Source organism: Enterococcus sp. AMC1623, assembly GCF_058216495.1.
This window is the reverse complement of the sequence record NZ_CM177096.1, coordinates 2,314,214-2,371,884: the sequence shown is the minus strand read 5'-3', so window position 1 is coordinate 2,371,884 and position 57,671 is coordinate 2,314,214. Positions and strand designations below refer to the sequence as shown.

At 38.1% G+C, this 57,671-nt stretch carries 33 protein-coding genes, 2 pseudogenes and 1 riboswitch (2 of these 36 running past the window's edge); of the genes and pseudogenes, 23 read left to right on the top strand and 12 right to left on the bottom strand.

Annotation, left to right across the window (positions count from 1 at the left end; translation table 11 throughout):
* The 8 genes from AC4BC7_RS11385 to AC4BC7_RS11350 form a co-directional block, all read left to right on the top strand.
* Positions 1-598 carry the 3' end of a peptidase U32 family protein gene (locus AC4BC7_RS11385; protein ID WP_490502901.1) on the top strand. The gene continues 644 nt to the left of window position 1, outside the view, so the window shows 598 of its 1,242 coding nt (coding positions 645-1,242); the start codon falls outside the window, past its left edge; the stop codon is at positions 596-598.
* Between the two features lie 84 nt (positions 599-682).
* Complete coding sequence (locus tag AC4BC7_RS11380) at positions 683-919, top strand: hypothetical protein (protein ID WP_490502900.1); 237 nt, start codon at positions 683-685, stop codon at positions 917-919.
* Positions 920-928: 9 nt separating this feature from the next.
* The gene (locus AC4BC7_RS11375; RefSeq protein ID WP_490502899.1) at positions 929-1,381 is read left to right on the top strand and encodes a GNAT family N-acetyltransferase; all 453 of its coding nucleotides are present in this window, start codon (positions 929-931) and stop codon (positions 1,379-1,381) included.
* Between the two features lie 63 nt (positions 1,382-1,444).
* Complete coding sequence (gor, locus tag AC4BC7_RS11370) at positions 1,445-2,788, top strand: glutathione-disulfide reductase (RefSeq protein ID WP_207941503.1); 1,344 nt, start codon at positions 1,445-1,447, stop codon at positions 2,786-2,788.
* Between the two features lie 358 nt (positions 2,789-3,146).
* Positions 3,147-3,695: an ECF-type riboflavin transporter substrate-binding protein gene (locus AC4BC7_RS11365; protein WP_207941502.1), complete on the top strand. Its 549-nt coding sequence runs from the start codon at positions 3,147-3,149 to the stop codon at positions 3,693-3,695.
* A 108-nt stretch (positions 3,696-3,803) separates the two neighbouring features.
* Positions 3,804-5,510, top strand: coding sequence for an ABC transporter ATP-binding protein (locus AC4BC7_RS11360; protein WP_490502898.1), 1,707 nt, complete (start codon positions 3,804-3,806; stop codon positions 5,508-5,510).
* Positions 5,507-6,337: an energy-coupling factor transporter transmembrane component T family protein gene (locus tag AC4BC7_RS11355; RefSeq protein WP_490502897.1), complete on the top strand. Its 831-nt coding sequence runs from the start codon at positions 5,507-5,509 to the stop codon at positions 6,335-6,337. The genes AC4BC7_RS11360 and AC4BC7_RS11355 overlap by 4 nt, the downstream gene beginning before the upstream one ends.
* A gap of 139 nt (positions 6,338-6,476) precedes the next feature.
* Positions 6,477-6,752 (top strand): DUF2316 family protein, encoded by a 276-nt coding sequence (locus AC4BC7_RS11350; RefSeq protein ID WP_207941499.1) that lies wholly within the window; start codon positions 6,477-6,479, stop codon positions 6,750-6,752.
* A 51-nt stretch (positions 6,753-6,803) separates the two neighbouring features.
* On the opposite strand, the gene AC4BC7_RS11345 is transcribed toward AC4BC7_RS11350, so the two are convergent.
* Both AC4BC7_RS11345 and AC4BC7_RS11340 read right to left on the bottom strand, forming a co-directional pair.
* On the bottom strand, positions 6,804-7,790 hold the full coding sequence (locus AC4BC7_RS11345; RefSeq protein ID WP_207941498.1) for a polyprenyl synthetase family protein: 987 nt from the start codon (positions 7,788-7,790) through the stop codon (positions 6,804-6,806).
* Between the two features lie 14 nt (positions 7,791-7,804).
* Positions 7,805-8,245, bottom strand: a pseudogene (locus AC4BC7_RS11340) (Gx transporter family protein); the annotation flags it as partial.
* 66 nt (positions 8,246-8,311) lie between these two features.
* Here AC4BC7_RS11340 and AC4BC7_RS11335 point away from each other — a divergent pair.
* Positions 8,312-9,379 (top strand): IS30 family transposase, encoded by a 1,068-nt coding sequence (locus AC4BC7_RS11335; RefSeq protein WP_490502703.1) that lies wholly within the window; start codon positions 8,312-8,314, stop codon positions 9,377-9,379.
* Between the two features lie 248 nt (positions 9,380-9,627).
* Here the strand turns inward: AC4BC7_RS11335 and AC4BC7_RS11330 are convergent.
* From AC4BC7_RS11330 to AC4BC7_RS11320, 3 genes and pseudogenes are all read right to left on the bottom strand, one after another.
* Positions 9,628-9,786 (bottom strand): annotated as a pseudogene (locus AC4BC7_RS11330) (Gx transporter family protein); the annotation flags it as partial.
* A gap of 12 nt (positions 9,787-9,798) precedes the next feature.
* Positions 9,799-10,221 (bottom strand): NusG domain II-containing protein, encoded by a 423-nt coding sequence (locus tag AC4BC7_RS11325; RefSeq protein ID WP_207941496.1) that lies wholly within the window; start codon positions 10,219-10,221, stop codon positions 9,799-9,801.
* Between the two features lie 121 nt (positions 10,222-10,342).
* Positions 10,343-12,277 carry an NAD(P)/FAD-dependent oxidoreductase gene (locus AC4BC7_RS11320; RefSeq protein ID WP_207941495.1) on the bottom strand — a complete coding sequence of 645 codons (1,935 nt, stop codon included), beginning with the start codon at positions 12,275-12,277 and terminating at the stop codon, positions 10,343-10,345.
* Between the two features lie 180 nt (positions 12,278-12,457).
* Here AC4BC7_RS11320 and AC4BC7_RS11315 point away from each other — a divergent pair, with 180 nt between their 5' ends.
* The 8 genes from AC4BC7_RS11315 to tenA all read left to right on the top strand — a co-directional run bounded on the left by AC4BC7_RS11315 (position 12,458) and on the right by tenA (position 20,581).
* Positions 12,458-13,525 carry an IS30 family transposase gene (locus AC4BC7_RS11315; RefSeq protein ID WP_490502703.1) on the top strand — a complete coding sequence of 356 codons (1,068 nt, stop codon included), beginning with the start codon at positions 12,458-12,460 and terminating at the stop codon, positions 13,523-13,525.
* A gap of 455 nt (positions 13,526-13,980) precedes the next feature.
* On the top strand, positions 13,981-14,925 hold the full coding sequence (gene pplA, locus AC4BC7_RS11310; RefSeq protein WP_490502896.1) for an extracellular electron transfer flavoprotein PplA: 945 nt from the start codon (positions 13,981-13,983) through the stop codon (positions 14,923-14,925).
* 129 nt (positions 14,926-15,054) lie between these two features.
* Positions 15,055-16,164, top strand: coding sequence for an FAD:protein FMN transferase (locus AC4BC7_RS11305; RefSeq protein ID WP_490502895.1), 1,110 nt, complete (start codon positions 15,055-15,057; stop codon positions 16,162-16,164).
* A gap of 17 nt (positions 16,165-16,181) precedes the next feature.
* Positions 16,182-17,126: a 1,4-dihydroxy-2-naphthoate polyprenyltransferase gene (gene menA, locus AC4BC7_RS11300; protein ID WP_490502894.1), complete on the top strand. Its 945-nt coding sequence runs from the start codon at positions 16,182-16,184 to the stop codon at positions 17,124-17,126.
* Between the two features lie 47 nt (positions 17,127-17,173).
* Positions 17,174-17,263: riboswitch (TPP riboswitch) on the top strand.
* A 105-nt stretch (positions 17,264-17,368) separates the two neighbouring features.
* A complete protein-coding gene (locus tag AC4BC7_RS11295) occupies positions 17,369-17,932 on the top strand; it encodes an ECF transporter S component (RefSeq protein ID WP_207941491.1) in 564 nt (187 codons plus the stop codon).
* Positions 17,929-19,263: an ABC transporter ATP-binding protein gene (locus AC4BC7_RS11290; protein ID WP_490502893.1), complete on the top strand. Its 1,335-nt coding sequence runs from the start codon at positions 17,929-17,931 to the stop codon at positions 19,261-19,263. The genes AC4BC7_RS11295 and AC4BC7_RS11290 overlap by 4 nt, the downstream gene beginning before the upstream one ends.
* A complete protein-coding gene (locus tag AC4BC7_RS11285) occupies positions 19,254-19,904 on the top strand; it encodes a cobalt ABC transporter permease (RefSeq protein ID WP_490502892.1) in 651 nt (216 codons plus the stop codon). The genes AC4BC7_RS11290 and AC4BC7_RS11285 overlap by 10 nt, the downstream gene beginning before the upstream one ends.
* Positions 19,905-19,924: 20 nt before the next feature.
* On the top strand, positions 19,925-20,581 hold the full coding sequence (gene tenA / locus AC4BC7_RS11280; protein ID WP_207941488.1) for a thiaminase II: 657 nt from the start codon (positions 19,925-19,927) through the stop codon (positions 20,579-20,581).
* Positions 20,582-20,649: 68 nt separating this feature from the next.
* On the opposite strand, the gene AC4BC7_RS11275 is transcribed toward tenA, so the two are convergent.
* From AC4BC7_RS11275 to AC4BC7_RS11265, 3 genes are read right to left on the bottom strand one after another with little or no spacing between them, the layout of a single operon-like run.
* A complete protein-coding gene (locus AC4BC7_RS11275; RefSeq protein WP_207941487.1) occupies positions 20,650-21,606 on the bottom strand; it encodes a biotin--[acetyl-CoA-carboxylase] ligase in 957 nt (318 codons plus the stop codon).
* Positions 21,607-21,630: 24 nt separating this feature from the next.
* A complete protein-coding gene (locus tag AC4BC7_RS11270; protein ID WP_207941486.1) occupies positions 21,631-21,984 on the bottom strand; it encodes a hypothetical protein in 354 nt (117 codons plus the stop codon).
* Positions 21,962-23,281: a DUF1576 domain-containing protein gene (locus AC4BC7_RS11265; protein WP_490502891.1), complete on the bottom strand. Its 1,320-nt coding sequence runs from the start codon at positions 23,279-23,281 to the stop codon at positions 21,962-21,964. Before AC4BC7_RS11265 ends, AC4BC7_RS11270 begins: the two co-directional genes overlap by 23 nt.
* A gap of 360 nt (positions 23,282-23,641) precedes the next feature.
* On the opposite strand from AC4BC7_RS11265, the gene rpoB reads away from it, so the two are divergent.
* Both rpoB and rpoC read left to right on the top strand, forming a co-directional pair.
* A complete protein-coding gene (rpoB, locus tag AC4BC7_RS11260) occupies positions 23,642-27,256 on the top strand; it encodes a DNA-directed RNA polymerase subunit beta (RefSeq protein WP_490502890.1) in 3,615 nt (1,204 codons plus the stop codon).
* Positions 27,257-27,384: 128 nt separating this feature from the next.
* Positions 27,385-31,035 (top strand): DNA-directed RNA polymerase subunit beta', encoded by a 3,651-nt coding sequence (rpoC, locus tag AC4BC7_RS11255; protein WP_279381657.1) that lies wholly within the window; start codon positions 27,385-27,387, stop codon positions 31,033-31,035.
* Between the two features lie 244 nt (positions 31,036-31,279).
* Here rpoC and AC4BC7_RS11250 read toward each other — a convergent pair whose 3' ends face one another.
* Positions 31,280-32,764 (bottom strand): helix-turn-helix domain-containing protein, encoded by a 1,485-nt coding sequence (locus tag AC4BC7_RS11250; protein WP_207941482.1) that lies wholly within the window; start codon positions 32,762-32,764, stop codon positions 31,280-31,282.
* Positions 32,765-33,073: 309 nt separating this feature from the next.
* Here AC4BC7_RS11250 and AC4BC7_RS11245 point away from each other — a divergent pair, with 309 nt between their 5' ends.
* The 4 genes from AC4BC7_RS11245 (at position 33,074) to AC4BC7_RS11230 (ending at position 55,355) form a co-directional block, all read left to right on the top strand.
* Positions 33,074-49,717 carry a Cna B-type domain-containing protein gene (locus tag AC4BC7_RS11245; protein ID WP_490502889.1) on the top strand — a complete coding sequence of 5,548 codons (16,644 nt, stop codon included), beginning with the start codon at positions 33,074-33,076 and terminating at the stop codon, positions 49,715-49,717.
* A 388-nt stretch (positions 49,718-50,105) separates the two neighbouring features.
* Positions 50,106-52,172: a methyl-accepting chemotaxis protein gene (locus AC4BC7_RS11240; protein WP_490502888.1), complete on the top strand. Its 2,067-nt coding sequence runs from the start codon at positions 50,106-50,108 to the stop codon at positions 52,170-52,172.
* A gap of 335 nt (positions 52,173-52,507) precedes the next feature.
* Positions 52,508-53,530 carry a LacI family DNA-binding transcriptional regulator gene (locus AC4BC7_RS11235; protein WP_207871838.1) on the top strand — a complete coding sequence of 341 codons (1,023 nt, stop codon included), beginning with the start codon at positions 52,508-52,510 and terminating at the stop codon, positions 53,528-53,530.
* A gap of 208 nt (positions 53,531-53,738) precedes the next feature.
* A complete protein-coding gene (locus AC4BC7_RS11230; RefSeq protein WP_490502887.1) occupies positions 53,739-55,355 on the top strand; it encodes a glycoside hydrolase family 13 protein in 1,617 nt (538 codons plus the stop codon).
* Positions 55,356-55,415: 60 nt separating this feature from the next.
* Here the strand turns inward: AC4BC7_RS11230 and AC4BC7_RS11225 are convergent, their stop codons facing one another.
* The 3 genes in view from AC4BC7_RS11225 to AC4BC7_RS11215 are tightly spaced (at most 12 nt apart) and all read right to left on the bottom strand, a layout consistent with a single transcriptional unit that may run on beyond the window.
* Complete coding sequence (locus AC4BC7_RS11225) at positions 55,416-56,276, bottom strand: ROK family protein (protein ID WP_490502886.1); 861 nt, start codon at positions 56,274-56,276, stop codon at positions 55,416-55,418.
* Positions 56,277-56,288: 12 nt separating this feature from the next.
* A complete protein-coding gene (locus AC4BC7_RS11220) occupies positions 56,289-57,659 on the bottom strand; it encodes a glycoside hydrolase family 1 protein (RefSeq protein ID WP_490502885.1) in 1,371 nt (456 codons plus the stop codon).
* Positions 57,656-57,671 carry the final stretch of a LacI family DNA-binding transcriptional regulator gene (locus tag AC4BC7_RS11215; protein ID WP_207871834.1) on the bottom strand. The gene runs 989 nt beyond the window's last position, so 16 of the gene's 1,005 nt are visible here — the last part of the coding sequence; its start codon lies beyond the right edge, outside the window — the gene reads right to left on this strand; its stop codon occupies positions 57,656-57,658. Before AC4BC7_RS11215 ends, AC4BC7_RS11220 begins: the two co-directional genes overlap by 4 nt.

Sequence of the window (57,671 nt, the reverse complement as noted above, 5' to 3'; positions counted from 1 at the left end):
AGAACGTCATAGCTTAACAGAAAATGGGGCTGTAGCAGAAGAGTTTTCAATGAGTGCAGTGGATATGTCAATGATTGAACACATTCCTGATTTGATTCAAAACGGTGTTGATAGTTTTAAAATTGAAGGCCGTATGAAATCGATTCATTATGTTTCAACCGTTGCCAATGTTTATAAAGCAGCCGTGGATAGTTATATGGCAGATCCTGAAAATTATGTCTGCAAGCAAGAATGGATTGATGAGTTATGGAAAGTTGCGCAACGTGAACTTGCGACTGGCTTTTATTACAAGACACCTTCTGAAAATGAACAACTATTTGGAGAACGACGAAAAATTCCTGAGTATAAATTTATAGGTGAAGTGTTAAATTATGATGAAATAACACAAATCGCAACAATTCGTCAACGGAATCTTTTTGAAGTAGGCGATGAAATTGAATTTTATGGTCCAGGCTTCCATCATTTTGAGCAAGTTGTGCATGAAATGTATGATGAAGAGGGACAAAGTATTGATCGTGCACCTAACCCGATGATGATTTTAACGATGCCAGTGACGCAACCGGTTCAACCTGGCGATATGATACGTAAACGCAAATAAACTTCCAAGCTAAAACAGAAAAAGTCAATCTGTTTTAGCTTTTGTTTTTTTGGTATATGATACAGAAAAAAGGAGGGAGAAAGGATGTCACCAACACTTACGTTTGCCTTTGGCGGTGTGACGTTTTTTGGTATTTTACTACTGTTGAGTGTATTGCTAAAGTTGACGGGTGGGCGTTTTTGGTCACTGCCATTCGCGATAATGAATCCACAGTTGGAAGCTAAAATTGGTGAACAGTTGCGGGTATTTATTCTAAAATATATTCCAGTGCCATTTGTTCTCTTTTTACTCTTGTTTTTATATGAAATATGGCGATATTAGGAGGGAAAAATGAAAATTGAAGAAGTCATGACAGTAACAGAGTCTCATTATCATTTATTATTAGATGCCGATCCTTCACGTGAATTGGTGACGGAATATCTGCAACGAGGCAGGTTATTTGAGGCACGCATTGCTAAAAAAGTGGTAGGAGTGCTAGTAATCTTACCTACACGTCCTGAAACGCTCGAAATTGTCAATTTAGCAGTGGATGAACATTACCGAGGGAAAGGAATTGCGCAACGATTATTGAAACATGCCTTAGTTGTGGCAAAAGATGCTCAGTATAAAACCCTTGAAGTAGGTACAGGAAGCACCGGAGTTGAGCAGCTTTATTTATATCAAAAGTGTGGGTTTCGTATGACGCATATTGATCGTGATTTTTTTGTACGGCATTATACAGCACCGATTATTGAAAATGGCTTGGTTCTAAAAGATATGGTGCGCTTATCTCAAGATATCTGAAATTCTTGACGGATAGGCAGGGCAATGATAGCTTGAAGAGTGAAAATGATTGGAGGAAATACTGTGAAAACATTTGATTATATTGTTATCGGGGGCGGTAGCGGGGGAATTGCCTCGGCAAATCGTGCAGGAATGCATGGTGCGAAAGTTTTGTTAATTGAAGGAAATGAACTAGGTGGTACCTGTGTAAACGTTGGGTGTGTACCTAAGAAAGTCATGTGGCAAGCAAGCGAAATTTATGAAACGATTAAACGTGATGCAAAGAGTTACGGTATTTATCCACATGTGGAAAACTTCAATTTCGGTGAACTTGTGGATAACCGGGAGAAATATATCGACTTTTTACATGGAGCGTATAAAAAAGGCTTAGATAGCAACAGTGTAGAGGTGATAAAAGGTTATGCACAGTTTGTGGATAACTCTACAGTTGAAGTAAATGGCGAACGTTTTACTGCGGCAAATATTTTAATTGCTGTAGGAGGACGACCAAGTGCATTAGATGTACCTGGTGGGGAATATGCCATTGATTCCAATGGATTTTTTGAATTAACTGAAGCACCAAAACACTTAATTGTACTTGGTGCAGGGTATATTGCTGCCGAAATTGCAGGTGTAATGAATGGGTTAGGTAGCAAAGTTTCATGGGCTTTCCGTAAAGAACGTCCATTGCGTCATTTTGATAAAATGCTTGCTGATAATTTGGTTGAAATTTACGAAGAACAAGCGATGACGATTTATGCAAATTCAGTTCCTGCGAAAATTGAAAAAAATGGAAATAACTATACGGTTACTTTTGAAAATGGTCATACGTTAACTGGAGACTGCGTATTATTTGCGGGTGGACGTAAACCGAATGTGGATAACTTAGGACTAGAAAATACTGAGGTTAAATTAGATGATCGTGGATTTGTCCACGTGGATAAGTTCCAAAATACAACAGCGCAAGGAATTTATGCGATTGGCGATGTAATTGGTAAAATTGATTTAACGCCAGTTGCGATTGCGGCAGGTCGTCGTTTATCGGAACGCTTGTTTAATGGACAAACAGAATTATATCTTGATTACAACTTAGTACCAACTGTTGTATTCACCCATCCACCAATCGCAACTATTGGTTTAACAGAAGAAGAAGCGTTGGAAAACTATGGGGATGAAGTAAAAGTATATCGCTCTCGTTTTACGCCCATGTATTTTGCGTTGAATGACTATCGTCAAAAATGCGAAATGAAATTAATTTGTGTAGGCAAAGAAGAAAAAATTGTAGGATTGCATGGCATTGGTAAAGGTGTCGATGAGATGTTACAAGGCTTTGCTGTGGCAATTAAAATGGGTGCAACAAAAGCCGATTTTGATAATACGATAGCTATTCATCCAACTGGTGCGGAAGAATTTGTTACGATGCGTTAAGGAAAAGCCTGATCGTTGAGCGATTAGGCTTTTTTTACGAACAATTTGTAGCTTTTATGCTGGAATTCGTCTTGAGACATTGACCTGTACGTAGGAAAATTGTAGGATGATGGCAAGGTTCTTTTGTTAATTGACAGAGAAAGGGTTGCGTGGGAAAGCTGTGAATACGATGCTTCAATTTATTTGTTCATTTTTCGATGTTCAAATAGGAGAACCTTTAATTTATATGATTCGTTAATGAATGTTGGTGTGATAGTCAATTAAGATTTTTTTCGAACTTATTTCATATTATGGCTAGCATGCAAGGACAAATTCGACGACGAAAAGTACCAAAAATAATTTTTGAGGAAGTGTAAAAATGAAAAAAGAATTTTCAGTCAAAACCATTGTTGCTATTGGGATTGGCTCGGCAGTATTTGTTATTCTAGGACGTTTTGTTTCGATTCCAACAGGTGTTCCAAATACAAATTTAGAAACAACCTATCCATTTCTAGCATTAATGGCGGCATTATTTGGTCCGGTTCCGGCAGCGTTAGTTGGTTTTATTGGTCATACATTAAAAGATTTAACGTATGGGAATCCTTGGTGGTCATGGATTGTTTGTTCAGCAATTGTTGGATTTATTTATGGAGTAGCTACGCAGAAAATCAAATTAATGAATGGCGAATTTTCCAAAACAGATATGATTCGTTTTAACGTTATGCAAATTGTCGGGAATGCGGTTGTTTGGGGATTCATTGCGCCAACCTTAGATATTTTAATCTACAGTGAACCCGCAAATAAAGTGTATTTCCAAGGATTAATTTCAGCAACAGTTAATTCGATTGCAGTTGGTATTATCGGTACGTTATTGATGAAAGCCTATGCGTCCAGACAAACGAAAAAAGGTAGTCTCAAAAAAGATTAAAAAAGAAAGAAGGGAGAGTGTGTCTGTTCCTTCTTTCTTTTTGCGATAATATCATTTATGACAAAATTTTGGTAAGATTGGAGAAGAATAATAACTGAGGAGAAGACAATGACAGAACCAATAATTGTATTTAAAGATTTTTCATTTCAATACAATAGCCAATCAGAACCAACTTTAAAAAAAATCAATCTTACTATCCAGTCAGGGGAAAAAGTTTTAATTGTGGGACCATCTGGTAGTGGAAAATCAACTTTTGCCCATTGTTTAAATGGATTAGTTCCCAACCAATATGCAGGGGATATCACTGGCGAGGCATGGATTGCCGGCAAAAAATTGCAAGAGACCTCGTTATTTGATTTGTCGTTTACGACCGGTACAGTTTTACAAGACACGGATGGACAATTTATCGGCTTGACTGTGGCCGAGGATATGGCATTTGTATTGGAAAATGATGGAGTTGCTCTAGCAGAAATGCGTGAAAAAGTGTCGCGCTGGGCAGAGCTAGTAGATGTTGCAGAGCAATTGGATAAGCGACCACAAGATTTATCTGGTGGACAAAAACAACGTGTTTCGATGGCAGGTGTGATGATTGATGATGCGCCATTGCTATTATTTGATGAACCGTTAGCTAATTTAGATCCAGCTGCAGGAAAAGCTGCGATTGAACTGATTGATTCACTACATCAGCAAACCCAAGCAACGGTAGTTATGATTGAACATCGCTTAGAAGATGCGTTAGCTAAACCATTTGATCGAATTATTGTTTTTAATGATGGTCAAATTGTTGCGGACCAAACTCCCGATGAATTGTTAAAAACTTCAATTTTGGCAGAAAATGGTATTCGTGAACCATTGTATGTGACGGCTCTAAAATATGCGCAGGTTGATTTACAAAGGGTGAACCATTTAGCTGATGTGACGCAAGTAGCAGGTGCACAATTAGCAGAAAAAATGGCAGACTGGCAAAGTAATTTATTTGATTTAGAGACATCGGATGAAACAGCTGTTTTGCTTGAGGTAAAAAACCTGAACTATCGTTATCGTCCTCAAGATGCAAATGTTTTAAAACAATTAACTACGCGTTTTTACCAAGGAGAACGCCTAAGTGTTGTTGGGAAAAATGGTGCAGGGAAATCGACTTTATTCAAGGCTTTATGCGGTTTTGTACGTCCAAAAGGCACTATGGAATGGCAAGGTCAAGACATCGGTAATGACTCGATTAAAGAACGCGCGGATAAAATTGGATATGTTATGCAAAATCCTAATCAGATGATTTCACAAAAAATGATTTTTGATGAAGTTGCATTAGGATTACGATTGAGGAATGTTGATGAAAAGGAAATTGAGCAGCGTGTTTTTCACGTGTTAAACGTTTGTGGTTTATATCCATTTCGTAATTGGCCAATCGCAGCTTTAAGTTATGGTCAGAAAAAACGTGTAACCATTGCTGCTATTTTAGTTTTAGAACCGGAAATGTTGGTGTTAGATGAGCCAACTGCTGGACAAGATTTTCGCAATTATTCAGAAATGATGGCATTTATTGAGGAGCTTAATCACCTAGGTAAAACAATTGTCATGATTACACATGACATGCACGTAATGCTTGAGTATAGCGATCGTGTGTTAGTGATTAAAGATGGGGATATTTTAGCAGATACGACACCGATTCAGCTGCTAACAAATCAAGAATTAGTGCAAGAGGCATCTTTAAAAGAAACCAGCCTATTTACATTTGCAAAGCAGCTTGGTCTAGCGGATCCAATTGCGTTTACACGTAAGTTTATTCAATACGATCGGGAGGTACGCAAGCGATGAATCAACAAACATTAGGTTATCATTCAGGTAAGACAGTTTTGCATCGCTTAAATGCTACAGCGAAGATGCTTTTTCTATTGATAGTAACTATCGCTACAATGACAACATACGATACGCGCTTTTTAGTGTTTGTAGGTGTAGCTTCATTAGGATTGTTTAAATTAGGCAATATCCAGTGGCATCAAATTTCCTTTGTCATGAAATTTATTTTATTTTTTTCGTTGTTAAATATTTTGGCAATCTATTTATTTGAACCAGAATATGGCGTTTCTTTGTATGGTACACGGCATGTATTATGGATAGGCTGGGGACGTTTTACCTTTACACAAGAAGAATTATTTTACCTAGGTAATGTTGCACTAAAGTATTTTAGCACGATTCCATTAGCATTAACATTTTTGCTAACCACCAATCCTAGTAGTTTTGCGTCCAGTTTAAATAAATTAGGTATTAGCTATAAAATTAGTTATGCTGTAGCGCTGGCATTACGTTATATTCCTGATATTCAAGAAGATTTCTTTAGTATTTCCCAAGCGCAACAAGCTCGTGGCTTAGAGATGTCAAAAAAAGGAAAATTTTCGCAACGAATAACAGGCATCTCTCAAATTGTATTACCTTTAATTTTTTCAAGTTTAGATCGAATTGAAACTATTAGTACTGCTATGGAATTGCGTCGTTTTGGTCAAAATAAAAAACGCACGTGGTATGTAGAAGAACCTTTTAAAGTGAGTGATTATCTAGTTATCTTCTTAGCGTTAAGTTTGTTTTTGATAACATTGGCGTTGTTTCATGTCAACGGAGGTCGTTTTTATAATCCGTTTATGTAAGTTAACCGAGGAATTCGACTAACTTTTTCACTTAAGTAACAACCTTATCAAACGACTATCAACTATTAGGAACAAGTCTCTAAAAGTGAAGAGGCTGCATGCCAATCGCTTTGGAAAATATGAAAAGAGGAAAGTAACCATGAGTTTAACTAAAAGCGAATTAACCCAAACTAGAACTGAAATGGCTAAAAACTATGAGCAACTCAATATGTCACCAATCGACATTCAAAAAGCATTGAATTTTAGTCCCTTAGATTTAAAAAATGCCTTAGAAGTAGTGCCACATTATAATCCGACAAATGTTTGGAAATTGCGTGATTACTTAGAAGAAAAACTAAAAGAACAAGGCAAACCATTTTATCCTTTTTCGATTCTTACGATAAATAGATATTATCCCTATGAAAAAAATTGGTAGGGCACTAAAATAGCGGGTAAACTCATCCGTCGATGAATTTATCCGCTATTTTTAGTTTTGTCTCGTCAAAATACTTTCAGTAATTGACAATAAGGTTTCTTTGGTTTGCAAAGAATTGTTTGGTAATTTGTTAATGCCTTTAATGGCTTGTTTGGTATAATCTGCAGCTAACGCTTGTGCTTTGGTTACGCCACCTAAGTCATGCACCAGTTGATGAACGTATTGTGCGTCTTCATGAGTCATGGCTTCTTTTTTTTCTAATAAAGGAACAAGAGCCGCACGATTTTCTTGTAACGCATACAATAAAGGTAAGGAATAAATGCCTTGGCGTACATCTTCTAGTACGGGTTTGCCAATGGTAGTAGCTGATTGGCTATAATCTAAAATATCATCAATCATTTGAAAAGCCATCCCGATTTGTTGCCCAATCTCACTAGCCTTTTTGGCAAAATGAGTCGTTGTACCACTTTCCAAAGCTCCGATAAAACAACTCAAAGCAAAGAGTTCGGCAGTTTTACCGGAAATATTTTCGAGATACGCATCTACCGTCATATCTACATTGTAATGATTGTCCATTTGACCTAATTCACCAGACAGAATTTTCTCCATACTGCGCGAATTTAGTTGTAAGCTTTTCATTGAGCCGGCATAATCGGCCATTAATTTAAAACAGCTGACAAAAAGATAATCCCCTGCGTAAACAGCAGTTGTATTATCAAATTTGGCACGTACGGTCGGCAAATTCCGACGAACATCAGCTTCATCAACAATATCATCATGAATCAAAGTTGCTGTGTGGAGCATTTCAATTGCAGCTGCAAGAGCGACCGCTTTTTGCCGGTCTTGCTCAGGACCAAATTGGGAAAAAAGGAGCTGATAGGCTGGACGCAAAAGTTTTCCACCTGCTTGTATCATTTCTAAAATGGCCTGCTGCACAGGTTTGTTTTTTAATTGGATGGCGTTTTCCATTAATGCCAAGGTTTGAGTTAACTCTGGTTGTAAGCGTGGATACGCCTGCCACATTGGATGAATTTTCATAAAAATCTCCTTTGTTACGTTTTCCATGAGACGTGTGTCTGTTCTTCATATTCAGTTTGAAAGCGGCGCAAGGTGTCAACACGTTGTAATAGATAGTTTGCAGAGATACCAATCGCAATACCCGATAAAATGCCTAAAAACGAAAGGATTGGCAGATAAAGCATAACCGTCCATGATTGGGCAATCCATGAAGCAGTGACCAATTGTCCAACATTATGCATAAATCCCCCAGTTGCACTGATACCAATGATACTGACGCGTTTTGGCCCAAGCTGTTTGACGAGGAGCATACCACCATAACTTAATAATGCTCCGCTCATACTATACAAGAAAGTTGAGATAGTTCCCCCAAGTAAAGTGGTCAAAATCAATCGCATCCAAAGCAACATAAAACTTTCTCGTTTAGGCATTGTAAACAAAGGGTAAATTGTAAAATGAAATGCATAAGGAAATAAACGAAAAAATCATGTAGATACGATATACTTGTTAGCAACCAAACCAAAAGTATAAGGGGTATCTACATGACCAAAAATAATTGTATCACAGAAAAGCGCACCTTCAAACAACTTACTGACATCCAACGCGGAATGCTGGAACAGATGGCGAAAAGCGGCACCTATAAACAAGCTGAAATGGCGCGAGAATTAGGGGTCAGCCAACCCACTGTTTCTCGTGAGTTGAAACGCGGTAGAACGCGCCAGCTTGACTATAAGCGCAATTATTACGAGCAGTATATTGCCGCCTCAGGCGCACGGGTTTATAAAGAAAATCGTGAGAACTCGCATGCGCGGGATCATAATAAATATTCTGCGGCTTTCCTTGCTGCCTTACCTGAAAATCTAGCACCCAAGAAGGGGTTGCGGATTTATAGTGTGGATACTTTTGTACACTCTTATAGAAAGTTGCACCCTGACGAACGCGTACCATGCACGAAGACCGTTTACGCTTTGATAAATGCTGCCGTACTTCCAATCCGTAATATCGATTTGCCTATGAAGACTAGGATGCGGCCACGAAAAACAACCGTTTCTGAACCTAAAGGTCATAACGCTAAACACTTGGGACGCAGTATCGAAGAACGCTCTCCAGAAGTACTCTCGAGGGAAGAATTTGGGCATTGGGAAGTTGATTTAGTATTAGGTAAGAAAACAAAAAATGAGCCTGTCATCATCACTATGGTTGAACGGAAAACACGCTACTGCCTCACTAAGAAAGTTTGGGGAAAAGGCGCAGCGCTGGTTCAAAAAGGCGTGCTTGACTTGATGAAAAAACAGGGGCTAGAACAGTTCAAGTCACTCACAACTGATAACGGCTCTGAGTTTTCAAGTCTGTCTCTTATCGAAAGCATTGCTGAAGACGTTCAGGTTTTCTTTACTCATGCGTATGCTTCTTGGGAGAAAGGAACGAACGAAAGGCATAACCGCATGCTCCGAGAATTTATCCCAAAGGGAGTCACTCTGCGTCCATTGTCCTATTCGTATTTACTGGAAGTAACCGATACGATCAACCACAAACCAAGAAAAATAATGGGCTATACAACACCTGCAGAACGCCTTCAGGAAGAACTGGCCGATTTACAAGCAGCTTAAGGTGTTTTGTTGGTTCTATAGGATAAGAGAATAGATTAGCTGAGTCAAGAGCCGCTTTGCTCCTTCTCTTGACTCAGCTAACCTATCCTCTTGGGTCAGAACCACCAACAACTCACCTGAAAAATGGTAAGGGATGAAACACTCCCTGCCGTCAATGGCTTCAAAGCATTGGTAATACTGGATTATTGAGTAATTCGCTGTCTATAAAGGTTTTTAAAATTTTTTATGCATTTGATATTGCAATTAAGCATTGTAAACAAAGCAATAATTGTAATTAAATTGGCTAAACCTAATTTGGCTCCCGGTGCAAAAGCAAAAGGATAGGGAATCATATTTTCAATCAGGCCAATAATGACTCCTTGAGCAACTAGTAACGCAATAAAAATAATTCTTCGTAATCGGCTCATAATTAACGACGACTAATAAATTAAATCGTCCATGTCACTCCCATCTGCTGTTTGAATTTCAATTACAAGTTTATGCGGGAGGCACACGATGGTCTCGCCATTTTTTGATGCCCAACCACGGCGGACACAAATTTGATCGCCACAATCGGCTTCTTTAATGCGGATACGATCGCCTTGAATTTCAATTAAATTTGAATCGCCATCGTCATCTTCGTATAAGTAAGTAAATGTTTCTTGCCCTTCAATTAAATCAAAGGTTTTAATTTCTTCTCCATCAACACGTAAAATCGCCCGTTTTTCGACAACTGCCGATTCGGCTGTTTGTTGCATAGAGAAAAGGATAATGGGTAAAAAAGAACTCACAATCAAGACCAAAACGATGACACCATCCCATGGTTTTAATCGGCTATTTTTGATAAATTCTTTCATGTTCACGAGAGGGTCCTCCTTTTGATGACTTCTTTTTTATTCTAGCATAAACTAAAAATTCTGTATAAACATTTTGAAAATGGCTGGAACGTGATGAAATCTCTGTCCCAGCCATTATCTTTATTTTTTATTTTTGACCATACATAGATTTCGGTTTTCCGTACCACCAATTACCCAGTGTACGTTGTAACCATGGAATTACCCAACGGTCTAATCCGACTGCACGACCAGAACCATTCATTAAGGCAAAGGCAACTGGAATAAACCAGATATTTACCCAGAAGAACATTCCTGATAGACAGAATGTTGCAACTAAAACAATTGTTGTGGCACTAAATAACCAAGTGAAAAGACCTGCAATAATGGCAAGTGCAATTCCAATTTCAATAAAGACCATCATTTTTTGGAAGAACATCGCAACTTCCATATTTGGCATTACGACTTTCATCACGCTAACAAACCAATCAGGAGCTTTTTCAAGTACGGCCATTGGTTGTTCGCCATAACCATAACTTAAACCAAAGTGAGCGACTGTTTCTACTGCACCAGCACCCGCATCGGTTGCACCACTTGCAGCACTGGCAACATCAGCACTTGCTGAACTTGCAGCATCCGTTGCTGCTTGATAATCCCATGTCCAAGGGAAGACACTGTCACCTTGGAACCATGAACCTTCGCCAAACCAGGTACTTGGTTTGAGCCATTCACCTTCACCCACAATTTTCTTGAAGGCTTCTAGTAACCAAACTAAACCGTAGAAAATACGTAGTGGTACACTCCATAAGACATTTCCGTAACGAGAAGTATGTCCACGTGCTACGTTGCGGTCATCTTTAATATGGAAGAATTCATGCATCATATATTGGAACATATAGTAACCAGAACGAATATCAAAGAAGTATTTCAAGTTTACGATATGTTTCATGATAATGGCTAAGAAACCACTTAAATGAATTTTATTGAATAAGTTTGCCACACCCCATTTAGCACCGACAGAAACCATAAATCCTTGATAGTTTCCTTTAAACTTATGTTTTTCGCCACCTTTAATTGCTGCAACAATATTGCTTGCAGCTGTGTGACCAGTTTGTTCGGCTGCTTGAACGATTTGTGGTGTTGGTGTATTTGGAAATTCTTCGTAGAATACTAAGTCACCGATAACGTAGATATTCTTATCTTCGTAACCTTTTGCTTCCATGTATTCATTAGCAACTAGACGATTTCCACGAGCTTTTTCCAACCCAAAGTCTGCTGCATCAGAAGTTGCTTTAACCCCAGCTGTCCAAATTAACGTATGTGTTGGAATAGTTGAACCATCTTTTAATTTAATGTAGTCTGGTGCAACTTCAACGATTGGTGCGTTTAAAACTAACTCAACGTTTTTGGCTTTTAAGTAACGTTCTGCTTTAGCAGCGTCATTACGACCTAACATATTTAAAATAGTTGGCATTGCTTCAACAACTTTTAAAGTAATTTCGCTTGGATCTAATTTGTAATCTTTCGCTAGACGATCTTTCCAGTCGATTAATTCACCAATCATTTCAATCCCAGTAAACCCAGAACCGCAGACAACGAATGTTAGCATAGCTTTACGAACGGCTACATCAGGTTCTAAGGCAGCTTTGGCAACAGTTGATAAAATGTGTTCACGAATGCGAACGGCATCTTCAAATGACCATAATGTAAAGCCATTTTCTTTAACGCCAGGAGTACCAAAGTCATTTGGCTCGCCACCCATTCCTAAAACCAAATAGTCAAATGGGTATGAACCTAATTTTGTTGTTACGACTTTGTTCTCTTTGTCAATTGATGTCACCGTATCTGTGACCAATTGTACATTTTTCTTACGGGCAAATAAGCGTTGTAAGTCGTATTGAATGGCATCTGGTTCTACACGTCCTCCAGCAACTTCGTGGAGCTCAGTCATCATCGTATGATAAGAGTGGCGGTCGATTAACGTGATAGTGACATCGCTATCTTTTTTAAGCTTTTTAGCTAAAAACTTAGTTGCAGATACACCAGAGTATCCAGCACCGACAACGACAATATTTTTCTTTGTCATTGAAAATCTCTCCTTTAATAGTAAAAATATAATGGTAATAATTACACAATCTATTACATTATAACGAGAAATTACTCGTTGGTAAATTGTAAAATGAAATGCATAAGGAAATAAACGAAAAAATCATGTAGATACGATATACTTGTTAGCAACCAAACCAAAAGTATAAGGGGTATCTACATGACCAAAAATAATTGTATCACAGAAAAGCGCACCTTCAAACAACTTACTGACATCCAACGCGGAATGCTGGAACAGATGGCGAAAAGCGGCACCTATAAACAAGCTGAAATGGCGCGAGAATTAGGGGTCAGCCAACCCACTGTTTCTCGTGAGTTGAAACGCGGTAGAACGCGCCAGCTTGACTATAAGCGCAATTATTACGAGCAGTATATTGCCGCCTCAGGCGCACGGGTTTATAAAGAAAATCGTGAGAACTCGCATGCGCGGGATCATAATAAATATTCTGCGGCTTTCCTTGCTGCCTTACCTGAAAATCTAGCACCCAAGAAGGGGTTGCGGATTTATAGTGTGGATACTTTTGTACACTCTTATAGAAAGTTGCACCCTGACGAACGCGTACCATGCACGAAGACCGTTTACGCTTTGATAAATGCTGCCGTACTTCCAATCCGTAATATCGATTTGCCTATGAAGACTAGGATGCGGCCACGAAAAACAACCGTTTCTGAACCTAAAGGTCATAACGCTAAACACTTGGGACGCAGTATCGAAGAACGCTCTCCAGAAGTACTCTCGAGGGAAGAATTTGGGCATTGGGAAGTTGATTTAGTATTAGGTAAGAAAACAAAAAATGAGCCTGTCATCATCACTATGGTTGAACGGAAAACACGCTACTGCCTCACTAAGAAAGTTTGGGGAAAAGGCGCAGCGCTGGTTCAAAAAGGCGTGCTTGACTTGATGAAAAAACAGGGGCTAGAACAGTTCAAGTCACTCACAACTGATAACGGCTCTGAGTTTTCAAGTCTGTCTCTTATCGAAAGCATTGCTGAAGACGTTCAGGTTTTCTTTACTCATGCGTATGCTTCTTGGGAGAAAGGAACGAACGAAAGGCATAACCGCATGCTCCGAGAATTTATCCCAAAGGGAGTCACTCTGCGTCCATTGTCCTATTCGTATTTACTGGAAGTAACCGATACGATCAACCACAAACCAAGAAAAATAATGGGCTATACAACACCTGCAGAACGCCTTCAGGAAGAACTGGCCGATTTACAAGCAGCTTAAGGTGTTTTGTTGGTTCTATAGGATAAGAGAATAGATTAGCTGAGTCAAGAGCCGCTTTGCTCCTTCTCTTGACTCAGCTAACCTATCCTCTTGGGTCAGAACCACCAACAACTCACCTGAAAAATGGTAAGGGATGAAACACTCCCTGCCGTCAATGGCTTCAAAGCATTGGTAATACTGGATTATTGAGTAATTCGCTGTCTATAAAGGTTTTTAAAATTTTTTATGCATTTGATATTGCAATTAAGCGAAATTACTCGTTTGTCTAAACTTTTTTAAAAATTTCACAAAAAAAATTAAAAAACCAAGAAGCCTGTGAAAGTTAAAAAAATCAATACTTTTTATTTCTTTTTTTGACAATATAGTTGACTTATTTCAAAAAACCTTTAAAATGTTAGATGAATCACAAACTTCTTTGTGAATAATTTTTTTAGAAAGAAAAAGGTGGGAACAAGATGAAAACAAGAAAATTTATGGTAGGGATGACAGTATTTGCTTTCTCAGCATTGGTGTTAGGAGCATGTTCACCAGATAACAATGGCGAAAGTGGCGCAAGTAGTTCAGCCGCTTCTTCAGAAGTAGTAGAATCATCAACAACAACTTCTTCAACAGCGACAGAATCAAGTGCAGCAGAACCTGGAGTTGTTTTACAAGATGGTACGTATAACTTAGAAGAAAAGAACTATAACAATGGATACCGTGTTGTTTTCTCTATGGAAGTAAAAGATGGCAAAATTGTTGAATCTAACTATGACAATGTAAACGAAGAAGGCAAATCAAAAGTTGAAGACGCTGATTACAACAAAAATATGCAAGACAAAGCTGGCATGTCACCAGAAGAGTATATTCCTAAATTAAATGAAGAATTCTTAGCAGCTCAAAGCGCTGATGGCATAGACGTAGTGACTGGAGCAACACATAGCTCTCATTCATTCCAAAACTATGCACAACAATTAGTTCAAGCCGCTCAAGCTGGCGATACAGCAACAATTGAAATTGACAATGGTGCAGAACTAAAAGATGGCACGTACACATTAGAAGAAAAAAATTACAGCAATGACTATCGTGTTGTATTCTCAATTGACGTAAAAGACGGTAAAATTGTTGAATCTAAATACGATAACGTGAACGAAGCTGGCGAATCAAAAGTTGAAAACAAAGAATACAATGAAATGATGAAATCAAAAGCTGGTGTATCACCAGAAGAATTTATTCCTAAATTCAACGAAGCTTTAGTTGCACAAATGGCTAATGAAGATGGTACACCAGGAGATGTTGAAGTAGTATCTGGTGCAACACATAGTCATCACACATTTGTTCTTTATGCAGAGCAATTAATCAACGCTGCAGAAAAAGGCGACACAGCAACAATTGAAGTGGATAACTTTGTAGAACAATAAAGAAACAATCTATATTTTAGGAAAGAGGCTGGGAATTTTTGTTCCAGCCTTTTCTTTTGCGAAAAAAACTTTTCAATTAGGCAAAAAAAAGCTATGATAAACAAGACAATAAATAGAAAGAGGAACGACATGAAGAAAAAGTTAGGTCTACTCTTAGTAGCACTCCTTACAGTTGTAAGTGTTGCTGCTTGTAGGAACACCACCAAAGAAAATGCCACCACCGAATCTTCTGTTTCCGTTGCAAAAGGCTTACGTGAAAAACCTTATGCGAAAGAAGAATTTTTGTTAGGGACATATGTCCGCATTCGTGTTTACGATGAAGGAAAAGAAGAGGCGTTAGCACCTGCATTTGAGCGTATCGCAGAATTAGGAGATAAGATTACCATTAATCAAGCTGGTTCAGAAATCGATGCAATCAATGAACAAGCAGGAATTGCCCCTGTCACTGTGTCAGATGATATTTACGACTTGTTAAAACATGCGTATGAATATAGTGTGGAATCAAATGGTGGCTACAATATGGCCATTGGAGCGATTACACAATTATGGCGAATTGGCTTTGATGATGCCCGAAAACCTGAGCAATCAGAAATTGACGAAGCATTAAAACATATTGATTATCATAAGGTTACTTTTAATGATGCCGATAAATCTGTGTATTTAGAAGAAAAAGGCATGATTATCGATTTAGGTGCTATTGCCAAAGGATACATTGCTGATGAAGCAGCCGACGTCTTAAAAGAAAATGGCGTGACATCTGCAATTGTTGATTTAGGTGGAAATATTTTAGTAGTTGGTCACAGTTGGCGTGGAGAAAATGAGGATTGGAATGTTGGTATTCAAGATCCTAATAACGCACGTGGCACGATTTTAGGCTCCATTAAAGAAAGCAACAAAACGGTTGTTACTTCGGGGATTTATGAACGCTATTTAGAAGTAGATGGCGAAAAATACCATCATATTTTTGATTCCAAGACGGGCTATCCCTATGATAATGATATTGCCAGTGCAACTGTTATCACAGAAAAATCTATTGATGGCGATGGATTGACGACAGTTATTTTTGACAAAGGCGTTAAAGCAGGACTGGAATATATTGAACAAAATACACCAAAAGGCACGGATGCTATTTTTGTAACCAAAGAAGGCAGAGTATACGTGACTGATGACATTAAGGACACTTTTAAGTTAGATAAAGATTCTGGCTATACGATGGGTGACCGCAGCGAACTTAAATAGCAATCTAGGAGGAAAAAATGTCACTGAAGAATTTTTTAGAAGTTGTTGAGATCCGTACAAAAGTTGCGAGTCTTTTCCCATTTCTTATCGGCGTGCTGTATTCATTAGCACATTTTAACGAATTTCATGGGTTTTATACGGTGTTGTTTTTCATCGGAATGTTAACTTTTGATATGACTACTACAGCGATTAACAATTATATGGACTTTAAAAAGGCACATTCAGATACTTATAAATATGAGCAAAATGTGATTGGTCGTGAACGAATCTCACCTGCGTTGGTTCGTAAAATGATTTTAATTATGTTAGGAATTTCAGCGATTATTGGGCTATTATTAAGCATGATGACTGGCTGGCTCTTTTTAATCATGGGCGGGATGGTTTGCCTAGTTGGAATTTTCTATACATTTGGTCCGATTCCTGTTTCACGTATGCCATTAGGTGAACTTGCGAGTGGCTTAACAATGGGCTTAGGTTTATTTGCGATGACAGTTTATTTGAATACCGTCAATCAACGTGTCTTTTATCTAGATATTAGTTTTAAAAATAATAGTTTTTCATTAAGTGGTCAATTTTGGGGGATTTTAGCAATTTTTGTGGCATCCTTACCTTTAGTATTTACGATTGCCAATATTATGTTGGCGAATAACTTACGCGATTTAGAAACAGACATCGAGAATGACCGCTATACATTGGTTTATTACATTGGTCGTGAAAAGGGCGTACAGTTATTTCAAATCATGATGTATGCTTGTTATGCTACAATTTTAGTAGGCTTTTTATTCTGGGTATTCCGTTGGCCGATTTTAATCGTTTTTGTGAGTTTACCAAAAGTGCGCCGTAATTTGATAGCGTTCCAAGAAACCTTGCCACAACCTAAAAGCTTTGGCTATGCGATTCAAAATATGGTATTGTTTAATGCAAGCTATGCATTAGCATTATTATTGAGTTTACTTTTTTAAAGTGGACGTCTAAATAAAGGTATGTTATACTTTTAAAAAATTAAATATAGAAACATTTGGGGTGCTGTCAAGCTGAGATTATACCCATTGAACCTGAAACAGTTAATACTGGCGCAGGGAAATGTGTTTATTATTGTGATGAGTGCCTGACTAAGTTTATTTAGTCAGGTTTTTATTTGCCATAATCTGTCTACAGACAGAACTCCTTTTGCTTCTATTTTTGGAATGAAAGGAGTTTTTTTATGCAAAAATGGTCATTGCAACAAGTGGTTTTACTCGCATTTTTAGCGTTTTTATTTGGTGGGGTATTTATGGGGGCAGGCGTATTGTATTCGCTGTTAAATGCTGCGCTCACACCGCTAGGACTCAGCCCGTTTGCCAATGAAATTCTATTTGGCTTATGGACAATGGCTGCACCGGTGGCAGGAATGTTAGTGCCAAGAAAAGGCAGTGCTACTTTAGGAGAGCTATTAGCGGCGTTAGCTGAAATGCTGTACGGTTCGTATTTTGGCCCAGGTGTTTTATTATCTGGTTTGATTCAAGGTTTTGGTACGGAATTAGGGTTCATGGTGACAAAATATCAACGTTACGATAAAGTTGCTTTATTTTATGGAGCGATTGGTACCACTGTCTTAAGCTTTATCTATGAATTCTTCAAGTTTGGTTATGGCACATACGGTTTAGGCATGGTAGCAGCACTATTTGCCGTTCGCTTTATTTCGGTCGTCTTTTTCGGTGTCATTCTAGTTACACAAATTATGAAAATCTATCAAAAAATTCAAGACGCTAGGGTATCTGTTTCATGATTGAATTAAAAGATGTCACTTTTCAGCAACAAAAGCACATCATTTTTAATCGTTTGTCGTTTGTTTTTCCAAAACAGCAATTTATTTTGGTGACAGGAGATAGTGGGAGCGGTAAATCAACCTTATTTCGGCTCATTGCGGGTTTTGCTCAACTTTCTTATACGGGCAAGATTTTATTAGATGGTAAAAATTTAGCAACTGCTTCGATGAAAGAAAAAGCGCAAACAGTGGGGATGGTCTTTCAAAATCCTAGTCAACAATTTACTATGCGAACACTACGTAAAGAAATTATTTTTGCGTTAGAAAACTTAGGTCTGGCCGTTTCTGAAATAAATCGCCGAATGAACCACGCGTTAGCACTAGGCGAGACCGCATATTTGGCTGATAGGGAAATCAATCAGTTATCTGGTGGCGAGAGACAACGAGCAGCTTTGACCGTTATTTTAGCCATTGATGCACCAATTTTAATCTTAGATGAACCTTTTGCTAGTATCGACTCTGAATCACGCTTGCGTTTGATTCAAAAGCTAAAACAACTACGCAATCAAGGGAAAACCATCATTTTAAGCGATCATGACTGGTTAGGGTATCAAGAGGTGGTCGATCAAGTCGTGGAATTGACCAAGGGAAAACTGCATACATGTTCACTTGATAAACTAGATGCAACCACTTGTTTTTATTTGCATCCATCAAAAGATAAGCGACCGCCATTTTTCGATTTACAAAAGGTACAAATCCAACGAAATAAGCAATTGTTGCTTGAGACAAGTTGGCAATTAAACAAAGGGATTACCACATTAACAGGAGCAAATGGGGCTGGCAAAACTTCCTTGTTAAAAGCCATGTCTCAACTAGAAAAATACCGAGGTAAAATGTTTTTGAATGGCAAAAAGTTAAGAAAAAAACGCCAACTTTATCAAACCATGTCATTAGTTGTCCAAGATGCTGCTAAACAATTTGTAACGTTAACCGTTCAAGAAGAATTGTTGTTTAGTAAGAACCAAAACCCAGAAATCCGTGCAAAACAACAAGAAGCATTAGCTTATTTTAAGATTGATGGTACGCAAAGCTTGTTTCATTTAAGTGAAGGGCAAAAGAAAATTGTGCAATTAATTAGTATGCTCAGTCTGGATTTAGAGTTTCTTTTGTTAGATGAACCCTTTGCTGGTTTAGATCAAAAAGCGTGTAGATATTTTGTAGAATGGATTCAAGAACAAGCGAACCAACAGGATTTCTTAATTGTGACACATCGTTTAGCGCCATTAGCTGGTATTAGTCACCATCACATTGTGTTGGAAAAGCAAGCGTTACAAGTAGGTGAATGTTCATGAAAAAAACCAATGCCTTAAACATGAGTCTCTTTATTCTCATTTTAACTCTGGAGATTTCATTTACGAGGAGCGTTTCCTTGAATATTTTTCTGATAGGCTTAGCTGTGTTGTTTTTCTTGTTTCAGAGGAAGTGGGCGAGTGTCATTCTCTTGGTGTTGCTTCCTTTGATTCCAGCATTTTCTACTTATTGGTCCGTCATGTTAAATGGGAGTGGGAGTGAAGACGCGATTTTGTTGCTGACACGAACTTATGCGTTTGCAGCATTGGGCTTATCCTTTGCTGTCGGTGTAGATTTAGAAGAATTATTGTTGGTTTTAGAACAAAAAGGTGTCGCACCGAACTTTATTTATGGTTTATTAGTCGTCGTGCATTCGTTGCCTGCGATTAAAAATGAAGTGCGTGCCATTCAAGAAGCAAGTTTACTCAAGGGGAAAAGACTTTATTTTTGGTCACCCATGTTTTATATCAAAACAATTTTTCTAGCTTTTGCTTGGCGGGACCATTATACCGAAGCAATGTATTCGCATGGCTATGATGAAACCGGCGTTCGAACACATCAACAGCACTATATTTCTTCATTAAATGGTGCCTTGTGGTTAAGTGGTTTGTTTTTTATTGGGAATATATTGTTGTTTTTATAAAATTTTAGGAGGAATACAAGATGTTTACAGCATTAGCAAGAGAAAAAGCCAATCGTTATTGGGAAGGTAGCTTTCAGCATCCATTTATTCAACAATTACATGAAGGGACGTTAGCACCAGAAATTTTTCGTTATTATTTGATTCAAGATCGGTATTATTTAGAGCATTTTGGCAAATTGTATCAATTGATTGGAGAACAATCGGATAGATCAGAAATCAAAGCATTAATGGCAACAAATGCGGAACATTTAGCGTTAGGTGAAGTGGCCATTCGTAAAAATTTTTTTGAAGAATTAGGAATTACGGAAGACGAAATTCAGAATACAGCGATTGCACCAACGGCGTATCATTACGTTTCCCATATGTATCGTCAATTAATTGAAGGCACCCCCAATGTTGCTGTAGCAGGCATGCTGCCATGTGCGTGGTTGTATCAAGAAATCGGGACACGTTTAATTGAAAAAGGATCGCCACATGCTTTGTATCAACGTTGGATTGAAACGTATGCAGGCGAAGAATCTAAAGAAGCGATTCAAGTAGAACGTAACTTATTGGACCAACTATATAACGAAAGCTCATCAGACGAGCAAGAGCAAATGTTAGCTGCGTTTGTCATTAGCAGTCAGATGGAATATGCTTTTTGGGAAATGGCGCAAACGCTAGAAACATGGGACTAATAAATTTCTGCATGAAAAAACTCGAACGAATTTTACTATTAGTGAATTCGTTCGAGTTTTTTATTATATTAATTGATCGATTGGAGACTAATCTCACCAGAGGATAGAACTTTCATGCCTTCTGAAGTCAACACCAATAATTCACCTGTATCAGAGATCGCTTTAGCGACGCCGCTGTATGTGGTTCCTTGTTGGACAAAGGTTACTGTTTTATTTAAAACAAAGGATTTTTCACGATACACTTTGAGATAACTATTGTCAGGCAATCCTTCAAGTAATTCAAAGAAATTTTGCCAAATTAATTTGATTAATTGATTTCTAGAAACGACTGCAGTGCCGTCTGGAAAGAGAGAGCTGGCTTTTTTTTCTAAACCATCTGGGAATGTTTCTGGAGGTATAGAGAAATTAATGCCCATTCCTAAAACGACGTGAGAAATACGTCCAGTCTCAAAGTCGCTGGTTGCTTCTGATAAAATGCCACATATTTTTTTGCCATCCAGATAAATGTCGTTGACCCATTTAATATCGGTTTTGCGACCAGTGACCTCATCAATTGCTAACGAAACAGCAACCGCCGCCAATAACGTATACTGAGGTAATTCTTCAAATGATTGGTTGGGATTTAATAACAAACTCATATAGATTTGCCCACGTGGACAAAAGAATGGACGACCAAAACGACCATGTCCACCAGTCTGTGTTTCAGCAAGGAATAAAGCTGGGGTAGTCTGTTGATTCATTGCCCCTAACTTCGCATCTTTCATCGTGGATTCCGTAGCGTCCATCAAGACAATATTTTCTGCTCGTAAATCGTTGGTTGCGATACTATCTGCCTCTAAAACATCAGAAGGTAAATATTGATAACCGTTCGCATGACGTTCAATTTGGTAGCCCATTTTTTCCAATTCTCGCACGGCTTTCCAAATGGCTGTTCGTGAAACACCAATTTCTTGCGCTAATTTTTCACCTGAAAATACAGCGCCATTTTTGCGTAATAGTGCCAGCACTTTTTGTTTTGTATTCATCAAGAAGCCTCTCCTCTCCTAATATTAGCTATTAAAATGTTTGCGGAAAATTTGAATGGTTAGTAAATGATCTGTATAGATAATATCTGCTTTATCAATCATAGAACCCAGCAAGTAATAATCTTCCTCTTCATGATGGGATTGTGAACCGCCTAAAAGCTCATCATAATAATTTTCTAAATTTAAATCACGAGGAGTATTGAGCATTTCTAAAAAGTCATAAATATCTTCAGGAAGTTCCTCGCAGTGACCTTGAATTTTTGCATGAAATCCTTCTTTTGGAAAATCCAATTCAATCGATAATTGTTTAATATCATGAGAAAAGAAATACATTAATAATTCATCAACGATTCGTCTAGATTTTTCTTTTTCCAGCATGTTTTTTTCCTCTCTTTACTTGGGTTATTGTATCCAACAACGGTACCATAAAAGCGGCAACAAAACCACAAGAAAATCCATTATTATATAAATTTAGACCACCGTGTAAATAGGCGACATTTGAAACAAGGGTCATATGGAAAAAGCCTGCTAGAATACCGTAGATAGCGCCATAATACCCACTGATTGGCGCTAAGCTTGTTCCGAAAATGGCAGTCAATAACACGGCAAATGTTTCACGTGAAAACTCTGGCGACAATTTGGAAGCTAAGACAACTCCAATTAAAATTGGAAGACTATTGCGCCAATGATTCCCAAAGGCGCTAAAACCAACTGCGGTTAAAATTCCTCCAATTAAAGGACCTGAAAGCTCGCCGCCCATAACAAAAATAAAACCAAGCATTAAAAAACCCATTAATGCCATATTGATTAGTGTAGCACCAATCTCTGCAATCACGACAAAGTCAGTAACTAATTTTCCGGATGAAGCAAAAATAGCACGCATTCCTTTAAAGGAACGATGATTTAATAAATAACCTAAAACAAAAAGTAACGTGAATAAGAGAAACAAAAAGATAGCGGATTTGCCGTGATATTCCGTGGATAATAAATTTGGAATAGCAATATCCCCACCGAATAAACGAAAAGCGCTCGTCACAAACATGGCGACAATTCCGGAAGTAAATCCGACATTATATAAAGAGAAACCTTGGTGGAACTGTAAAAACTGCGAAGCTAACGGCGGTAGTAAGAAACCGACTAAAATTCCCACAGTATAACCTAATAAAATACCAAAAGGCAGTGGTAATCCGGTACCAAATGTTAAATAACTAATAACTGGAGAAGAAGAACTGCCAAATAATGCAACCAATAAAAATTGTGAATACGGTTTGCGGACCGTTTTAGCATATAAATAGACGCCGATAATAATCGGCAACGAATTATATAAATTTTTACCGAAAAAAGAAAATCCCGAAACAGTAAAAAAGGCGGCGATTAAAGGACCGCTCACGGTTACTCCGCGGGATCTTACTAAAAGCACGCTCGCTAACGTTAAAATGCCACTATTAAAAAAAGCACTCCCAAAGTTTCCTACTGCAAAATAATCCGTTAATAAGTTACTGGGTGACGTAAAAATACGGACGGTACCAGTCCATAAATCTTGAGGAGTTTCGCTGCAAATACCAATTAAAATTAACAACAGACTATAGGCGATTAGTAAACGATATTTAAGTACTTGTGAGTTTAAATTGATTAGTTTATTGCGTGTGTGTAACGTGATTGTTTTGTTTTCCATAATTCACTTCCTACTATTATAATTCCTAAGTAACTATACAGTGATTTTTTTCCGAAAGTCAATTTTGAAAACTGAATGTAAATTTCAAGTGTTAGACCTTGACGAGAATTTGCAGAGTGTGTATAATAAGTAGTTGCAAAAACTATCTGAAAAGAAATGAGCAGGAACGAAATATTGTCCGTTTCGGCTTGGTAATAGGGAAACAAAAATAGAACTTCAAAAAAAGAAGCAGATCTATTTTTGGTTTTTTTTTGCTTAAAAGCCGCAAAAAATGTTCGATGTTACACATTTTTAATATTTGTAACATAAATGTAATTATTGGATAGGTATTTTGAAAGACTTTTTAGAGGGGTGAAGAACTTGGCTGGACACGTAGTAAAATACGGAAAGCACCGCGAACGTAGAAGTTTCGCACGTATCAGTGAAGTATTGGAATTACCGAATTTGATTGAAATTCAAACAGATTCTTACCAATGGTTCTTAGATGAAGGACTAAGAGAAATGTTTGAAGACATCTTGCCAATCGATGACTTTAATGGAAACCTGTCCTTGGAATTTGTAGATTATGAGTTGAAAACACCGAAGTATACGGTAGAAGAAGCACGCGCACATGATGCAAACTATTCTGCACCATTACACGTGACATTGCGTTTGACAAACCGCGAAACTGGCGAAATCAAAGCGCAAGAAGTATTCTTTGGCGATTTCCCATTAATGACAGAACAAGGAACATTCATTATCAATGGAGCAGAACGTGTTATTGTTTCACAATTAGTACGTTCACCTGGTGTCTATTTCCACGGAAAAGTAGACAAAAACGGAAAAGAAGGTTTTGGTTCAACTGTTATTCCTAACCGTGGTGCATGGTTAGAAATGGAAACAGATGCCAAAGATATTTCTTACGTACGTATTGACCGCACCCGTAAAATTCCATTGACAGTATTGGTTCGTGCTTTAGGATTTGGTTCTGACGATACTATTTTTGAAATTTTTGGTGACAGTGATTCATTACGTAACACAATTGAAAAAGACTTGCACAAAAACGCAAGTGATTCTCGTACAGAAGAAGGCTTAAAAGATATTTATGAGCGTCTTCGCCCAGGCGAGCCAAAAACAGCAGATAGTTCTCGTAACTTATTAAATGCTCGTTTCTTTGATCCACGCCGCTACGATTTAGCAGCAGTTGGTCGTTACAAAGTGAACAAAAAATTAGATTTAAAAACTCGTTTATTAAATCAAACATTAGCTGAAACATTGGTTGATCCTGAAACAGGTGAAATCATTGTTGAAAAAGGTACAGTGTTAACACATCAAGTAATGGATAATACATTAGGTGCTTACCTAGATAATGGATTAAATTCTGTGACTTATTATCCATCAGAAGACGGTGTTGTAACAGACCCAATGACCGTTCAAGTTATTAAAGTATTTGCTCCAAAAGATCCAGAACGTGAAGTAAATGTGATTGGTAATGCCTATCCTGATACAGAAGTACGTACGGTTCGTCCAGCAGATATCATTGCTTCAATGAGTTATTTCTTTAACTTAATGGAAGGTATCGGCAATGTTGATGATATCGACCACTTAGGTAACCGTCGTATCCGTTCTGTTGGTGAGTTATTACAAAACCAATTTCGTATCGGTTTAGCACGTATGGAACGTGTTGTACGTGAACGTATGTCTATTCAAGATACCGAAACATTAACACCACAACAATTAATTAATATCCGTCCAGTCGTTGCAAGTATCAAAGAATTCTTTGGTTCTTCTCAGTTATCACAGTTCATGGACCAAACAAATCCATTAGGTGAGTTAACGCATAAACGTCGTCTATCAGCCTTAGGGCCTGGTGGTTTGACTCGTGACCGTGCCGGCTATGAAGTTCGAGACGTTCACTATTCTCACTATGGTCGTATGTGTCCGATTGAAACGCCTGAGGGACCTAATATCGGTTTGATTAACAGCTTGGCTTCTTATGCGAAAGTAAATAAATACGGATTTATTGAAACACCTTACCGTCGTGTTGATCGCGAAACAAGTAAAGTAACCGAACACATTGATTATTTAACAGCTGATATCGAGGACCACTATGTAGTAGCCCAAGCAAACAGCCCATTAAATGATGATGGTTCATTCAAAAATGATGTCGTTATGGCGCGTGCCACAAGTGAAAACTTGGAAGTATCAATTGATAAAGTTGATTACATGGACGTATCTCCAAAACAAGTAGTTGCGGTAGCGACAGCATGTATTCCTTTCTTGGAAAACGATGACTCCAACCGTGCCTTGATGGGTGCCAACATGCAGCGTCAAGCAGTGCCGTTGATTAATCCTCAAGCTCCTTGGGTAGGAACTGGTATGGAATACAAATCAGCACATGACTCAGGTGCGGCGTTATTATGTAAACATGATGGTGTCGTTGAATACGTAGATGCGTCAGAAGTACGCGTTCGCCGTGACAACGGAGCATTGGACACATATACAGTAACAAAATTCCGTCGTTCTAACTCTGGAACAAGCTACAACCAACGTCCATTAGTTTCTTTAGGCGAAAAGGTTGATGCAGGCGATATTTTAGCTGACGGACCATCTATGGAAAGTGGCGAAATGGCATTGGGTCAAAACGTCTTAGTTGCTTTCATGACATGGGAAGGTTACAACTACGAGGATGCCGTTATCATGAGTCGTCGTCTAGTAAAAGACGATGTCTATACTTCTGTTCATATTGAAGAATACGAATCAGAAGCTCGTGATACAAAATTAGGACCTGAAGAAATTACACGCGAAATTCCTAACGTTGGGGAAGACGCATTAAAAGACTTAGACGAAATGGGTATTATCCGTATCGGTGCTGAAGTGCAAGATGGCGACTTATTAGTAGGTAAAGTCACTCCTAAAGGGGTAACTGAATTATCTGCTGAAGAACGACTATTACACGCAATCTTCGGTGAGAAAGCGCGTGAAGTACGTGATACTTCTCTACGTGTTCCTCACGGCGGAGGCGGTATTGTTCACGATGTTAAAATCTTTACACGTGAAGCAGGCGATGAATTATCTCCAGGTGTGAACATGTTAGTTCGTGTTTATATCGTTCAAAAACGTAAAATTCACGAAGGAGATAAAATGGCAGGACGTCATGGTAACAAAGGGGTTGTCTCTCGCATTATGCCGGAAGAAGACATGCCATTCTTACCAGACGGAACTCCAGTTGATATCATGTTGAATCCTTTAGGGGTACCATCTCGTATGAACATCGGACAAGTATTGGAATTACATTTAGGAATGGCTGCTCGTCAGTTAGGTATCCATGTAGCAACTCCAGTATTTGATGGTGCATCAGATGATGACGTATGGGAAACAGTTCGTGAAGCAGGCATGGCACGCGATGCGAAAACTGTTTTATACGATGGACGTACTGGTGAACCATTTGATGGACGTATCTCTGTCGGAGTTATGTACATGATTAAACTTGCGCACATGGTTGATGATAAACTTCATGCTCGTTCAATTGGACCTTACTCATTGGTTACACAACAACCTCTTGGTGGTAAAGCACAATTTGGTGGACAACGTTTCGGAGAGATGGAAGTTTGGGCGCTGGAAGCTTATGGTGCAGCGTATACCTTACAAGAAATCTTGACATACAAATCAGATGACGTTGTTGGTCGTGTGAAAACATACGAAGCTATCGTTAAAGGTGAACCAATTCCAAAACCAGGTGTACCGGAATCATTCCGCGTATTAGTAAAAGAATTACAATCACTTGGTTTAGACATGCGTGTATTAGATATCGAAGAACAAGAAATCGAATTACGCGACATGGATGATGAAGATGATGATTTAATCACAGTTGATGCGTTAACAAAATTTGCGGAGCAACAAAACGCTCGTGAAGCTGAGAAAAACGCACAAAGCGGAGCAGAAGTAAAACCTGCTGATAAAGAAAACTCACCAGTTGATGCTCCATTAGATTAGACAGTAAAACAAGATTTTAAAAAATAGGCTGAGAATTAGAGAATTTGCGAATTCTCTAGTTCTAGCGTATTTTATCAAGATTTGTTCGTCTGTTTTGTAGCCATTAAATGAAATGGAGGGAACCCCTTTTGATCGATGTAAATAAATTCGAAAGTATGCAAATAGGTTTGGCTTCTCCCGAAAAAATCAGAAGCTGGTCTTACGGTGAAGTAAAAAAACCTGAGACTATTAACTATCGTACATTAAAACCTGAACGTGAAGGGTTATTTGACGAGCGTATTTTCGGTCCTACAAAAGACTGGGAGTGTGCATGTGGTAAATACAAACGTATCCGTTATAAAGGGATTGTTTGTGACCGTTGTGGCGTAGAAGTAACGCGCTCAAAAGTTCGTCGTGAACGTATGGGCCATATTGAGTTAGCTGCTCCAGTTTCTCACATTTGGTATTTCAAAGGAATTCCATCTCGTATGGGTCTTGTATTAGACATGAGTCCTCGTGCATTGGAAGAAATCATTTACTTCGCTTCTTACGTAGTAATTGAACCAGGAAATACAAGCTTAGAGAAAAAACAATTATTAACAGAACGTGAATACCGCGAAAAACGCGATCAATACGGTCAAGAATTTACAGCTGAGATGGGTGCAGACGCCATCAAGAAATTGTTAGATTCTGTTGACTTAGATGGCGAAGTTGCTGAATTGAAAGAAGAGTTAAAAACTGCTTCTGGACAAAAACGTACACGCGCAATCCGTCGTTTAGATATTTTAGAAGCATTCCGTGCTTCAGGAAACAAACCAAGTTGGATGGTTATGGATGTTATTCCAGTAATCCCACCTGATTTGCGTCCAATGGTTCAATTAGAAGGTGGACGTTTTGCGACTTCTGATTTGAACGATTTATACCGTCGTGTCATCAACCGTAACAATCGTCTAAAACGTTTGTTAGACTTAAATGCACCAAACATCATTGTTCAAAATGAAAAACGTATGTTGCAAGAAGCTGTTGATGCTTTGATTGATAATGGTCGTCGTGGCCGTCCAGTAACAGGACCAGGTAACCGTCCATTGAAATCTCTTTCTCATATGTTAAAAGGGAAACAAGGGCGTTTCCGTCAAAACTTATTAGGTAAACGTGTAGACTATTCTGGTCGTTCCGTTATCGTAGTAGGTCCTTTCTTAAAAATGTATCAATGTGGACTTCCAAAAGAAATGGCGATTGAATTATTCAAACCATTTGTTATGCGCGAATTAGTTCAACGCGAATTAGCATCAAACATTAAAAATGCAAAACGCAAAATTGAACGCGGCGAAGATGACGTTTGGGATGTTTTAGAAGATGTTATCAAAGAACATCCTGTTCTATTGAACCGGGCACCTACTTTGCATAGATTAGGTATCCAAGCCTTTGAACCAGTTTTAGTTGAAGGTCGTGCAATTCGTTTGCATCCACTTGTGTGTGAAGCTTACAATGCCGATTTCGATGGAGACCAAATGGCGGTTCACGTACCATTAAATGAAGAAGCACAAGCAGAAGCACGTATGTTAATGCTTGCAGCACAAAACATCTTGAATCCAAAAGACGGTAAACCAGTTGTTACTCCATCTCAAGATATGGTCTTGGGTAACTATTACCTAACAATGGAAGAAGACGGACGTGAAGGCGAAGGTATGATCTTCCGTGACATGGATGAAGCAGTGACTGCATGGCGTAACGGGTACGTTCATTTACACTCTCGTATTGCGGTAAATCCAAATACATTGGGTGACAAACCATTTACAGCAGAACAAAAATCTCGCTTGATGGTAACGACGGTTGGTAAGATTATCTTTAACTCAATTATGCCACCAGAATTCCCTTATTTGAACGAACCAACAGACTTTAACTTGACTGTACAAACACCAGACAAGTACTTTGTAGAAGCAGGTACCGATATTCCTGTATTCATTAAAGAACAAGAATTAGTTGGACCATTCAAGAAGAAAAACTTAGGAAATATTATCGCTGAAGTCTTTAAACGTTTCCGTGTTACAGAAACATCTCGTATGTTGGACCGTATGAAAGACTTAGGTTATAAACATTCTACGCATGCCGGTATCACTGTTGGTATCGCGGATATCATGGTGTTACATGAAAAACATGATATTATCGAAAATGCACATAAACAAGTTGAAACAATTACTAAACAATTCCGTCGTGGTTTAATCACAGATGAAGAACGTTATGAACGTGTAATTGGTGTTTGGAACGCAGCCAAAGATGCTATTCAGTTAAAACTGATGGAATCTTTAGACGCGAAAAACCCAATCTTCATGATGTCAGACTCTGGAGCCCGTGGTAACATCTCTAACTTTACGCAGCTTGCGGGTATGCGTGGTTTGATGGCCGCTCCGAGTGGTAAGATCATGGAATTACCAATCATTTCAAACTTCCGTGAAGGTTTAACCGTCTTGGAAATGTTTATCTCTACCCATGGTGCACGTAAAGGTATGACCGATACTGCCTTGAAGACAGCCGATTCAGGTTACTTGACTCGTCGTTTGGTAGATGTAGCCCAAGATGTTATTATTCGTGAAGATGACTGTGGGACTGACCGCGGAATTAACATCCGAGCAATTCGCGAAGGCAACGAGATTATTGAATCTCTTGAAGAACGTTTATTAGGACGTTATACTCGTAAATCGGTAATCCATCCTGAAACAGGTGCGTCATTGATTGGACCAAACGAGTTAATTACAGAAGATATCGCAAGACAAATCATTGATGCTGGTATCGAAGAAGTATCCATTCGTTCAGTCTTCACATGTAATACAAAACATGGTGTATGTAAACATTGTTACGGTCGCAACTTAGCAACTGGTAACGAAGTTGAAGTTGGAGAAGCAGTTGGTACAATCGCCGCTCAATCTATCGGAGAACCTGGTACACAGTTAACTATGCGTACGTTCCATACCGGTGGGGTTGCCGGAGACGATATCACTCAAGGTCTTCCTCGTATCCAAGAAATTTTCGAAGCTCGTAATCCGAAAGGGCAAGCGGTTATCACTGAAGTAACAGGTGAAGTCGTTGATATTTCTGAAGATGCAGCAACACGTACAAAAGAAGTAACTATCAAAGGTGAAACAGATACACGTACGTATGTCGTACCATTCACTGCTCGTATGAAAGTGGCGCAAGGCGACATGATTAATCGTGGTGAACCATTGACTGAAGGGTCAATTGAACCAAAACACTTGCTACAAGTTAGCGATGTGCTTTCAGTAGAAAACTATCTATTACGTGAAGTACAACGCGTTTACCGTATGCAAGGGGTAGAAATCGGTGACAAACATATCGAAGTAATGGTTCGTCAAATGTTGCGTAAAGTCCGCGTGATGGATCCAGGCGAAACAGATATCTTGCCAGGAACATTGATGGATATTTCTGACTTTAAAGATCGCAACTACGAAGCGATTATTTCTGGTCGTGTACCAGCAACTTCTCGTCCAGTATTGCTAGGTATTACGAAAGCTTCATTGGAAACAAACAGCTTCTTATCTGCTGCTTCATTCCAAGAAACAACTCGTGTGTTAACTGATGCCGCAATCCGTGGTAAGAAAGATCCACTTCTAGGCTTGAAAGAAAATGTTATCATCGGTAAGATCATTCCAGCTGGTACTGGTATGCCTCGTTACCGTAACATGGAGCCAAAAGAAGTAACAGTTGCAAGTGAAAATGTTTATAGTATTTCAGACATTGAAGCGCAAATGGCTGCAGAAGATGCATTGAACGAATATAAATAAATTGAATTAAAAAACCTCATATTTCTCTAAATTTAGAGAAATATGAGGTTTTTTTCGTATTTTGAATCATCAGTAATTACCTAGTAATCTCTAGGTTGAACCGTGGTGATTCACCAGTGAAGTTGAATAATAATAGTTATAAAGTCTATTATAGCAAGTGTTTAATTACCTATATCTACCTAGGATGTACTCAGTAAAAAAGCATTTTCTTAACTTTGTCTTAGAAAAGTTGAGGAAATGCTTTTTATGTTGGATTTTTTGAAGGAAATAAATGATTGACACAAGTTTCAATATTTTGTAAATCAACATTTGTTAAAGAAGGATAGACATACATGATTGGCGTATTCGTTACAACTTCAAAAACAGTCGTAGTACTAATAATTAGTTGAGCATCCTGGTAATCCGAAACAAAAAGAACATTGTATTGTGACAAGAAATAATTAATGCGCTTTTCCATAAATGTTTTGTGTAAAGAAAATGATTCTGAGTGAATAAATAATTTGACGGTTGGATTAAACATTGTTGGATCAATAATCGCTGTACAAGACAAAAAGGAAGTTAATTTATGATAATCAGAATTTTTAAAGCGTGTTGCTTTTTTTGTGAGTTTTTCCCAAAATAGCTCAAATTGCTGATGGTACATAGGAAAATCGTCGTTAAAACTACCGAAATTTTGCAATCCTAGAATACTCAACAATAAGCTGTTGAGTATAAACATTGAGTGAAACTGAATTTGTTGATCTAAATTGGTAGCCAACAACGTCTTTTCTTGAGAAGTCAGTGGACGCAAGTATTTTTCAAAGGTTGTTAACCAAATATCAATATCTTTTTTAAAGATTCGTGTTTCTTTTTTCTCAATAAAAGAATTAGGCGCACCAATATTTAATGAATATAAACTCAATGTAAAAAATTGCCAATCTTCTTCAGACCAATCTGTTAAAAAGGTTGGTTTTTTAGTGAATTGGTAAAACGAATGGTATTGCATTGAGGGTTCTTCTAAACTAACAGAACCATAATGTTTAGCAGTTTGTTCAAATATTAAAGTCATTAAACCTAATGTTTGCAATTTATTTTGGCTAACCTCGATGTTTAAATGAGCAAGAATTTTTTTCGTTTTTTTGAGGTATTTGTCTGTATTTGGAAACCAAGTCAATCGATCCAAACGTCGATGCACCATAAAAAAATAATATTGATAATTTGAGCGAATTTTGCTGATCGGTCCTAACAAAATCATTTTATCAGAAAGTGAAATTCGTAGTTGACGTTTTGCTAAAATACGATTTAAGCGTTTTAAGTAGCGAGCAAGTGTTGATTTAGAAATAAAATGCTGTTCACAAAAATCCAGCGTGGAAACTTCTTTATGTAGGAGTAAGGCTTGGTATATTTTATAACTTAAATCATTCATGAAAAAGTCTTCAACTAGTAGTTGGATATTGATATCTTTGCGTAGTAATTGAATGCCGTGACGTGTACTAATAATGAGTTTCGCTTCTTCTTCTGTATAGAGTTTTTCAAAATCTTGCTGTAACTCTAAACAAGTCAGTCGAACCGTATTTACACTGATATTCCCCAATCGTTCAGTTAATTGTTGGGTAGAAAGATAGGTGGCTTCGTTGCTTAGAATTTCAATAATTTTAATTTTTAAGAAAAGTTTTGAGTTTAATTTATCCATAATTTCTTCTTTAGTCATCCTAATAAAAAAGAATACTAAATATTCTTCCACCTCCATGTCAGTGTTCCTCATTCTTCTATTTATTTTATCAAGGGAAGTAGCGTTTGATAATGTCACAAACATAAAAACAGTTATTGGAAAACTGAAGTTTCTATTTAAAACTGAACTCGCTATTCTTAGAGTGATATTTACTATTTAAAAATTAGTGAAAATACCAAGTTCGTTATCATTTTCAGTTTTTATTTGCACGGTGCTATTTGTATCAACAATTGATAAATAGTAATCGTTTTTTTCATGTAAAGAGCTGTTTTAAGTAAGGATATTTGGTTGTAGAAGATATGTAGAAATATAGGAGTGAAGTGGAAGATGAAGAATAAAAGTGTACAAAAAGTTTCCGTGTTGCTTATGTTGGTTGTACTACTCATTCAAAGTGTAATGACACCTATTTTGGCAATTGCTGATACAGATAGTTTGCAAGTCGAAAATAAGATTTTGCTGAATAAACTAGAAGTGGAAACAAAGGATGAGCAAGAAGTAGCGACAGTTTCTCTAGAAACCGAAGTGATAAATAAAACAGATGAAGAACAGACTTATTTAGTTGAAGCAAACTTATCAGTTGAATTGTCATCTAGTACGTCACCATTACCAACAGGTGTAATTGTTAAAGTCAATCAAAAAAAGATTGAAGTGATTGTAGAACCAGCAACGACAGCAAAAGTCCCGTTAAAACTTAGTGTTGCCAAAACTGCTACTAACCAAGAGTTGATTGTTACAACAGATAACGGCAATCAGCAAAAGAACATAAAAATACCACAAATAATAGTAGCAGAAAGCACGACCGAAACGACTACTGTAGAAGAAACAAGTAGTGAAGCCGAAGCGGATCCTGAACCTGAATCTGAGATAGAAACCGCAACTACTGTAGAAGAAACACAAGAAGTCAGTCAATCGACTGTTGAAAGCATGAGTGAAAAAACTGAAACGATTGATTCAACTACTACAGAAGAAACAATATCTACAGAAACTACTGAATCAACAACAATAGAATCAGAGAATGAGACAACACCCAGTGAAGTAGATTCTTCTGAGTCAGTCAGCGATACGTCTGCAGAAGCCACAACTGAATCATCAATCAAAGAAACAACTGAGTCTTCGACAGAAAAGAAAACGACGAAATCAGCCGCTAAAGTTGGTCCTCAGGCTGATGAAGATGAGCCAGTACGGACAGAACCAAAAGAATTGTCTGATGATGAAATCACACTTAAAGATTTTATTCTAACTGACAGCCAAGGAAATCCACCATCTGCGGATCATCCGTTAGACCCGTATAGTGAAGCAGGTGTAAAAATTGCATTTGATTGGAAACTAGAAGAAGGAGATTTACGTGATGTAATTGCTGGTGATACCTACAACTTCCAGTTATCTGAAGCTTTATTTAAAATATTAGACATCAATGCTGCCCCAGGTTCAATTGTCTTTGAAGGAAATTTGGGTGATTATGGTGAATACGTGATTACTGCTGAAGGTCAAGTGACTTTTACATTTAATGAGCGAGCAGCCACAGAGAATATTGTTGAAGGGAAAGTTGAAATCTTTTCATTTATTGATGTAACGAAAATTGAAGAAGGTTCCTCACTAGAATTTGACAATCCTTTTAGCGAATCGAACGAAGAAAAAATCGTGATTTATTTCAAACCTTCTGGAGGAACAGCACTTTCTAAGGAAGGAAAATTAGATAGTAAATTCCAACCTAAGTCAGTTACTTGGAATGTAGATATCAATACTTCAATGGATAAACTAGTAGCACCGACGATTACTGATAATATTCCCGCTGATTTAGCCCTAGTTCCTGACTCTATTGTCATTTATCCTGTTAAAGTGGATGTAGCGACTGGAAAAGTTCTTCCTGGATCAGAAGGAACACCTTTAGCGTCTGATGCGTATACAATTGTTAAAAATAGTGACAATGAATTAGAAATCAAATTTAATGAATTGTCTGGCGATGCTGCTTATCAAGCGTATCGAATAACTTATAAGACTGATGTAAAAAATAACGATTTTGAAGATGATCCAGAGAACCCTCGTGTTTGGGAAAATGAAGTGACGTTATCTGATGATGGTAAAGATGTCAGTGATTCTGCTTCTGTTACACCTAAATATGGCAAACTATTAAATAAAACACGAACTAATTATAATCCTGCGACACAAACCATGACTTGGCAAATCGAATACAATACAGGCATGAAAAAAATTGGAGCGGGTCAAGGTGTTTTCACTGATACTTGGAATCAACCAATGATTTTTGATAAAGATGCTGTGCGTGTTTATGAAGCATCGGTTAATTCAGAAGATGGAACAGTCACAAAAGGTTCTCCAATTACCTCAGGATATACCATTACTGAACAAGAAACTTCTGGAGAAACTACAGGAGGTTTCACTCTAACCTTTGATGGAGAAATTGATGGAACCACGTATATCATTGAGTATGAAACAACCTTGGACAAGCAAATTGATGGGAATGACGTTTCTTTAGAAAACACTGTTGCTGCAGATGGTTATTCTGAAAGTAACAGTGGCGGAACATTTGAACAACAAGGTGTTATCAAAACAGGAACGCCAAATTATGAGAACAAAACGATTGCTTGGTCGATTGGCTTGAATAATAATAAGTATGAGATGCATCATTTGATTGTTCATGATACCTTTCCTGAAGGTTTGTCATTAGTTGATGACAGTCTTGAATTAAGAGTCCAAGGATCAGAGACACTTTTAATTGAAGGTACCGACTATGAATTTGAGAAAACACCAAATGATGAAGGGTTTACTCTGACCTTTATTGGCGATTATGCCGTGACAGAGGAAGCCTTTACGTTGACGTATGTGACGAATTTTGAACGTCAAGAAGATAAAACAACACGTTTCCCTAATCATGTCAAAATTGATTGGGAAGATTCTCAAGAAAACAAGCATTCAAATGAAACCGAAACCCCCGGTCTACCAGAAAACCATGAATTTACTGGAAATAATGGGGATAAAGAAGGAACCTATAACCCACAAGAAAAAACGATTGACTGGGTTATTAATACTAACTACGAAAGCAAGGATATTCATGGTTCTTACGTAATTGAAGACGTTTTGCCTGGGAATCAAGAATTAGTTTCAGATAGTGTTAAAGCGCATGTGTATCAAATTGATCCTAGTACAGGTGCGATTACAATTACAGAAGAATTAACAAGTGGGTTTACGGTAGATACGTCAGACCCAACCAAAATCCGAGTGACGTTTGATGACTCAACCAAAGCAAAGAAAACATTAGGCATAACCTTCCAAACAAAATTTAAAGAGGACAAAGTAGTTGATGCGACAGTCAAAAACACGGCATCAGTTATAGTAGATGGCAACAAAGCCTATGAGTTAGAAAAAGAGGTTATTGTACGTAACGGAAATAAATTTGGGGTTAAAGAAGGAAAACAAATTGAAGGCACCAATCGCCTAGCTTGGAAAATCGAATTGAATCCTAATGGGTCAACCATTAGTGATTATAAGTTAGTGGATACTATTTCTGGTGAAGATGCGCCTGAGGATAGTGATAGTATGCTTTTAGCAGACACCATTAAAGTCTATAAAGCAAGCCTATCTGCAACTGGTGATGTGGAAAAAGGAGAACTTGCAGATTCAAGTGAGTACACTCTTGAAATCAATAATAGTGCAAAGCAATTTACGCTATCGTTCAATGATGTTATTGACCAACCGTATATTTTAGAATATGAAACAATGATTGATGCGACAGGTGCATTTGCAGAAGTCAGTAATAAATATGAAATTACAGGAAATGCAGGAGAGCTTATAGAGGGAGGTTCTTCTTCCGCAGAAGGTGTCCGAATTTCTGGTTCAAAAGGTACAGGTAAAGGTAAACGTGGCGATTTGAAAATTATTAAAAAAGGTGAAAATCAAGCCTTAGATTCTACAAATGCCACGCAAGGTATATTTGAATTATGGGATTCACGTGGACGTACGCAATTAATGACCGAGTCTTTAAATGCAGATGGTGAATTAATTTTCCCAAATTTAGTGGCAGGTACGTATCGAATTGTGGAACGTAAAGCACCTGGTGGCTATGCGATTGATCCTAAATATGCCGATCGTGGACCAGGAACAGGAAAAGGTTTTTCAACCTATTTGAATCTTGATAGTAACCATAAAACGACGCCATTAGAGTTTGAAGTTGAAGATCCACGGTTTAAAGTAGAGTTACGAAAAGAAGATAAAAATGGTAATTTAATTGGTAATCAAACAAATTTTGCAACCTTCAAATTATTTAAAGGTGAAGCCCCTGATGGAGTTGAAGTAACGGAGAATGCGCCTTATGAAGCAAAAGATGGGCGCTTAACCCTTGAACTTACAGAACCAGGCAACTATTACGTTATTGAAGAGCAAGCAGTTGAGGGCTACATTCGTAATACAGCACCGATTTCGTTTGAAGTAAAAGAGAATGCGAACGGCACTCAAACACTTATCGATCCAGTCAAGATTGTTAATTATCAAGGATCAGTGACTTGGAAAAAAGTTAATGAAAATAATCAGGGTATAGTCGGGGCAGTTTTTGAATTAGTCAATGCTGCTGATGATACAGTTATTCTTGCTAAAGAAGCTACCTCAACGGCCTCTGGTGAAGTGAAAATTGAAGGAATTGCTCCAGGAACGTATTATTTAAGAGAGAAAACAGCCGCACCAGACTATATTCTTAATCCTACTAAATCAGCGAATTTTACAATTGACCCTACAAAAGAAGAGGGTGCAGTAGATGTTGACTTAAACGAAGATGAGGATCCGTTAGTCAATTATCGTCGTAAAGCATTTATGGAAAAAGTCTATACTAGTACGGAACCAACATCTGGTGCAAAATTTGTTATTAAGAATGTAGCCACTGGACAATATTATAGTAGTGAGAACGCAACTACTGGTGTTATTACTTGGGGAACCAAAGCGAATGCACAGCGGTTTGAAGAAGAAAACAATAAAGTAATAAGTCCAGCTTTAGGTGCAGGAAATTACGAATTTGAAGAGGTAGAAGTAGCAGGTGGATTAGATGGGTATATTTTAAACTCACAAAATGTAGCATTTACAATCACAGGTGAACAAACTGAGGGAACAGCGACAGTACCACAAGCTGATTATGATACCCAAGAAACGATGATTAACTATCAAGCAAACTTTACTTTAACTAAAGTTTTTGAATCTAACGATGTAACTGATAAGAGTGGCTATACATTTGATTTGTATCAGGGAGCTACTCGAATTCAAACAGGATTAATAACTGATAGTGATGGAGAAATTACGATTCCACATTTAGGTGCCGGCAGTTATGAACTACGAGAAACTGGTGGTCCAGCTGAGTCAACATATTTACGTAATACGACGCCATTAACGTTTACAGTTTCCTCGACAGCCAATGATAACGAGACTAGTAAATTAGAGCTATCAAAATCTTTTACAAATTATCGTGGTAAGATACGTGTAATTAAAGAATTTGAAGATGGTTCAATTACTAATATTAATAAAACGGCAACGTTCCGTTTGCAGAATGCTGATGGGAATTATTATGACGGAATAGATAGTAATGGATTAGCGATGTTCAATCCAACTGGTTCAATATTTACAACTAATGCTGCAACTGGAATTTACATCTTTGAAGGACTAGTTGATGGAGAGTATCAATTAGAAGAAGTGTCTTCTGCAGATGGATATATTCGAATGACAAGTAGTATGACAATTACTATTCAAGAAGGATATCCGGGTTCAAATGCTACAGTAGAACAGCGTGTAACGAACCATAAAGGTAAAGCTGTTCTGAAAAAAGTTGATGACGATGGAAATCCGATTTCTTTATCAGGTTCAAATGCTGAATTTATTGTTTATGATAAAACAGATTTAATGAAAAAACCGGTTGGTAATGTAACGTTTAGAAATACCAATGAAGTATTCGTTACTGGCTTAGATGCTGGAAAAACGTATATTATCGAAGAAAAAACACCACCTAACAATCACATTCGTACAGATGTAACTTATGAATTTACGATTCCATTCGCAACCCCAGATGGAACTGTCGAAGTAACTCAAGGGATTAGAAGCGATCTAAGTGCTCCTGCTGTTCCTGAAGACATGGCTTTAACGAATTATCAAGGATCAGCGACTTTAATCAAACAAGACAAAGACGGCAATCAAATTCCTTTAGAGAATGGGGATGCAACGTTTAAAGTCGTAAAAGATGGCGATACAGAAGAAATGCCCCAAGGAACTGTAACCATCAAAGATGGGAAAGTTCATGTGACGGGATTAGGATCAGGAACCTATCGCTTTGTTGAAACAAGTGCACCAGAAGGTTATTTGATTAATACTGCGGGTTCAGCAACTTTTACTATTGGAGATATTGAAAATGAGCATGAACAAGTTTTTCCAGATGAACTTGAATTGAAAAACTACAAAGGTTCAGTTAGTTTTACAAAACAAAATGGTAGCAATGAAGGCATTGAAGGGGCGGAGTTTGCATTCTATCGAAATGGAGAAGACACGCCAATTAAAGAAGCTTTAACAACCGATGAAAATGGTCATATTTTAGTTGATGAGTTAGCGCCAGGTGATTATTATTTTGTAGAAACAAAACCTGCACCAGGTTATCAATTAAATGCCGCAAAAGTTCCAGTTACAATTGATGGGGCAGCAAATGGTGAGCCGGTAGCTAAAATAGCTAGTTTGACTAATGAGTTAACTCGAATTACCTTCACGAAATACGGTGAGGCAAAACAAGGCTTAGACAAAACGGCTGTTGATGGTGCAACCTTCATTCTTTCTAGAGACAAGGGTGGTTCAACCGAGTACTATACTGGGCCGAATAATCGGGTAGATATAGATGCCGATTGGACAACAGTGAAAGCTGATGCTGTGCTATTTACATCAGACAGCAATGGTCAAGTAACTATCAATGGTTTGCGCCCAGATTCATATACAATTGAAGAAACGTCTGCACCAGTAAGATTTGAAGAAATTGATGAAGAAAATTGGCATACATTGACTTTTGAAATTGATGCTGATGGAAATGCATCATTTGCGTCAGGTTCTGAAATCACTAATATTCGAGAAACAACTGAGTTTGAAGTGACGAAAGTATGGAATGATCAAGAAAACGCCTTTAATACACGTCCTGAAAGTATTCGATTAACTTTACAACGACAAGTTGGAGATAATCCAGCAGTAAACGTTCCTGGCGTAGACCCAGTAGATGTCACACCAGAAACAGTAAACGGTGAAGAAGTGTGGACACATACGTTTAAAGACCTCGTAAAATACGATGAAGCAAACAATGCCTATACATTTCGTGTGGTAGAAACGAAAGTAGCCAATTATGAAACACCGCAGTACTCCGATGAAGGAAAAACGGTAACCAACGTTCTAGAATTGACAGATGTATCTGGTGAAAAAGTTTGGAATGATGGAAATAATTCACAGCAGTCACGCCCGACAACACCAGTCACAATTGAGTTATTAGGTAATGGCGATCCTGTGTTAAAAAATGGCAACCCAGTGACTGCAACACTTGAAGCAAACAATACGTATAAATTTGAGAACTTACCAAAATTTGATTCATCGGGTAATCTTATTCGCTATACAGTACGAGATTCGATCGCTGGATATACAAGTAGTAGCAATTCAGACGGTACAGAATTAACCAATACGCTAGATTCGACATCTATTACAGTGACCAAAGTTTGGAAAGGCGATGCAGCAGTTGCCTCAATGACACGTCCTGAAAGTATTCAATTACAATTGTACAGTCGTGAGAAAAATAGTTCAGCTCCATTTGTAGCTGTGACACCAGCAAACATTCAAACTATTTCAGGTTCTACAGCTGAGTGGTCATATACTTTTGGAGGTCTTGCAAAATACCGAAACATCGAGGATGAACTTGTTGAATTGGAATATGCAGTCAAAGAAGTAGCGTCTGAAAGCCTAAATGGTTATGAAGTAAGCTATGAAGAAGACGATTTAGAGTTTGCATTAAATGGACAAGAAATTACGAATACATTAAAAACAACAGATGTGCCAGTCGCAAAACGATGGGCGGGAGAACCAGCAGATTATAATGATCGACCAGCTTCGGTTACGTTTGTTTTAGATCGCTATGTAGCTGGACAAACAGAAGTGGATGGGCAAGCAATCGCATCGCATCAACTAACAGGTAATGATTGGGAGTATAGCTTTACTGGATTACCAACGTATGATAAGAATGGTAACGCGTATAGCTATCAAGTACGTGAAACAGATTTAAATGATGGCTACACACCAAGTGGACCGATCGTAGAAAATGGTACGCAAGTGATTACCAATACATTTGTTCCAGATACAGCAATTTCAGTGACGAAAAACTGGCAAGATACCTCAGATGAAAGCATTCGACCAGAAAGTATTGTTGTTATCCTTTCTCGTTATACAACTGATGCCAACAATCCGGTGGAACTTACTAGAGCAACACTAAATGCAGATAATGATTGGACAACACTTTTTGATGATTTACCAAAATATAATAGTGACAATGAGAGATACACGTATCTTATCGAGGAAGTAGCTGTTTTTGGCTACACTTCTCAAGCAGCTATCACTACTGAAACAGGGAAACATGTGACTATTACCAATACACTAGACACAGTAAATATCCCAGTCAAAAAAGTATGGGATGATCACGGGTTTACTGTCGAACATCAAAATAGTGTCCGGTTCACCTTAACTCGCCAAACAGAAGCTGGCGAGACAGACCCAAGTTTTGTTTCACGTACACTAACGCTTGATTCGACAACGAATTGGCAGGGGGCATGGAATGGCTTAGCAAAAGTTGATAAAGAGGGCAATCCATTCATGTATACTGTGACAGAAGTAGAAACTGATATTCCAGCAGGCTATACTGCCAGTACGCCGGTATCTGTTGATGCAGATGAGGCTGTTGAAGCTGAACCATTGACTATTACGAACACGCTAGATCCAACTGATATTACGATTACAAAAGTGTGGGAAGATCATAGCAATGCGTTTAATACACGACCAATGGCAATTACGTTTAATTTGATGAAAAACATTGGTACAACCGAGGAACCGAATCTTATTCCAGTAGTGAAAAACGATAATTCATTGACACAAGCAGATGCGACACTTGACGACTCTGCTACAGATGAATGGACGTACACCTTTACTGGTTTACCTAAATATGAAGACGGCAAAGAAATTCAATACACAGTCGTTGAAACAAATGCACCAAAAAATTATGAAAGTTCAGTAACAGGGACGACTCTTACGAACACTCTACCAACTGTCGCTATTGCAGGTACAAAAAACTGGCAAGATAACGATGATAAATATACGACACGACCAGCGTTAGCAGCTATTAATGCCATTGATGTTACCTTGTATGTGAAAGGTGAAGAAATCCCTGTTCAAAAAGGCGGTCAAGATGTAACGACGAAACTTGTTGCAACAGAGGAAGATCCGAATGGGCACTATTCATTTACTGACTTACCAAAATTGGATGCGGACGGTAATGAAATTACGTATATCGTCAAAGATAGTGTCAAAGGATACGTGAGCAGTAGCAGTGATGGTGCAACTGAACTAACGAATACGTTGAAAACACCAGTTGAAATCAAAGGTCAAAAAATTTGGATGGGATCAAATAATACACCAATTACAGATGCGGTCTTTTTACCAGCAGAAATCACGATTTATTTAACTCGCAAAGTCAAAGATTCAACAGATGACTTTGTTAAGTTAGCAGAGACAGAGCAAAAAATCACTGCAGCAAACGATTGGGAATATTCATTTGATAACCAACCACAATACAATCAAGCCAATGAAGAATATGAATATTTAGTACGAGAAGAAGTTCCAAATGGCTACACATTTACGCCAGATCCAGCAAATAGAACCTTAACGAACAAGTTGCAGACAACGAAAGTGACAGCAACGAAAGTCTGGGAAGATTCTGGTGAGGAAAATAGCCGTCCAGATGAAATCACCTTTAAATTGTATCGTTCAGTTGAAGGTGGACAACCAGAAGAAGTTGAAACCAAATCATTAACGAGAGCCAATAAACTATTACTCTCAGATAACTGGCAAATTGAATTTACCGACTTACCAACTCACAATCGAGAAGGTAAAAAATATATCTATACAGTAGATGAGTCTGATAAACCAGACTGGTATACGAAAGATATCCAGCAAGAAGACAATGAGGTGACAATCACTAATACTGTCTTAAAACCTGGAGAAGTAGCGGTTGAAAAAATATGGAATGATTTAGATGATACAAGCAGTCGTCCAAGTGAAATTACCGTTCATTTATATCGTAGTATTGAAGGTACGCCTTTTTCAACCGAAGCTTATCAGACGCAGATCTTAAAAGCAGAAGATTTCGATGAGAACGCGCGGACATGGAGTTATGTGTTTAAAGAGCTGCCGACACAAGATAAAAATGGTGAACCATATATTTATCAAGTAACTGAAGAGGCAGTAACTGGCTACACGACAACTCTGGAAAATGAAGGTCAAACGAAAACAATCACTAACACTTTAAACAGTGTAGAAATACAAGGAACCAAAGATTGGGAAGATGCACAAAATATGAGTGCACGTCCTGCTCAAGTAACGATTGAACTTTATCGTAAACTTGTGACAGAGGAGGATTTCCCAGAAGAAGCGTTGCGTAGTCAACCGATTACGGCACCGTGGAAGTATGACTTTGGTAAATTAGCAGCTACCGATTCAAACGGCACGGCTTATGAATACAAGATTGCAGAAGTCCCTGTAGCAGGATACGAAACAAGTATTACAAGTTCGATAGTTACCAATACGTTAGACACAACTTCTGTGGAAGCAACCAAAATTTGGGAGGACAACGATAATTCATTTGGTACACGCCCAGACGAAGTAACCTTCCAATTAATGCGTCGTACAGCTTCAGGATTAGTTCCGGTTCAAAAAGTTACTGAATCAAACGGTGAGTTAGTGTCAGAAACAATTACCAAAACGTTAACCGAGGATGACGTGGATGATGAGGATGACAACAAATGGGTAGTCGCATTTACTGATTTACCGAAAGTTGACAATCAAGGAACAATCATTGAATATGTGGTTCAAGAAATGCCAATGGAGACCGATAAACCACTTCTTGGCTATACAACAACGTATAGCGATGATCATCTAACAGTTACGAACACACTGGATGTAACACATGAAGTGGAAGTAACGAAGGAATGGCAGGACCATCAGAATGAAGCGAATACCCGTCCAGAATCAATTACCTTTGAACTGCAACGGAATGGTAGCTCGGCATTAGATACTCAAGGGGAACCAATTACAGCGACTGTTACTGGGGAAATGACAGCTGACACATGGCGTCATACCTTTACTGGTTTACCAAAATATGATGGTAATGGGACTGAGTTCACGTATACCGTAACAGAAAAAGCTATTAACGGATACACGCGTAAAGATGATGGCACAGGATTAACCGTGGTCAATGGGTTGATTACGGATCAAAAACTGTCTGTCAAAAAAGTGTGGCAAGGTGATGAAGACCACAAACAAGCAACGCGACCAACTAGCATTCATGTCCAACTCTTCCGTCAACTGGATGATGAATTGGAATTAGTGACCGATGCAGGTGTCATCAATGAATTAACTCTTAATGAAGCAAATGAGTGGACCGGTGAATTCACTGGTTTACCGCAATATCAGCAAGGTGATTCAACGAAACCATTTGTGTATGTTGCTAGAGAAATGACAGCAGATGAATTAGTTGGTTATACACCAACCTATGCATTTGATGAGGAAGAAAATCAATATGTTGTAACCAATACGTTACAAACAACGAAAGAAATTTCAGTGAAGAAAATTTGGGAAGACGCAACAGACAAGACAAGTCGCCCAGATAAAATAACCTTTGAAGTGGTCCCTTATATTGATGGTCAAGAAGACATGAGTTTCACTCACCGCAAACAAATTGAAGTGACAGGAACGACAGATACCGATGAATGGACAGCTGAAATTACTGGCTTACCAACCCATAATAAAGATGGCAAAGAATATATGTATGGTGTGAGAGAAATTGATGTACCACACGGTTATCGTGATATTTCATCCGCTGGTTTGACGACTGCGATTACCAATGAATTAATTCCACAAGATGCGATTTCTGTCAGAAAAATTTGGGAAAATAAAAATGATGGTAATACGGAACAAATTCAACCAGACATTACTGTTCAGTTATATCGTCATACTGATGGAGAAATGGAAGAATTAGTTAATACAACGACCTTAACAGCAGACAAATTAAGCCATCTATTCACAGGTTTAGCTAAACAAAACAAAAATGGGAATACGTATATTTATACAGTCAAAGAAGTGGTTCCAGATGGTTATGATGCCGTAATTGATGTGGCAGAATTAGGAACACAAGTGGACATTACGAATACGTTGAAAACCACGGATGTCACTATTGAAAAAATTTGGGAAGACACTTCAGACAGAAGTATTCGTCCAGATTATATTGACTTTACGTTATATCGTTACACCACCGATGAAGACGAACGTCAAGAAGTTCAAGTAAATAGTGAAACAACACTAACAGCTAACGGCTGGCGTACGACATTCACAGGTTTAGCACTTAAAGATGCTTCTGGTGCAGATTATACGTATACTGTGGAAGAAGCAAATGTGAATGGGTATCAAGATCCAATAATTACTACTGAGAAAAGTAGTGAGGGTCAAAAAGTAACGATTACCAATAGATTAGAAATCACGCAAGTTCATGCGATGAAGGTGTGGTCAGATAATGACAATGCATTAAACACGCATCCAACAAGTATTACATTGAACTTAATGCGTCACGTTGGTGATGAATTAGAACCAGTAACGCGACTAGTTGCGGGCGGTGAAGAGTTAGTGACAGCTATTGTCGAACCAGATAGCGAGGATAACTGGTCACATTCGTTCACAGGTTTACCGAAATTTGACCAAATGGGTGAACCAATCGTTTATACCGTTGAAGAAGTACCTGTAAATGGATATCAAACAACTTATACAGATGAGACGGATGAGCAAACCGGTGAAGTGACGACAACGATTACGAATACTTTCCAACCAGTTACATTAACTGGTAAGAAAATTTGGAATGACCATGATAATGTCTGGGGAACGCGCCCAGACGGTATTCAACTTAACCTTTACCGTCATACAGCAAGTGATACAGAACCAAAATTAGTAACAGCAACAATTACCACTAAGAACCAAAATTGGGAATACACATTTGATAATTTACCAGCATATAATCAAGTATCTGAGAAATATATTTACACGATTGAAGAAGAAGTCGTACCAGGTTATGAACGAACAAATTCTGAAGTAGCTTGGCAAATTGGTACAGAACCTGTGTTAACGGTAGAAAATACGTTGATGACACCAATTAGTCTGTCGGGTACGAAGTCTTGGATTGGCGATGAATCATTTGCAACTGTTCGTCCAACTACCGTAACAATTGAATTGTTGCGTGATGGTCAGCCAGCATTAGATACAAATGGTGAACCAATTACGACAACAACTGATTCGCAAGGCAAGTATTACTTTACAGGGCTACCAGCATTTGAAAAAGCAAATACCAACAAACCGTTTGAATATTCAGTTCGTGAGATTACACCAGATGGTTATCAAGCACATTTAGATGATGTTGTTGCGGATGAAGACAATGCTACGAAATTGATTCAAAATATCGAAAATGAATTACAAACAACAAAAATTGATGTGAAGAAAGTTTGGGTAGATGATACAGACAATAGTAGTCGTCAATCGGTCACTTTTGAAGTAGTCCCAATGATTGATGGCGAAGTGGATGAAGCCTTTACCAATCATCCAACCGTAACTTTAAATCCAGATGATGCTGGTTTCTTTAGCCAAAATACGTGGACGGGTGAAATTACTGGTTTACCAATGTATAACAGCGAAGGAAAACTTTATGAATATACGATTCGTGAAGTAAATGTTCCAAATGGTTATGAAGCAACGGTAACTGATAACCGAACCATTACCAATACATTGCTTGAAAAAGGCGATATTCTTGTTGAAAAAATTTGGAAAGATGAACAAGATACGAGTGTTCGTCCAGCAAGTATTACGTTCAATTTATATCGTCAAGTTCAAGGCAAGCCAGAAACAAAAACACTATTTAAAGAAGCGGTGAGCTTGGAACCTAGTCCATCAGAAACTTCCGGCAGTCGTTGGACCTATAAATTTGAAGGCTTAGCAGATAAGAATAAAGATGGGGAAGCCTATGTTTATTCTGTCGAAGAGCATGAAGTAGCCGGCTATACGACAGAAGTGGATAATTCTGACGCACAAACCAAAGTCATCACTAATGAATTAAAAGCAACCGATGTTACAATCAAAAAAGTTTGGAAAGATGCACATGATCAAAGTATTCGTCCAACAAGTATTACATTCAACTTGTACCGCGAAATAAAAGATCAACCAGAAACCAAAGTGCTCTTTAGAGAAAACGTGACCTTCACGCCGTTAGATAAAACATCTGCGACATGGGAAATGAAGCTGGTTAATCTAGCTGCCAATGATTCAACAGGCAAAGAGTTTATTTATACGGTGGAAGAACATGCCGTGTCAGGTTATACATCAACGACAGAAGCTACCACTATGACGAACTCGTTGCAGACAACTAGCTTATCGATTGAGAAAAAATGGCGTGATCAAGACAATCAATTTGGATTGCGACCAGAAAGTATTCATCTACAAGTGATGAAAGTCAAAGATGGTACACTTGTTCCGGCAGAAAGAAACGTTGTTAGAGATGGTGAAGTTATGACTGAAACTATTGAAGCGACTGTGGATGAAGACGATGAATGGACCTATACTTTTGCTAATTTACCACGAGTAGATACAACTGGTGAAACCATCTCGTATCGTGTTATTGAAAGCCCAGTTGCTGGGTATGACACCATATATAGTGATGATGACTTAACTATTACGAACACGCTGCAAACAACCACACTTGAAGGTGATAAAATTTGGGATGATTTGGACAATCAGTATAAGCTGCGTCCAGAAGAAGTGACAGTCTATGTAACCCGAAATGGCGAACGCTGGACAGATGTCCCAGCTCAAACATTGTCTGAGGACAATTGGCATTATCATTTTGCAGACTTACCAACAATTGATGCGCAAGGGAAACCTTATGTGTATGCTGTTGTCGAAGAGCCTGTCGCAGATTATACTGCGGAAATGCGAGATGGAGAGCTGATTAATCATCTAAACACGATGAAAGTAATTGTAACAAAAGAATGGATCGATGAGAAAAACCAAGCAAACAAACGTCCAGATACTGTAACAGTGAAACTGTATGCCAACGATGTGTTCATAAAAGATTTAGTTCTGACTGGCGAAGACTGGCAGGCTGTCACGACAGTACCTGCAACATTCAAAGGTCAAAAAGTCATCTATTCTATTGAAGAAATACCAGTAGAGGGGTATGATTCCGAAGTATCCGGCAGTGCAAGTAGCGGATTTACAGTAACCAATACTTACCAGCCAACAGAACCAGAAGAATCAACAACCGAAAGCACAAGTACAAGCGAAACTGACTCAAGCAGTACGCCAGAAACAGAAAGTACAAGCGAGACTGACTCAAGCAGTACATCAGAAACGGAAAGCACAAGTACAAGCGAAACTGAATCAAGTAGTACGCCAGAAACGGAAAGTACAAGCGAGACTGACTCAAGCAGTACATCAGAAACGGAAAGTACAAGCGAAACCGACTCAAGTAGTACGCCAGAAACGGAAAGCACAAGTACAAGCGAGACTGACTCAAGCAGTACAACAGAAACGGAAAGCACAAGTACAAGCGAAACCGACTCAAGTAGTACGCCAGAAACGGAAAGTACAAGTACAAGCGAGACCGACTCAAGTAGTACAACAGAAACAGAAAGTACAAGCGAGACTGACTCAAGTAGTACGTCAGAAACGGAAAGCACAAGTACAAGCGAAACTGACTCAAGCAGTACGCCAGAAACGGAAAGCACAAGTACAAGCGAGACTGACTCAAGTAGTACACCAGAAACGGAAAGTACAAGTACAAGCGAGACTGACTCAAGTAGTACGTCAGAAACGGAAAGTACAAGCGAGACTGACTCAAGCAGTACATCAGAAACGGAAAGTACAAGTACGAGCGAAACCGACTCAAGTAGTACGCCAGAAACGGAAAGCACAAGTACAAGCGAAACTGACTCAAGCAGTACGCCAGAAACGGAAAGTACAAGTACAAGCGAGACCGACTCAAGTAGTACAACAGAAACAGAAAGTACAAGCGAGACTGACTCAAGTAGTACACCAGAAACGGAAAGTACAAGTACAAGCGAGACTGACTCAAGTAGTACGTCAGAAACGGAAAGTACAAGCGAGACTGACTCAAGCAGTACATCAGAAACGGAAAGTACAAGTACGAGCGAAACCGACTCAAGTAGTACGCCAGAAACGGAAAGCACAAGTACAAGCGAAACTGACTCAAGCAGTACGCCAGAAACGGAAAGTACAAGTACAAGCGAGACCGACTCAAGTAGTACAACAGAAACAGAAAGTACAAGCGAGACTGACTCAAGTAGTACACCAGAAACGGAAAGTACAAGCGAGACTGACTCAAGTAGTACACCAGAAACGGAAAGTACAAGCGAGACTGACTCAAGCAGTACAACAGAAACAGATAGTTCAAGCGCAACTACTGGCACAACATCTAATGGGAAACCAGAGACGTCAAATTCTCCTAATACTAATAACAAAACAGATAATTCCAATCAATCAGGTTATCTGCCACAAACAGGAGAAGTTCAATCATGGCTACTGTTCATTGTTGGTATGGGACTTATCGGTAGTGCGGTAACACTAGGTCTAAAACGCAGAAAAAAATAAAAAACTTTCTACTACTTTTTCGTAACTAAATAGTTTAGTTAATGAATAGTGGTAAAAAGAAAGTGAAAAATAGTAAAGGCTCTAAGAAATTGTCCCTATTTCTTAGAGCCTTTTTTGGTAGTCTAATTATTTGAATTTTATTTAAAATAAACCAAACTATATCATTAATATTTAATGAAAAGAACCGATAGATACTTTGAATCAAAGACTAACAAATGGAATATCAATTGCATCAAACTATTTTTAGAGTTATTCACAGAAATCGAGAAGCGCTTCACTAGGTAGTGAGGCGAATATTTTTGTAGATAAGGTATGGAAACTCCTTTTGATAGCGGTTGCAAGTTTCTAAGAAAGACTTTTGAATTCATTTATTATGAGGAGGAGTACTATGAAGAAGAACCAAAAAAGCATTGGGAAAATTATTTTTTTTGCATTAATATCACTAGCATTATTACCTGTAGCAATTATGTTAATGAGCTCATACAAAATTAATATGGATTTATTACAAGAGCGCAATGAAGTGACGCAACAAAGTACGACACAAGCAGTAATCACTGAAAAAGACATGTTATTAACGATGATGGAGACTCGTTTAAGTGAAATTTCTACTTTACCAGTGTTTCAAGAAGAGTTTGATTTAGCTGAGATTCATAGCGTATTAGAGTTAGTAACCCGTGGTGATGGAAATATTAAAGGAATGAACTTTGCAACATCTGATGATCGGTTTACTTCTTTAAATAATTTACCGAGTGATTTTGTTCCTAGTTCACGTCCATGGTATCAGTTGGCGGTAGAAAATCAGGGAGAAATTGGTTGGACAACACCATACAAAGATGCTGCTTCAAATGATTATTTAACGACAGCTTCTAAACTAATTAAAAATAAAGATGGTGATTGGGGCGTTCTGACTATCAATATTTCTTTTGAGAAAATTGGGCAGTTATTACAGAAATTAACAGTTGGACGAACGGGTTCGATTACTCTGGTTTCAACGAATGGTATTATTGTGGCAGATGCAAATTCAGAAAAAGTTGGACAAGATATTTCTAAAACAGCTCTATTTTCAGCATTGCTTGAACATCAGGAAGCCCAAGGACTAGTTGAAGTGAAAACAAAGGAACCTGAATATCCAGAAGTAGCCAATGTTTATTTCAATAAAGGCAAAGAAGGAAATCAAACATTTGCGTTTGCATCGATTATGGATAATGAGTACAAAATCGAAACCAATGCGTTATTGACTTCTTCAGCAATTGTGGCAATAGCTTTATTAATTTTAGTTGGCTTCTTTGCATTTATTGTACAAAAACTTGTCAAAGAGATTATTTCAATTTTTGAATCATATTTCAATGGTATGAAGGTTGGAACCTATCAAAAAATTAAAAAAACAACAAAAGGTACGGAGAAAGGTTTCAGTCTGAAAACTAGAGCAAAACGTTATGTTTATCCAGATGAACAAGGAACAGAAATTCATCGCATGGCTGCCAATTTCAATGAAATGATTGATGGTATCGAGAACATAACTGTACAATCACAAAAACAAAGCGAACAAGTTGCAGAGATGGCGGATGCATTACTTGAGTTAGCTCAACAGACCACTTTAGCAACAGGCGAAGTTACGGACACTATCACTGGTGTAGCTGAAGTAACCGGCACACAAGCGCAAGAAACAGAATATAGTGTTAGCCAAATGCAACAACTATCAGATGTTATTCGAGAACTAACCGCCAATGTCATTGCATTAAATAATCAATCACAAGATGCCAATTCAAGCAATCAGCAAAGCATGGAAGTGATGGATGCAGTAAATTCTAGTTGGAAACAAGAAATGGAACAAATGAGTGAATTAGTTACGGGAATGAGTAGTATGAATCAAAGTATTCAAGCGATCAATCAAATCATTAATGTAATCAACGATATTTCGTATCAAACGAATTTATTAGCTTTAAACGCATCGATTGAAGCAGCACGTGCAGGTGAATCAGGCAAGGGTTTTGCGGTTGTTGCTGCTGAAATTCGCCAATTGGCAGAACAAAGCAAAAGTTCGACCAAAGAAATTGAAACGATTATTAGCACTATTCAAGGAAAATCGAATCAAATGGTTGAAAAAGTCTCTCGTTCATTAGAAGGTGGAGAAAATCAAACACGCTTGATTCATCAAGCTATTACCTCAGCACAAGATGTGTTGGAACGCACTTCAGCAATGGCTAACAATATTCATGAGATTGAAGTATCCAATGATCGGATTGTCACAATTCAAAGCGGTGTGTTGGGGAATTTAGAAAGCATCTCTGCTTCAACAGAAGAAAATGCAGCAGGAACGCAAGAAGTGTCAGCCAATGCCGAAGAAGTTTTGGCAACAATGGAAGAGTTTGTTGGTCACGTGAGAGACTTACAAAGCATTGCTACTGATTTAAAACGAATGATGTCTTCGTTAAGGTTTGTCAAAGAAGATTAATCAGACAAGCATAGCCAAATGATGGAATATAACAAGAAGAGTTTGGAAAAATGGGAGCTAACTTCTGATAAAAGAGTAGCATAGTTCTCATGTATTGCGCTCCAAAGATACTTTTTGCAGATAGAATAGAAAAAGTCAGAACCAAAGTGCAAATTTTTGTTCTGACTTTTCATTTTAGGACGACTAAAAGCGGTGTAATTGAACTATATCTGATCTTTTCATCTAATAACGGAAAAATAACCTGTCTTTCAATTACTCTAGTCATCTTTTTTACAGTTATAGAAACTCCTTGTAAAGTATTGTATGATAAAGAAGAAATAAAAGGAGGGGAAACGATGCCTACGATTAAGGATGTTGCAAACTATACAGGTGTTAGTCCAACAACTGTCTCTAATGTCATTCACGGACGAACTACTAAAGTATCTGCAGAAACGAAATTAAAGGTGGAGCAAGCTTTAAAAGAACTAAAGTATCATTCGAATATGGCTGGACGTTTATTAGCAAAAAATGGCTCACGAATCATTGGTGTGATTTTCCAAGATGACCGTGCGATTTCTACGCATACGTATGACAATCCTTATTTAGGTGAATTCATACAAGCTGTGGAAACTGCGATTAGAGAAGCTGGTTATTTTATGATGTTTCAACGTGTCTCTTCCGTTGATGATGGCGTAAAGTTAGTACAGATGTGGGATTTAGAAGGTGTTGTTTTATCGGGAACATCGCCTAAAGATTTAAGTGAATGGACGAATAGCTTAAAGATTCCAATTGTCTTTTTAGATATGTATCCCCAAAAAGAGGCAGATATTTTAAACATTGGGGTGGATGATTTACAAGCAAGTTATGAAATGACTCACTATTTAGTTTCTAAAGGGCATCAAGAAATTGCTTTTATCGCATTTGGCAAATCATTTGAGGATTGGATAGGCGTTGATGAAAAACGGGCACAAGGGGTTAAAAAAGCTTTAGCAGAGCATCAATTAAAACCCAATTATTTCAGTGCGCCGAATAGTGAAGAAGCATTTGCAGTATTTATTCAGGCATTTGCCAAAAAACATGCAGGTCATATTACCGCATTATTTTTTGCTTCAGACTTAATGGCAGTACGAGCGCAGTCAGTGCTATCCAATCATGGTTGGCATATTCCGGACGACTTTTCGATTGCGGGTTTCGATGGAACGTTATTAGCAAAACTAGCTACGCCACAAATTACGACAGTTTATCAAAATATCTTGCAAAAAGCTGAAAAGGGCATTCAATTATTATTAGCTGATATTAGAGGACAACAACTTACGAAACGCACCATTCAAATAACAACGACATTTATCGAGGGACAATCAGTCAAAAAAATAAAATGAAAGCGTTGACTATTACGAAGATACACTGTATAGTGTTAGCATATGGTGTTTCGAAACACCTAAATCAATCTCCAAATCCAGAATAAAAGTGATTTCTTTTATTCTGGTAAAAAAATAACAATTAGTGTTACGTAACACCTATGTGAAATACAAACATCAATTAATAAATTAAATCGTAAATGATACAACAGTTTAGGAGGAAAAAAGTATGAATAAGCATTGGTGGCAAGAAGTCGTAGTATATCAAATTTATCCACGTAGTTTTAACGATAGTAATGGTGATGGAATTGGTGATTTACGAGGGATTATTGAAAAACTTGATTACCTAGAAAAATTAGGAATTGGTGCGATTTGGTTATCACCCGTTTATCAATCACCGAATGACGACAATGGTTATGATATTTCAGATTATGAAGCCATTATGGATGAATTTGGCACGATGGCAGATATGGATGAACTATTAGTTGAAGCTAATAAGCGCAAGATTAAAATTGTGATGGATTTAGTTGTAAATCATACTTCTGATGAACACGCTTGGTTTGTGGAAGCCAAAAAAGGCAAAGATAATCCGTATCGTGATTATTATGTCTGGGCTGATCCAGTGAATGGAGAGGCACCAAATGATTTGCGTTCAGCATTTTCAGGTTCAGCATGGGAATTTGATGACGCCAGTGGGCAATATTACTTACATCTTTTCAGCAAAAAACAACCTGACTTAAATTGGGAAAAGTCAGAAGTTCGTCAAGCTGTTTATGATATGATGAATTTCTGGATTGATAAAGGAATTGGCGGTTTCCGGATGGATGTGATTGACTTAGTAGGGAAATTGCCATTACAAGGAATTACAGGTAATGGACCACATTTACATGACTATTTGCAAGAGATGAATCAAGCGACATTTGGAAATCATGATTTATTAACAGTAGGTGAAACGTGGGGAGCTACTCCTGAAATTGCCAAATTATATTCTCATCCAGAACGACATGAATTATCTATGGTTTTCCAATTTGAACATATTGGTTTGGATCAGCAACCTGGAAAATCAAAATGGGATTTAAAACCGATTGATATTGCGGAATTAAAAACAGTCTTAGCTAAATGGCAAACTGAGTTAGGGAATGAAGGTTGGAATTCGTTATTTTGGAACAACCATGATTTACCACGAATGATTTCACGCTGGGGAAATGATGGAGAGTACCGTGTGCAAAGTGCTAAAATGTTGGCTATTTTATTGCATATGATGAAAGGAACACCGTATATTTACCAAGGTGAAGAAATTGGGATGACCAATACGCCAATTACGGATATTTCTCAAGCGGAGGATATTGAAACTGTTAATTTATATCATGAACGCTTGGCTGAAGGCTATACACAAGAAGAAATTTTAATGTCAATCAATGCTAAAGGACGGGATAATGCACGTCGACCAATTGCTTGGGATGATTCTACCAATGGTGGTTTTACCTCGGGAACACCGTGGTTAGCCTTGAATGATAATTACAAAGAAATCAATGTTGAAGCTGCCTTGGCTGATCCAACTTCGATTTTCTACACGTACCAAGAGTTAGTCCAATTACGCAAAGATCATCCGATTATGGTTTGGGGAGATTTTGAATTAGTGGATACGGTTGCTGAAGTGTTTAGCTATTACCGAACTTATGAAGCTGAACGATGGTTAGTTGTGACAAACTTTTCGAATGAACCACAACCATTCACAATAGATGATGAATTGGTCGCAACAGTGATTTGTAATGATGAACCAGTGACTACCTTAAAAGAATTGACATTAAAACCATGGCAAGCATTTGTTGTGAAAGTAAATTAAAAAATTGCGCTTCCTTAACAGGAGGCGCAATTTTTTTGTGACAGATTTTAAAGGTTTGTTTTAAGAATGAATATGTTGGAAATTAAAGGCAGCACCAATTAGATTGGCATTATTTTGATACTCACAAGCGCATACTTCCGGCATAATGGAAGGAACGCCTGATTCTGTTAATAAGGCAAGCAAACGATCTTTAACCGCTACTGTAACTTCTGGTCGAGCGGAAATACCGCCACCGATAATCACCATAGCTGGATCAATCGATACTTGAATGTTATACAGAGCTTCAGCGATATTTTGATACATGTTATTCAAAGCCGCAATCGCTTGTTCATCTCCTGCATCTTTGCGTTCAAATAATTCTTTTCCAGTAATCAGGGTGCCAATTTTTTCAGAGAAGCGCGCAGCTGTATTCACTGCTGTTCCGTTGTAACTTAATGTATTGCCATTGCGATTTTGCATTAAACCAAATTCGCCACCAAATAGATGTGCCCCTTTATACAATTTACCATTGATGAAAATGGCGCCACCTACACCTGTACCAATGACGACAAAGACGGCATGTTGTATTTTCTGGCCGGCACCAATTTCAATCTCACAAATGCCTGCACAATTCGCATCGTTTTCAATTGCGACAGGTAAACCTAGATAAGCTTCTAACTCATCAAAAATTGGGCGTTCATGAATATAAGGAACAGCGCTGATTCCATCAATACGACGTTCAGCCACATTGACCGCACCAGGTGAGCTGATGGCTACGCCTGTGATGGTTGTTTCGTAAGCATCAATGACGGTTTTTAATTGACTTTGTAGTTCTTCAAACGTACCAGGGGTGGGAAATTGGTTGACATGATGCAATGTTTCTTGATTCCATAAGCCATATTTTACGGCTGAGCCGCCAATATCAAAGACTGCAATACTCATATTTTTTCTCCTTTAAAAACCATTATTTTCCGCTAATTGTTTATACCAAATACCACTTTTTTTCAAACTACGGGCAAAATTATTCTCTAAATCCACACGATAAAAACCATAACGATTACGATAGCCATTTAACCATGACCAACAATCAACAAAGGTCCATGTATGATAGCCAAAGCAATTGCTTCCTTCTGCAATCCCTTGATGAAGATATTCTAAATGTTCTTGCATAAATTCAATGCGATAATCATCTTGAATCATACCATTTTCCATAAAACGTTCTTCATCGGCAACGCCCATGCCATTTTCGCTGACATACCAAGGTAGGTTGTTGTAGTCATTTTTCATCATAAGAGCGACATCGTAAAGTGCTTTTGGATAAATTTCCCAGCCACGATAAGGATTAATTTTCTTTTCTGGCCAATCGTAATGTCCGTATAAATCACTCGGCATTTTTGCTGGGAAGGCAGGATTTTCTGGAGCTTGTACACGTCGTGGTTGATAATAATTCAACCCAATAAAATCAATTGTATTCTCTGTTAACACTGATTTATCTGTTGGTTGAGTGACAGGTGTTAACTCATGTTCTTTAATCAATGTAATTAATTCTGCTGGAATTTCGCCATGAACAGCAGGGTCAAGGAAACTACGCGTATTTAATAAATCAGAAGCCTCTTTTGCTTGTAAATCTTCTTTAGAATCACTGCGCGCATAGGCTGGCGAAATATTTAAAATCAAGCCAATTTGTCCATCAGGTAACACTTCTCGAAAAGCTTTCACAGCATAGGCATGCGCCATTAATGTGTGGTAACCTACTTGTACTGCTTTCTTGAAATCAACAATTGCTGGGTAATGAAATTCAAATAAATATCCACATTCAATATGCACAAGTGGTTCGTTAAAGGTTGTCCATTTTTTGACAATATCGCCAAATAATTCAAAGGCTGTTTTTGCATAAAAGGCAAAAGCATCGACGGATTCACGTATTTCCCAGCCGCCTTTTTCCATTAACCACATAGGCATATCAAAATGGAACAAATTAACAATTGGTTCTACACCATAGCGAATCATTTCTTGGAAATACTCACGATAAAAAGCCACCGCTTCATCGTTAACCGTTTTTCCATCAGGAAGCAGACGGGTCCAGGCAATTGACGTACGCAGTGAATTTAACCCGATCTCTTGCATTCGTTGACAATCTTCTTTATAAAGCTCATACATATTAGATGTATCGGCAGGACCTTGATTGTCGTTGAATTTTTCAGGATTCGTTTGGTACCAATAATCCCATGTCGAAGCTGACTTGCCATTTGTTAAACTATGTCCTTCTGATTGCGGTGCTGAAATGGCGGCACCCCACAAGAAGTTCTCTGGAAATTTTTTCATTTGTTTTCGTCC

Coding starts and splice junctions, on each gene's coding strand:
- AC4BC7_RS11380 (WP_490502900.1), top strand. CDS start 683: ATGTCACCAACACTTACGTTTGCCTTTGGCGGTGTGACGTTTTTTGGT.
- AC4BC7_RS11375 (WP_490502899.1), top strand. CDS start 929: ATGAAAATTGAAGAAGTCATGACAGTAACAGAGTCTCATTATCATTTA.
- AC4BC7_RS11365 (WP_207941502.1), top strand. CDS start 3,147: ATGAAAAAAGAATTTTCAGTCAAAACCATTGTTGCTATTGGGATTGGC.
- AC4BC7_RS11360 (WP_490502898.1), top strand. CDS start 3,804: ATGACAGAACCAATAATTGTATTTAAAGATTTTTCATTTCAATACAAT.
- AC4BC7_RS11355 (WP_490502897.1), top strand. CDS start 5,507: ATGAATCAACAAACATTAGGTTATCATTCAGGTAAGACAGTTTTGCAT.
- AC4BC7_RS11350 (WP_207941499.1), top strand. CDS start 6,477: ATGAGTTTAACTAAAAGCGAATTAACCCAAACTAGAACTGAAATGGCT.
- AC4BC7_RS11345 (WP_207941498.1), bottom strand. CDS start 7,790: ATGAAAATTCATCCAATGTGGCAGGCGTATCCACGCTTACAACCAGAG.
- AC4BC7_RS11335 (WP_490502703.1), top strand. CDS start 8,312: ATGACCAAAAATAATTGTATCACAGAAAAGCGCACCTTCAAACAACTT.
- AC4BC7_RS11320 (WP_207941495.1), bottom strand. CDS start 12,277: ATGACAAAGAAAAATATTGTCGTTGTCGGTGCTGGATACTCTGGTGTA.
- AC4BC7_RS11315 (WP_490502703.1), top strand. CDS start 12,458: ATGACCAAAAATAATTGTATCACAGAAAAGCGCACCTTCAAACAACTT.
- pplA (WP_490502896.1), top strand. CDS start 13,981: ATGAAAACAAGAAAATTTATGGTAGGGATGACAGTATTTGCTTTCTCA.
- AC4BC7_RS11305 (WP_490502895.1), top strand. CDS start 15,055: ATGAAGAAAAAGTTAGGTCTACTCTTAGTAGCACTCCTTACAGTTGTA.
- menA (WP_490502894.1), top strand. CDS start 16,182: ATGTCACTGAAGAATTTTTTAGAAGTTGTTGAGATCCGTACAAAAGTT.
- AC4BC7_RS11295 (WP_207941491.1), top strand. CDS start 17,369: ATGCAAAAATGGTCATTGCAACAAGTGGTTTTACTCGCATTTTTAGCG.
- AC4BC7_RS11290 (WP_490502893.1), top strand. CDS start 17,929: ATGATTGAATTAAAAGATGTCACTTTTCAGCAACAAAAGCACATCATT.
- AC4BC7_RS11285 (WP_490502892.1), top strand. CDS start 19,254: ATGTTCATGAAAAAAACCAATGCCTTAAACATGAGTCTCTTTATTCTC.
- tenA (WP_207941488.1), top strand. CDS start 19,925: ATGTTTACAGCATTAGCAAGAGAAAAAGCCAATCGTTATTGGGAAGGT.
- AC4BC7_RS11275 (WP_207941487.1), bottom strand. CDS start 21,606: ATGAATACAAAACAAAAAGTGCTGGCACTATTACGCAAAAATGGCGCT.
- AC4BC7_RS11270 (WP_207941486.1), bottom strand. CDS start 21,984: ATGCTGGAAAAAGAAAAATCTAGACGAATCGTTGATGAATTATTAATG.
- AC4BC7_RS11265 (WP_490502891.1), bottom strand. CDS start 23,281: ATGGAAAACAAAACAATCACGTTACACACACGCAATAAACTAATCAAT.
- AC4BC7_RS11250 (WP_207941482.1), bottom strand. CDS start 32,764: ATGGAGGTGGAAGAATATTTAGTATTCTTTTTTATTAGGATGACTAAA.
- AC4BC7_RS11245 (WP_490502889.1), top strand. CDS start 33,074: ATGAAGAATAAAAGTGTACAAAAAGTTTCCGTGTTGCTTATGTTGGTT.
- AC4BC7_RS11240 (WP_490502888.1), top strand. CDS start 50,106: ATGAAGAAGAACCAAAAAAGCATTGGGAAAATTATTTTTTTTGCATTA.
- AC4BC7_RS11235 (WP_207871838.1), top strand. CDS start 52,508: ATGCCTACGATTAAGGATGTTGCAAACTATACAGGTGTTAGTCCAACA.
- AC4BC7_RS11230 (WP_490502887.1), top strand. CDS start 53,739: ATGAATAAGCATTGGTGGCAAGAAGTCGTAGTATATCAAATTTATCCA.
- AC4BC7_RS11225 (WP_490502886.1), bottom strand. CDS start 56,276: ATGAGTATTGCAGTCTTTGATATTGGCGGCTCAGCCGTAAAATATGGC.
- AC4BC7_RS11220 (WP_490502885.1), bottom strand. CDS start 57,659: ATGAAAAAATTTCCAGAGAACTTCTTGTGGGGTGCCGCCATTTCAGCA.